The following is a 57,671-nucleotide window of genomic DNA, read 5'->3' as shown; positions in this document are numbered from 1 at the left end:
GGTGCAAATGTCGGACTGTACCTCGCAGTAAATGATCCGGCCAGAGTTGCTACGCTAACTACAATTGGAACCGGCGGATTCTGCAATCCGGCTGGTGCTGAAGACTTTGAGCCGGAGCGTCTGCTGGAGCTTGGGCAACAGGAATTCATCCGTCAGATGAAAGAGAGGCATGAAGAAGCACATCTAGGTAATTGGCAGGAATTCATGCGGCAATCAGCTACTGACTGGCGTAGATATCCGGACCTGAGCGAAGCACAGTTAAGCAGTATCGGCTGTCCGGTTCTAATCATTGCAGGAGAGCACGATACATACGCTGCAGCGGATAAGATCATTCAGCTAGTCTCGCTGATCAAAGGATCACAATGCCTGATCGTCCCGGGTGCCGGCCACCGGCCGCATATGGGAAGGGAACAGCCGGTGCTGGTGAACGATACGATCCTTGAATTTCTCGCAAAGAATTCTAACCTCAAGTGAAAGGGCTGTACATATCTTATGAAGAAAGTCATCGTAATTGGAGCAGGGATTCTCGGGGCATCTACAGCCTACCAGCTGACAACAATGGGGGCAGAGGTGCTGATTGTCGACCGTAAAGATCAAGGACAAGCCACGGATGCGGCCGCAGGCATCATCTGTCCCTGGCTGTCCCAGCGGCGCAATCAGACCTGGTACCGGCTGGCAAAGGCTGGTGCAAGATATTATCCTCAGCTGATCGCGGAACTTGAGCATGCAGGCGAAACCCATTCGGGCTATGCCCGGGTAGGTGCACTTAGTATTCATACGGATGCGGGCAAGCTGGACAAATTAGAAGAGCGGGCGCGTCAGCGGCTGGCGGATGCACCGGAAATCGGAGAAATTACGCGGCTTACGGCTGAAGAAACCCGTGAACGGTTCCCGCTGCTTGCTGAAGGGTATGCCTCTGTTCATATCAGCGGGGCTGCCCGGGTAGATGGACGCGCCCTGCGGGATGCGTTACTTCACGCTGCGCAGCAGCAGGGTGCCACCAGAATTGCCGGAGATGCGGCGCTTCAATATGAGCCAGGCCGGGTGACCGGTGTTACTGTAGGTGCAGAGTGTTACCCGGCGGATGAAGTTATTGTGTGCGCAGGCGCCTGGGCGAACCCGCTGCTCCAGCCGCTTGGCATTGATTTCAAAGTCAGCTACCAAAAAGGGCAAATCCTACACTTGAAGGTTTCCGGCCAACGGGATACGGAAGCATGGCCGGTAGTCATCCCGCCGAGTGATCAATATCTGCTCGCGTTTGACCAGCAGCATATTGTAATCGGGGCAACTCATGAGAATGATATAAAAGGATATAATACCAGAGTGACCGCTGGCGGCATGCAGGAGATTCTGAATAAGGGGCTGGAGGTGGCACCTGAACTGGCAAACAGCACTTTGGGTGAAGTGAGGGTAGGATTCCGCCCGTTTACACCAGGCTTCCTTCCGGTCTTAGGTGCTGTCCCTGGATGGAAAGGGCTTCTCGCAGCCAATGGACTGGGAGCTTCCGGACTCACAATGGGCCCGTTTATCGGCAGCCAGCTGGCGAAGCTGGCACTAGGCGGAGAGACCGATATGGATATTAGCGCTTATGACCTCCAGGCAGCGATGGAGAGCAGATGATTACGAATTCATTTCCTGCAATGGAAGGATTAGATTCAATTCTGCCGCTCCATTGAACTTTTGTTTGACAGAAGAAGATGTGTAATCCATAATACAATCCATACTAAACATATATGATTTATAGAGGAAGGGTGGATCACACGTGACCAAGTTAAAGGCTACATTTAGAAAAACGATTGGAATGGGGACACTGACAGCAATGTTTGTAATGCTGCTGGCAGGCTGCTCCGGTTCTAACAACAATGCGGACACCAGTAATGGCGCTCAGGCAAGTGCGAGTCCAGCCGCAACGGAAAGCACAAGCACAGCAGAACCTGCTGCAGGAGGTACTTTTACCTATGGCCGGCCGGCTTCCGTAACCTCGTTTGATCTGCATAACCAGATCACCTCCAATAATGCGTTCGCGATTGATAAAGTGTTTGAATCGCTGGTCGCTTTTGACAGCAAGGGTGAAATTAAGGACTTTCTTGCAGAGTCACACACGATCAGCGAAGATGGCCTGACGTATACCTTCGTTTTGCGTGACGGTCTGAAGTTCTCGAACGGAACGCCAGTTACAGCAGAGGATGCTGTGTTCTCTCTGAACCGTCATTTGACGGTTGAAGGTCCGCTGGCGATCTCGGCGACGGTCGAATCCTTCAAGGCACAGGATGACAAGACACTGGTAATTAAGCTAAAAGAACCCTACACACCGTTCATCTCTGAGCTGTCCAACTTCTCCAATGGTATCATCCCGAATAATTTCGGCGGCGTCAGCGAAGAAGAGTTCTTCAAGAAGCCGGTAGGCACGGGCCCTTTCGTAGTTGAATCCTGGGACCCTGCTGGTGATGTTACCTTCACCAAGAACACAAACTACTGGCAGGAAGGCAAGCCTTATATCGATAAGCTTGTCTATAAATTGATTGAAGACGACAGTCAGGCGATCAACCAGCTGAAGGCAGGAGAAGTGGATGCAGTAGAAGCGCTGTCCCTTCAGAATGCAGGTGAGGTTAAGGACGGCACAGACACTACTGTCGTAACGAACGGCAGCTGGGTGACGGAGCAATTGTTCTTCAACACGCTGGATGAGCATTTCTCCGATGTGCATGTCCGCCGTGCACTGGCGCTGGCGCTGGACCGTGACGGTCTGACCAAAGCATTAACCTTCGGATATGCACAGACCGCCAATTCTTTGCTGCCGACAACGATTCCATACAACGCCAATGATACCCTTAAGTCATTGAACTTCGATGCAGCCGCAGCCAAGGAAGAGCTTGCCAAATCTGCATTCCCTAACGGATTCTCAACCAAGCTGCTGATCGCTTCCGGCAACAGCACAAGAGCCCAGGAAGCACAGATTATTCAGGCAGCAGGTCAGACCATCGGAATCAAGATTGAGATCGAATCCGTTGAACTGGCTACCTTCCGCGAACGCTTCTTCGCCTATGATTTCGCGGCGATGCTGAACAGCGGTCAAGCCGACTCTCCGGAAGCGAACTCGATCCTGGCGTTCCAGACCGATCCGGAAGGCTTCAGCAAATCGTACTGGACGCATTACACGAACGATAATGTAACCAAGCTGCTGTATGAGGGCCAAAAAACAGCCGACGGCGATGCCCGCGCAGCCATCTACACCGAGCTGCTGCAGACGCTTGCAGATGAAGTGCCTTACATTCCGCTCTACTACCCGGATATCCTGATTGGTGCCCGTTCTTCAGTGGATGGACTGGTTGTTCTGCCTAACGGCAGTATCCGTCTGGAAGATGTGCGCGTAAGCAAATGATGAATTCCAGGCGAACCTTAACCGGTGCGCAAGGAAACAATGGTTCTTACAAGTGGCTGGGGATAGCACTTGTAAGAGCCTTAATTGTTATCCTCTGCGTGATGACGGCAGTCTTTTTCCTCATACGTATTGTACCCGGCGACCCTGCCAAAATGATTCTCGGAGAATACAGTACGCCCGAAGCGCTTAAGAATATGCATCACACCCTGGGGCTGGATCTCCCGCTATGGGAACAATTCATCCGGTTTATGAAGACCTTGTTCACGCAAGGGGATACCGGTAACTCGATTATTATGGGCACCTCGGCACGAGAGCTGATTATGCAGCGGGCTCCTGTAACTTTGCTGCTTATCCTGATTGCCTGTGTGCTTGCAATTATTACTGCACTTCTGCTTGCTACTGCTGCAGCCACACATAAGGATAAACTGCTGGATCATCTGATCCGTATCTTTCCTGCGATCACTCTCGGTATGCCAATCTTCTGGGTTGGCATCCTTTTGATTCTGCTCTTTAGTGTCCGGCTGGGCTGGTTCCCTGTCGGGGGAGTAGGTGAAGGCTTCACAGGGACGCTGCGAAGCCTGGCGCTGCCGGCGATAACGGTTGCTTTTTCACAGATTCCTACGCTGGTCCGCTCGCTCAGGGCCCAAATGCTGGAGGTACTCGAATCCGACTTTGTCGTCACGCTGAGAGCAGCGGGTATACCCTCCAGAGTTATTCTGTTTAAGCATGTCCTGCGCAACTCTGCGCTACCGACACTGATGCTGCTGGGAGTTAACATCTCTTATCTCATCGGGGGTACGCTAGTCGTCGAGCAGGTATTCGGCATCAAAGGGATCGGCAGCCTGCTGTTCACTTCAATTTCGAATCGGGATTTCCCTGTCATCCAAGGAATAGCCCTTTATTGCGCGCTATCTGTAGTGATCATCAGTCTGCTGATTGAAATCATCTCCTGGTGGCTGGATCCCAGAACGAAGGGGAAACAATGACAACTACAACGCCAGATATACAATTGCCAGAGGGCAAGAAGCAAGTAAACGGGCTGAGACGGATATGGAATACCCCATCGCTGCTGATCGGAATCATTATGTTTGCAGTGCTCATTCTGCTGGCTCTGTTCATCCCTTACTTAAGTCCGTATCATCCGACGGAGCAGAACTTGAGCGCCTTCCTGCAGCCGCCGTCTTCCACCCACTGGCTGGGTACCGATCAGCTGGGGCGTGATTTGTTTACTAGACTGATCTATGCAGCGCGGACGGATCTGACTATCATGGTTCTGGCCGAGATCATTCCTTTCTGTACCGGTGTCTTACTGGGAATGCTGTCAGGGTATTACGGCAAGTGGACCGATAGAATTATTGCACTGATTACAGATACATTTATCGCTTTCCCGTTCTATCTGATCGTAATTATTGTGGCCTTCGCCAGCGGTGCCGGGGAGCGGGGGATTTATATCACCTTCATTCTCGTGGGCTGGATTGTATTTGCCCGTGTGGTCAGAGGTCTTAGCGCATCCTTCCGGGAACAGGAATGGGTGGCTTCTGCCCAGACCCTGGGACTGCCCGGCAGCCGCATTATTCTGCGCCATCTCCTGCCTAATGTATTGCCGCAAGCCGTTGTCGTGCTGATGACGGATATGGTCGGACTGCTTGTAGCCATTGTTACACTGGGTTATCTGGGTATCGGTATCGCACCGCCTACACCGGACTGGGGGACAATGATCTCAGACGGACAACCCTTCATTACCACCGCCTGGTGGCTGTCAGCAGTTCCGGGATTCGCCGTGGTATATACGGGGATAGCGTTGTCTCTGTTAGGGGATGGCCTGGCCGATATTTGGAGGAAAAAATAATGTCAACTGAGCCTGTGCTTGAAGTAGAATCACTGACACTTGCAGCCAAGTCGAAAGAAATTCTCGTCAATAATATCAGCTTCTCGCTTGCACGCGGGGAGAGTCTCGGGCTGGTAGGGGAATCGGGCTCCGGCAAGTCGCTTACACTGCGGGCAATCCTTGGTCTCCTTCCTCGTGGTGTGGAGCAGACCGGAGGGGCCGTACGGAGTAAGGTAAGCAGTGCCATGGTATTCCAAGACCCGAGAGGGGCACTGGACCCGCTCTGTCCGGTTGTGAAGCAGCTGGCAGAAGTCGTGTATTACAGACAACAGGTCAGCCGGAGAGCTGCACGGACGATTGCCTTGGAACTGCTTGAAAGACTGGGTCTTCCGGATTCTTTGAGAAAAAAAGACCGCTATCCCAGCCAGCTGTCAGGCGGCCAGTGTCAGCGTGTTGTTATCGCATTGGCTCTTGCCTGTAAGCCCGGCATTCTGCTCTGCGATGAGCCGACAACCGCCCTGGATGTCACCGTTCAGCGGCAGATCATCGACACGATCACCAGTCTGCAGCATGAACTCGGTTTCGCAATGGTCTTCGTCACCCATAATCTGGCGATTGCCGCTAACCTCTGCTCCAGATTGTATGTCATGAAGCAGGGGCAGATAGTCGAGCACGGCGAGACGCTTAGTCTATTGCAGCATCCGGCTGATCCCTATACGCAGATGCTGATCGATTCGGTGCTTCCGTTGCCGGAGCTTGAGCTTGAAGGGAGCAGACAATAATGGATTTAGCTTTGCAGGTGCGGGATTTAACGGTCCGTTACGGCGGATTTACCGCGCTCGACCATATTCAGCTGGATTTGGAGCAGCATACGACGCTTGGACTTGTCGGAGAGTCCGGTTCAGGAAAGTCTACGCTGGCGCGGGTCATTGCCGGGCTGATCGCTCCGGATGAGGGGCAGATTCTGCTGGGTTCCCAGGAATTGCGCAAGAAGAGAAGCAGAGAGCAGCATAAAAAGATTCAGATGATCTTTCAGAATCCGGATGCCTCGCTGAATCCCAAGCATTCTATCCGGCAGATTCTGTCTGAAGCCCTGCTGTTTCACCGGATTGTCGACCGTTCCCAAGTGGAGACAAGAAGCAAAGAGCTCCTTAGCCGGGTGCAGCTGGAAGCCAGATCCCTGGACAAATATCCGCATGAATTCTCCGGCGGCCAGCGCCAGCGGATCGCCATTGCACGCGCTCTAAGTGTGGAGCCGAGCCTGCTGATCGCCGATGAGCCGACAAGTGCACTCGATGTATCCGTGCAGCGGAGCGTATTGGAGCTATTCCACACGCTCAAGGCTGAGCTTAATCTTACCGTGTTATTCATTTCCCACGATCTCGGGGTTATTCATGCGGTCAGCGATACCGTTGCCGTCATGCGGCAGGGGAAGCTGGTAGAGATCAATACCAAGGATCAATTCTTCATCCGTCCGGAGCATGAATATAGCCGCGAGCTGTTATCTGCGGTTCCGAAGATGCCACAATGAAATCAATTACATCAGGAGGTCTATATGAACCGAGAAACACAAGGATTTGTCCCGCTGTCCCTGTCTGAGTTCAATACATTAACAGGACAGCTCTCTGATCTCTTATCCACCCAGTATCCTCCAGTGATCATTCCGGGGGAAGCCATATTGGGCATTGAAGCGGTAGCTGCAGGAATTGCTGCACCCGGCCGGACCATTCTAAATGTAGTGACTGGCCCTTACGGCAGTTTGTTTGGACAATGGCTGGAGCGCGGCGGAGCGACGGTGATCGAAGTGAAAGTTTCCTTCGATGAAGTCATTACTGTGGAAGAGGTGGCGTCTGCGGTTGAGCGGTATCATCCGGTTGCTATTTCTTTCGTACAGGCAGAAGTGGTTACAGGCGGCTCTAACCCTGCGAAGGAAATCTTCGGGCTTGCACGCCAGCATAATCTCATTACGGTAACAGATTCCGTATCAGCAGTAGGCGGAGAGGCTCTGTTAGTCGATGAGTGGTCCGTGGACTTTGCCGTAATGGGTGCGCAAAAAGCGCTCGCCGGACCTAACGGCGTCAGCGCAGTCAGTATTTCACCACGCGGCTGGGCCTTCCTGGAGTCGAATGAAAGAGCGCCCCGCAATTCCATTCTATCCTTGCTCGATCTGAAGCCGGCACCGGACGGCACGCCGCCGCTTCGCGTCCCGCCAAATATTCCAACACTGGAGGCCAGAGCTCTGATCGCAGCCTTGACTACTGTTGCCGATGAGGGACTGGTTCAAGTGATTAAGCGCCATGAACGTGCAGCAGCTTCTGCCATAGCGGGGATCACAGCTCTGGGTCTTGAACCCTGGCAGAAGAACAGCCGGCATTATTCCACATTGACGACCACGGTTCGGGTGAGCGGGGAGCAGAACCTGCTGATCAAGCAGCCTATCGGCATCGTGGCTCCCGGAGACGGCGAATTATCCGGCCAGCTGCTGCGGATTAACCATTTTGGGGCAAATGCCAGCCGGGAAGGTGTTGAAGGCGCAGTGCGGACGCTTGCCGGATTACTGAAGCAGTATGCAGAGCAGGCAGTACAAGCTGTCCGTCAGGTTTGGGGTGAAGCCCTATGATTCTCAAGCACCCGCAATTTCAGGCGTACAGCGGCATCCATATCGCAGGTATCGAAGGCAAACCGTTTGATATTGAAATTCAGAATGGCCGGTTCACTTCGGTTAAGGAAGCAGAACCGCAGCATGTACAGGGGGAACAACCTCAGCAGAAGCTATGGATCAGTCCGGGTATCATTGATCTGCATACACATCTGGCCTGGACCGATTTCGATCATGCCGACCAGCTGAACCGGGACAGCCGGGAGGTTGAAGTGATGCAGGCAGAGGCCTTCGCAGCCACCTTACGGACTGGCGTAACTACGGCGCGTGATGCCGGCGGCATTCTGCCAAGCACCATCCGTCATCTTGTGAAGTATTATCAGCAGCCGCTACGGGTGCAGACCAGCAGTGAAATGCTGGGCGCAGCAGATGCCAAGGGAGTTAAGCATCTGGAGGGCCGACTGGCAGAGATCTACGCTACCGGAGCAGGCTGGATCAAAATCATGGCAACAGGCGGTCTAGGCGCGCCTACCGAGAAGGTAACGGAGCCGAACTTCTCTGAGGAAGAGTTCGCCTTCATCGTCCGTCATGCACACGCGAACCGGAAGAAGGTTCTGGTACATACCTGGGGCGGCGTGACAATTGACTGGTCCATCCAGGCCGGAGTGGAGTCCATTGAGCATGGGATGTTCCTGACCTGGGATCAGGCTGGCCGACTGGCCGAGTCCGGAGTAGCCTTCGTGCCGACAACTTCGATCTACCGGATCGCAGCTGACCCCAAAGGTGTACTGGCGCTGAGTCCGGTCATCTGTGAACGGGCCGCCCGTGCAGCCGATGCTCATGCCGCGGCCATTGGATATGCCAAGCGGGCGGGAATACGTCTTGGATTCGGTACAGATTATGCTACTCCTTCACTGCATGGCTACAACCTGCAGGAATTCGATACGCTGTTCGATTACGGCCTGAACCGGGCAGAAGCATGGAAGTCCGCTACGCAAGACGCAGCTGAGATCCTTGGAAGCGGTCATGAGCTGGGGCGGATTGCCGAGGGCTACATTGCTGATGCGGTCATCTATGCTGCCGATCCCTATCAGGCACAGAATGCAGATCAGCTGCGGAAGAGCATCATCTCGGTGGTTACCGGGGCGGATGAAGCGGATCTGATCCAGACCCGTTGATCGTACTCTGCATGCTAAGGACTATCCTATTAACCATTTCATGGTTGTGGGTCAGTCCTTTTTCGCGTTCATTGCTGAAAATAATCCTTGACCTGGAACGCATTACATAAATTATAGTTCAGAGGAACATTACACAAGGGGGCTGGGGATTCATGAGTCAGAGCAGCAAAAAAATAGTCTTCATCGACATTGACGGAACACTTCTCACAGAGAATGGAATCATACCGGAATCGGCGCAGCGGGCGTGCAGACAGGCGCGGGAGAACGGGCATTTGCTCTACCTGTGTACCGGCCGCTCGAAGGCTGAGATCTATGACTCCATCTGGAATATTGGCTTCGACGGCTTAATTGGAGCAGCAGGCGGGTATGTAGAGAACGGCAATGAAATGCTTTATCACAAAAAAGTGACTCCGGAAGACGCCAAACATCTGGTCGATTATTTTCACGCCAATGAGGTGGATTTCATTCTGGAATCCAACACTGCCCTATACGGAAGCCGGAATTTACAGCCGCATCTGGAACGCAGAATTTATGGCGATCTGCTGAATGATCCTGCAGCGCAGGAGAGAAAACGGCTGTCCCCGCATCCTTATATCGCAACACTGACCTATGGGAACGAAGAATTATATTTGGATGATGTCAACAAAATTTGTTTTCTGGAGAGCAGTCTGCCCTTTCATCAGATCCGGGAGGCATTAGAAGGAAGGTTCACAGCACTCCAGAGTTCTATCCCCCTGTTTGGAGAGAACAGCGGGGAGCTGATGATTCCGGGTGTCCACAAGGGTTCGGCTATTGCCGATCTACTGAAGCACCTGGACATTCCGCGTGAAGACAGTATGGCGCTTGGCGATGGGCTTAATGATCTGGAGATGCTGGAATATGTCCAGGTGGGGGTTGCTATGGGTAATGCCAGAGAGCAGCTCAAAGAGATTGCCGATGATATCACCGACCACATTGAGGAAGACGGACTGTATAACTGCTTCCTGAAATACGGCCTAATCTCAGCTTAAATAGACACTGTATGCATACGGACCGGGTTGATATCCGATAAAGCACATGGTAAAATGCACTTAATTAAACGATTGGAGTTGAATAGTATAGTGTAGGATTCTCTTGCGGTATTAAACAATAAAACAGCTTTATAGAACGTGATCTTAAGAATGGCTACATTTTCATTCATAAGTTCATCTTATAAGGGCGTTATTTCGTGCGCACGTTTTATTCTTTATATGCAAGAAGGGTCTGCATCTTTTCACTCAATCAATATATCCTTATTCAAGTCCGTCCGGGCTGAATTTGCTGTATTTATTTGAGCTGTAAGAAGATAACCTTCTTGCAGCTTTTATTATTTTATACAGGAGGATATTGTATGTCATTAATCAATGTGAGCAATCTGACGTTTGCCTATGAGGGCACTTACGATAATATTTTTGAGCATGTGAATTTCCAGCTGGATACCGATTGGAAACTGGGCTTCACCGGGCGCAACGGCCGGGGCAAAACCACCTTCCTGAACCTGCTGCTCGGCAAATATGAATACAGCGGGACGATATCCGCACAAGTAAGCTTTGAATACTTCCCGTTTCCGGTTGCGGACCCCACAAGTCAGACGCTGGATGTAATCAGTGAAATTGACCCGAATTATATACACTGGAAATTAATGCGGGAGCTGAACCTGCTGAAGGTAGCGGAGGATGTGCTGTACCGGCCTTTCAATTCATTATCGAACGGGGAACAGACGAAGGTGCTGCTGGCTGCTCTTTTTATCAAGGAAAACAGCTTCCTGCTCATCGATGAACCCACCAACCATCTGGATATGAAAGCGCGTAAGCTGGTCAGTGACTATCTCAGCACGAAGAGCGGCTATATTCTGGTCTCCCATGACAGAGCCTTCTTAGACAACTGTGTAGACCATATCCTGTCGATCAACAAGACCAATATTGAGATCCAGAAGGGGAACTTCAGCAGCTGGTGGGAGAATAAGACGAGGCAGGATAACTTCGAGCTGGCGGAAGACGAGAAGCTGCGGCGGGACATTAAGCGGTTATCGGCTTCCTCCAAACGGACGGGCGGCTGGGCCCATGAGGTAGAGAAGTCCAAGAACGGCACCCGGAACTCCGGCTCCAAATTAGATAAGGGCTATGTCGGCCACAAGGCTGCAAAAATGATGAAACGCTCGAAATCGATCCAGCAGCGGCAGGAATCTGCGATCACCGAGAAATCCAAGCTGCTGCGGAACATTGAAAGCTCGGACAGTCTGGAAATATCCCAGCTTCCGTATCATAAGCAACAGCTGGCCGAGCTGGATGAAGTTTCGGTCTTTTACGGGGACAAAAGTGTTTGTTCAGAGGTGAGCTTCACGATTGAGCAGGGCGAGCGGATTGCACTCACCGGCAGCAACGGCTCCGGGAAATCGAGTATTCTCAAGTTGATCTGCGGAGAGGAGATTCATCATACAGGTGTTATACGGAAGGACAGCCAGCTTGCCATCTCTTATGTATCCCAGGACACCTCGCATCTGCAGGGCAGTCTGAGCGAATATGCCAGAGAGCACGGAATCGATGAAAGTCTGTTCAAATCGATTCTGCGCAAGCTTGATTTCTCACGGACTCAATTCGAGAAGGATCTGTCCACTTACAGCGGCGGCCAAAAGAAGAAAGTACTGATTGCCCGGAGCCTCAGTGAGAAGGTGCATCTGCATATCTGGGATGAACCGCTTAACTTCATTGACGTAATCTCCCGGATGCAGATTGAAGAGCTGCTGATGGAACATACGCCGACAATCCTGTTTGTGGAGCACGACCGGGAATTCTGCGCGAATATTGCTACCAAGATCGAAGCTATGGATTAAGATGACAAGCCTCTGCGAGCTGCAGGGGCTTTTTTTCTGCGTGTAAATGTAGTATGAATGGAGTGTTAATGCATTCCGGAAGGTAGGACTGTAATATTTGGCGTAATATGCTAAGCTTATTCAGGAAGAATAGCAAGCAGCCTGCACCATACAACAGAAGCTTAGAGATTACCACGATTAGGAGTGAGGATTTTGCAGACAAAGATCAGCCTCGAAGGCGAATGGAAGTTGCAGTTAGATGAGAGTAAGCAGGGACTCGTATTACCTTACACAGATGTAATCACACTGCCGGGAACAACCTCCCATGCCCGCAAAGGACCGAAGAATGAGGAGATTCTGGTAAGCGCTCTAACGGATGAATATCTGTTCGAAGGATCCGTCTGGTACTCCAGGGAGATTGACATTCCAGAGGAGCTGGCCGGCAAGAGCAGTTATCTATATTTGGAACGTACACGGCTTACAACGCTGTGGGTAGACGGGCAGGAGATTGGCAGCCGTGACAGTCTGAACACCGCCCATGTATACGAGCTCCCGCAGCTGTTGCCGGGTACGCATATAATCACGATCCGCGTAGATAACACGGGTTACCCGACCAAAGGCGGACATCTGACTTCGCCGGATACCCAGACAAACTGGAACGGAATTACCGGCCGTATGGAGCTGCAATTCTACGGAGAGTCACAGCTTAGCGGCATCCGCCTGGATTCGGAGCTGGCTGCACGTTCCGTCCGCATCACAGCAACTCTGGAGAGTAAGAGCGAGACTACTCTTGTAGTATCTGCCAAGAGCTTCAATAGTGAGGATTCACACACGGTAGAAGAGCAGGAGTACATAGTATCACCGGGGAAGTTCTCAGTAGACTATGCACTCGGCCAAGAGGCGCTGCTCTGGAGTGAATCCGCTCCCAATCTGTATAATATCCTCCTGGTTCTGAAGGATAGCGAAGGCAATGCCATCGACCGGCAGGAGATTATCTTCGGACTGAAGGAATTCCGGGCAGAAGGCGACAAGTTCACGATTAACGGGGAGAAGACTTTCCTCCGCGGCAAACATGACGGACTGATCTTCCCGCTGACCGGTTATGCTCCTACAGATGTTGAAGAATGGGTCAGAATTCTTGGCATCGCCAAGTCTTACGGGATCAATCATTACCGTTTCCATACCTGCTGTCCGCCGGAGGCTGCTTTTACCGCTGCAGATATGCTTGGGATTTACATGCAGCCGGAGCTTCCGTTCTGGGGTACGATTACGGTAGAGACGGACGAAGGGCATAATCAGGCAGAGCAGGATTACCTGATCAGCGAAGGCTATGCCATTCTGCGGGACTTCGGCAATCATCCATCCTTTGTGATGATGTCTCTCGGCAACGAGCTGTGGGGCAGCAAAGAGAAGATTGATTCCTTCCTGAAGGACTACAAAGCGTTCGATGACCGGCCTTTATACACCCAAGGCTCCAATAACCACCAATGGGTACCGGAGATTCTGGAGCATGACGACTTCTTCAGCGGGGTTCGCTTCACCCGTGACCGGTTGTTCAGAGGCTCCTATGCGATGTGCGATGCTCCGCTGGGACATGTCCAGACCGCTGTGCCCGGCACGATGAAGGATTATGACGACCAGATCGTTCCTCCGGACTTCCTGAATGGAGGAGGACAGGCTGCTGCTGCCGGCGGCGAGATCCAGATCCAGTATGGCACCGAAGCCAAAACGGTGCAGGCTGGCGGAGAATCCGGCGAATGGATTCCGCAGGTTCCGGTAGTCTCGCATGAGATCGGACAATACGCTACGTTCCCTAATTTCGAAGAAATCACGAAATACACGGGTTCGATCAAAGCTGAGAACTTTGTGATTTTCCGTGAACGGCTGGAGAGTAAGGGACTGGGACATCTGGCATCGAAATACTTTGAAGCCTCCGGCCAGCTTGCGGTAGCCTGTTATAAGGAGGAACTTGAGGCTGCCTTCCGCTCGCGGCGGCTGGCCGGCTTCCAGCTGCTGGACCTGCAGGATTTCAGCGGTCAGGGAACTGCGCTGGTTGGCGTGCTTGATGCCTTCATGGATTCCAAGGGACTGATCAGTGCCGAGGAATGGCGTACGTTCTGCAATGATGCGGTGCTGATGGCACGATTCCCTAAGTATAATTATACTGCGGGTGAATTGTTCGCCGCCCATGTGGAGCTTAGCTGCTTCCGCAGCGGTATGCCGGATTCCGCTCAGCTGCTATGGCAGCTTGCAGCAGACGGTAATGTAATTGCTGAAGGAACAACCTTAGCGGCCATTCCGGCCGGAAGCCATTATATCGACATCTGCGATCTGGCGGTAACTCTTCCTGTCGTAGAGCGGATGAGTAAGATCATATTATCCCTTTCCATCCAGGGGACGGATATCCGCAAGAGCTACGACCTGTGGGTATACCCTGAGCAGAGCAGCAACCCGCTTGAGGACATTCATGTATTCACGGAGCTGTCCGAAGAGGCGCTTGCACTGCTGGAGAAGGGCGGCAATGTGCTGCTGATGCCAGAGCCGGAATCCCTGAAGAATGCAATTGAAGGGTACTACTGCACTGATTTCTGGTGTTATCCGATGTTCCGCTCCATCTCGGAGAGCATGAACCGCCCTGTACCTGTCGGTACGATGGGTCTGCTGATTGATAACAGCCACCCGGTACTTCGTGAGTTCCCGGGTGAGGAGCATTCGACCTATCCATGGTGGAGCATTGTGGAGAATTCGAAATCGCTGATCATGGATGATGCGGACCGCAGCTGGAATCCCGTTGTGCAGACCATTGATAATTTCGAACGTAATCATAAGCTTAGCTTCCTTACGGAATGCCGTGTAGGCAACGGTAATCTGCTGGTATGTGCACTGGATGCAGGCAAGGTGAGCGAGACCCCTGAAGGCAGACAGTTCTTGACCAGCGTGGCTAATTATATGAAGTCTGCTGAATTCAAACCGCAATACCAGGCAACTGTTGCCGAGCTTCAGGCGCTGATTCAATAGCAGTAACGAACGAATAACACAAAGGAGCGATTCTCCATCGGGAGAGTCGCTCCTTTGTGTTTTTTCAAGATTATAAGACTTCATCTATTCAGACTTCGGTTGTACCTGTCGTGGTCAGCTTCATTTCGGGTTTAGATTCAGTCTGCTCCCGGGATGTCTGCTTCACTTGCTTAATGAACAGGGAGAGCAGCAATCCCGCGATGCTGATGCCGATGATGACGAGATAGGCGTCATTGATGCCCTGGATGGAAGCCTCCATTAGCATGTGCTCCCGGGTCATATTACCTGCGCCGCTCCCGGCAGCCATGCTCTTCATAGCAGAGGTTGTGCTGTTAGTCATTACCGTTACCAGCAGGGAAGTCCCTACGGCTCCGGCAACCTGCTTAACCGTATTGGAGATCGCCGTGCCGTGGGCATTAAGCTTGGCGGGTAACTGATTCAGACCAGCAGTCTGGATCGGCATTAGGATCATGGCGAGTCCAATCCGCCGTCCGGTAGACATGACGGCCATATACAGATAACCCGTTGAATCGGTTAGATTAGTGAAGCTGAAGGTAGTGGCGATCATGATCAGCAGACCGATGACGGCCAGCCATTTGGCCCCGAAGCGGTCGAACAGCTTGCCGGTGACCGGCATCAGGAAGCCCATAATCAACGATCCGGGAAGCAGCATTAATCCGGATTCCATAGCCGTGAAGCCGCGGGCATTCTGCAGGTAGAGTGGAAGTAATATCATATCCGCATACATCACAATGGTAACAGCAACATTAATAACAGTCGTTAAGGAGAACATCGGGTACTTGAACGCCCGCAGATCAAGCAGCGGGTTGGCGGAAGCTAATTGCTTCCAGGTAAACAGGGCCAGAGAGACGATTCCCGCGCCGAGCGAGAGGAGCACTTCCATACTGGACCATCCGGCGGTACCCGCCCGGCTGAATCCATACAGCAAAGCGCCGAATCCGACGGTCGACAAGACAACACTGAGAATATCAATCTTCGGGTAGGAGCGATTAGATACGTTTTTCAAGTAAATGAAACCGCCGATGATGATAAGTACTGTGAACGGAAGGATACCGTAGAACATAGCTTTCCAGCTGTATTGTTCCAGGATATAACCGGCCAGTGTAGGTCCAAGTGCAGGGGCGAAGATCACGGCTAATCCAACCATGCCCATCGCCGCACCTCTTTTCTCAGGCGGGTATAGCGTCAGGATAACATTCATAAGCAGCGGCATGATAATTCCCGCACCCACGGCTTGAATCAGCCGTCCGGTCAGCAGTACGGGGAAATTCCCGGCCAGCGCTGATAAGACTGTACCTGCCAGGAAAATAAGCATGGAGCTCTGGAATAGCTCACGTGTAGTGAACCGCTGCATTAAGTAGGCAGTAATTGGGATAAGCACCCCGTTTACCAGCATATATCCTGTAGTCAGCCACTGGGCGACCGATGCTGCGATTCCAAAATCAACCATTAACTCCGGCACAGCAACACTCATAATCGTCTGATTCAGCGTAGCCAGAAAAGCACCTAAAATCATTATGAACACAATAGGTCCCCGTCGAATTGAACTGATGTTTCCCGTCTTCTCTTTACTCACTCTACTCCACCCTCTCTAATGTCTAATTCACCGGCCGGTCCATGGCGCCCCGGGCAACAACATGAGTGTGCCAATGAAATGTTGAGAAGTTGTTATACAGATGTTAAAGAGTTGTTAAATCAGCATCACGCAAAGATTGTAGCGGAGTTTAACATTTATTTAACAACATTGCGTGATAATGAGGATCATAGAGCGTTGAGCAAGTGCTTATCCTTGTAAAGATCTTAGAAGGAGTGGGGAGAATGGAAGAGCGGATGGATAACGGATTCGTAGCTTTTGAGTACATCACGGTTCAGGCAGATCAGGAGCTTGCGCAGCTGTATAAGGATTGCTACAAGAATCTGGGCTGGATCCAGGCAGAAGAGAATACGCAACGGCAGGTCCCCGGAGCAGCTTATATCAAACCCGGATCTGTCGCACTGAAATTTAAGCGGAACCGGACAATCAGAAAAGTGGACGGTATAGAAAGGCTTCAGCAGGAATGTGATCATGCTCTCGCTTCTATTAAGCGGCTGGAGAAGTCCAAGACCTCCCGCGCTATTATTAATGCGTTGATTACCGGACTTATTGGCACCTGTTTTGTCGGCGGAGCCGTGTTCAGTTATCTGGACAGCAGAATTCTGCTGTGTATCTTTCTGGGACTCATCGGCTTTGCCGGCTGGGGGGCAGCCTATCCGCTATACAACAATGTATGCAATAAGGTGACCGCGGAGGCAGGCCCGCTGATTGAGGAGCAATATGAGAGACTATATCAGGCCTGCGAGCAGGCGAGCCGTCTGCTGACTTAAAGCAAGAACAATTAATGCGGGATACTTAAGCTACTTGGAGGAACGGGAAATGAATGATAGCTTTTTGATGACCAATACTATTAAAGTGAATAAGATTATCGCCTGTATCCTGTGGATCACGTTTGCCGCCTTCTGCTTCTTCCTGGGTACCAGTGAAGTTAGAAGTGAGGTCGTGGTGTCGCTGCTCCTGGAGCTGGCCGTCGTCACATGGTTCATTTACCGGAAGAAATATGTGCTGCAGACCACTGTTATTCTGACAATAGCGGTTCTGACCTGTACCATCCCATACATTGAATCACCGGGTGCAGGGATGCTGATCATGGTTGTGCTCTGTGTGATTGCCCTCTATTTGAATAGGGTGTTGCTGTACGGTTTTGGCGGCTTGTACAATATTTCGTATATCGTAATTTATTATTCGGAGCATCATGTGTTTGATACTACTTTCCTGATGACTATAGGTTTCATAGAACTGACTATTGTGGCATTGTACTTTGTCTGTAAAAGAAGTGCTGATCTGATTGAGCTATCCGCACGCAAGGAAGCCGAAGCCAAAGAACTGTTAAATGCCGTGGATACTATGGTGGATGTTGTTCATGAGCATACGACGGCACTCAATACGGATATTGCCCACTGCAGCAGGGATGCGGGAGTGTTACAGAAGATCAGCAGTGTTCTTACAACGAATATCCATGAGGTTACGGAAGGCATCGTAGATCAATCAGAGAGTCTCACCCATATCAGTACCATGATGAATGAAGCGGGCGGGCAAATGTCGGGTATCCATAGATTGTCGCAAGGTCTGGCACATACCTCCGGAGAAGCCGGAGTAGTGGTTAGGCGAAGCTCGGAGAACATCCGGCAAATGGGCAAACAAATGGGGATTATCAACACAGCAGTTAGAGACTCATTGACTACCGTCGAAGAGCTGAACCGCAGCATGGATGAGGTGAATAGCTTCCTGTCAGCGATCAAAGGGATCTCCGATCAGACGAATCTGCTGGCGTTGAACGCCAGTATTGAAGCTGCCAGAGCAGGCGAAGCCGGAGCGGGGTTTGCGGTAGTGGCGAATGAAGTCCAGAAGCTGGCCCGGCAATGTATGGATACAGTACAGCAAATCGATGCTATTATTCATACTATCAAGCGCAACACACAGCTTGTCGTCGACAAGGCAACTCACGGCAGTCTTGCCGTTATAGAGGGAGAAGCTATCAGCAGTCAAGTGCTGGAGAGCATTGACAGTATACAGAGCACCTTCCGGCATATTGACGAATACATACTAACCGAACGGAATCTGACCGATCAGGTAAGTTCAATCTTCAATCAGGTGCGTGAGCAAGTGGGGAATATCTCCGGTATCGCCCAGAAGCATGCAGCGGCAACAGAAGAGATGCTGGCTACTACTGAGGAGCAGGAGCATAGTATCGGACTGATCTCTGAATTCATTGGCAGCATTAACAACTCAAGTGTCCGGCTGCAGGCACTGATTGAACACCGTAACGAGTGAATTTGCACTTATAAAAGGAGGGGATCTGCATGATCCGTATTCTGGTGGTTGAAGATGATCTGAAGCTCAATCAAATCGTGTGCTCCTTTTTGGAAGAGAACGGTTATGAACCCGTCAGCTGCAGCACGGCCATGGAGGCTTTTGACAAGCTGGTTGACCATATGATAGATCTGATCATTTCGGATATTATGATGCCGAAGATGGACGGCTTTGAATTTGCATCGTTAATCCGCGACCAGGACAAGACCATTCCAATATTATTCATGACCGCCCGGGATGATATTTCAGCCAAGCAAAAGGGCTTCCGTATCGGCATCGATGATTATATGGTTAAGCCGATCGATATGGATGAGCTGGTGCTGAGGGTCGGAGCGTTGCTGCGCCGGGCGAGTATTGCCAGCGACAAAAGGCTGGCTATCGGGAGTCTGCTGATGAATGCGGATGAACGGACGGCATACGTGGATGAAGAGGAGGTTGCTTTGACGGTCAAGGAATTCAATATTCTGTTTAAACTGCTGTCTTATCCCAAAAAAACCTTCACGCGCAACCAGCTGATGGATGAATTCTGGGGACTGGACAGCGAGAGCAGCCCGCGCACGGTAGATGTATATATCACCAAGCTGCGGGATAAATTCTCCCATTGTCCGGACTTTGAGATTGTCACAGTGCATGGACTCGGCTATAAGGCGAAGCCGTTATGAGCGGGAGAGGGAACAAGAACAAACGGATCAACACCAGCTTCGTCCTCTGGAAGGACTGGATACTGCTGTCTATCGCCCTGATGATCGTTAACGGCTGTTTTGTGATGATCTACTTCTCGCTTAGAAAAGACGGGATTACTTCCGCACTCCTCATAGCGCCTTCCATGATCGGCTATTTCCTGTTCATCAGCCTGGTTCTCAGTGTAGTCACTGGCATTCTCCGCCACTATTCCTTCAGCCGGCCTATGCGGCGTCTTAGCGATGCTGCCAGGAAGATCGCCCAGGGTGATTTCTCGGTCAGGCTGGCTCCGCTGCGCAAGGATGGCAAGAAGGACTATGTAGAAGTCATGTTCGAAGACTTCAACACCATGGCGGAGGAGCTCTCCAGCATTGAGACACTCAAGGATGATTTCATCGCCAATGTATCCCACGAGCTCAAGACGCCGCTGGCCGTTATTCAGAGCTATGCGCGGGCTATACAGCAAGACAAGCTGTCAGATGAGCAGCGGAATAAATATGCAGATACAATCATGAACGCCTCACAGAATCTGTCGGAGCTTATCACCAATATTCTGAAGCTTAACAAGCTGGAGAATCAGGAGATCCTTCCCTTATCCGCACCCTATGATCTCAGTGAACAGTTGCGGCGCTGCGCTCTGGCCTATGAGAATCTGTGGGAGAGCAAGGACATCACCTTTCAAGCTGATCTGGAGACGATTGTCGTAAGGTATGACGAGAGTATTCTGGAGGTGATCTGGAATAACCTGTTGTCCAATGCCATCAAATTCACCGCTCCAGGCGGAAAAATCTCGCTTAAGCTGACAACCATAGCCGGTTATGCAGTGGTACGGGTGACGGACAGCGGCTGCGGTATGGACGAGGAGACGCTCAAGCATATTTTTGATAAATTCTATCAGGGCGATACCTCACATTCGCAGCAAGGCAACGGCCTTGGGCTGGCATTGGTGATGAAGGCGCTGCAAATGCTCGGCGGCAAGATTAGTGTAGACAGCAAACCGGGAACTGGAACCACCTTCAGCGTCCGTTTGAATATCAGATAAGGCAGAGCCTGCGCGCAGGGTTCTAAATAAATGTCTGGCACAGCTGATCCAGTATGGTGTCCTGGGAGTTGCCGCGTACATTACGCTGGAACAGATACGAATCACTGCTCAGGGCAATCATCAGCATATCTGCTCTGAATATACTGTCCGGTCCGGCTTGCCGGGCTTCCAGACTGACCTCTTCAAAAAGCTGAACCAGCAGCTGATGAAATTCTTCATACAGCGAAGTACTTGTTCTGGAATGCGCACCCAGTGCGGCAGACGAATGCTCAACGCCTGCAATCAGTCCGGCATGGATTTCTTTGAACTGCAGAAACAGGGCGAGCAGTCCCCGTAACCGTTCGGAAGGCGGGCTGGAATTGTTGCCTTGAAGATAGGCTTTAATGTCCCTGGACAATTGATCCACGGGGTCCCTGATTAAGTCCATGCACAGCTCGTTTTTGTTGCGGTACCGGCGGTACAGCGTTCCGGCACCAATCTGCGCTTCCGCAGCGATCTGATTCATACTGACCGGCTCAACGCCGTGCTCTTCAAATAATCGTAATGCTGCATCCAGAATACGCTGCCGGTTCTCGGCGGCGTCTTTGCGTTCGGGACGGCAGTTAATAACCGGTTGATCCATTGATCATCACTTCCTGTTCTTCTGTAGTCCCCGCCTTGACAAGTGGAGACCTCTCCGTTTAATATCAAGGCAAGGATAAGCGGAGAGTTCTCCACTTCATACTATTCGATAACGAAGGAGTGTGCAAGACGTGACGAAGGAACTAAGCCAGACCGCACTGCTGGTGATGGATATGCAGAATGCCATTGTGTCGCGATATGTACAGGAAGAAGGGGCTCTACTGCCTTTTCAGAAGGCAATAATGACAGCCCGCGAGCATGGCATACCGGTCATTTATGTTGGTGTTGCCATGCGCGAAGGTGTTCAGATTAGCCCACTTAACAAAATGTTCGGCAGAATGCCCGGCAATAGCGGAATCACTGCGGAGCACCCGTCGATGCAGATTCATGCCGCACTCTCGCCTCTGCCGGACGAGCCGTTTGTCGGCAAATACCGTGTCAGCGCATTTTCCGGGAGTGAGCTGGAGGAGCTGCTTCGCTCCCGCGGAATAGATAAGCTGATTCTGAGCGGTATCGCAACAAGCGGAGTCGTCCTGTCTACCTTGCGCGAAGCGGCAGATAAGGATTATGGTCTTACCGTATTGTCAGATGCTTGTATCGACTCCAATCCTGAGGTTCACCGTGTGCTTACCGGGAAGGTATTTCCCGCCCAAGCTGATGTGCTGACGGTAGAGTCCTGGGCAAATTCGTTGAAGTAAGAATGTTAGTCACGGAGTTCTTAAGAATAGAAGGAGGACAGTACTATGGGTTCATTAACAGATCAGGTTGCAGTAGTAACAGGTGCGGGTACAGGCCTTGGCAGAGCTGCAGCGATTAAATTGGCAGAGCAGGGTGCAACCGTCATTCTGGTAGGCAGACGTCAGGAGAAGCTGCAAGAGACAGCTTCATTTATTGAAGAGTCCGGTGGCAGAGCGATAGTCATTCCTGCAGATGTTACAATTCCTGAAGAGGTCCAGCACCTGCGTGACCAAGTAATTGCGCAGGCAGGGACGGCGGATATTCTGATCAACAATGCGGGCGGAACAGGAGCCCCGACACATATTCACGACTTAACCTTTGCGGCTTGGGATCAAACTCTACAGCTCAATTTGTACAGCCCTTATCTCGTAACTAACGCTTTCCTGCCGATAATGAGAGAGCAGCAATATGGACGCATCGTATCAATTACCTCGGTGATGGCCAATCTGGTCTACCCGGGACTGGGTGCCTATTCAGCTGCCAAGGCAGGTCTGGAGGCTTTGATGAGAACGGTGGCGGCTGAAGAAGCCAAGCACGGAATCATCGTCAACCTGTTCGACCCCGGCAATCTGCAGACGGAACAGAACCCGGGAGGTGCGAACGATCCGGCAACGGTTGTTGATGCCATTATTGACCTTGCCTCCTTGCCGGCCGGCAGCGCTGGCGGAGAAGTGATCAGAGCCTTATCCTAAGGAATGATGACACTGGCAATAGCCAACAAAAGAGAGCGGCTCCCGAATGTATGGAGACCGCTCTTTATTTGTGTCTGTAGACGGAAATCTTCATCAACCCCTTAATCCACTATCCCCGTACAGGCTCCAGTGAAGTCTGCTGAATATAATCCAGAAACCGTCTGGAGGCAGGAGACAGGTAACGGTCATGACGCCATTTCAAGCCGACCTCCCATTCCCAGCCCTCTTCCTCAATCGGAATCCAGACCAGGCCGTCCAGCATCAAGCCCAGCGTCTGGGGCAGTACAGAGACTCCAAGCCCGGCTTTGATGAAGCCGGCTACCGTAATCAGGTCCTCTGCTTCATAGGTGGAGGCCAGCTCGAAATGGGTGTTTTTGAATAGCGAGCTAATCGTAGCTTTGAGTCCGCAGTTTGTTTTTAAGCCGACAAAGGGTTCGCCGGACAGCTCAAACAAACTCAGACTGGAGCGTGAAGCAAACCTATGCTGAGTGGAGACCACAATAAAGATCGGCATACGCCGGATAATCATCCATTCGTCATCGGTCATTGTGGTTTCTCTGGAAGTAATCAGCATATCCGAAGTGCCGGTCTCCAGAGCTTCATCGATATCCCCGTGATTTCCCTGATACAAATCAAACCGGACCTTGGGGTTGCCCGCCTGATAATCCCTGATCAGTGAAGGCACCAGATCAACACCGAGAATATTCAGATATGAGATGTGTACCACGCCTGTCTCCGCATTCGAACATTCATCAATTTCACGAATACCGTTACCGATGTTCTTCATGGCTTCTTCCACCCATTTGCTAAATGTTACCCCATACCGGTTCAACTGGACGCCCCGACCATTCCGCTCAAATAAAGGAACGCCCAGCTCATTCTCCAGTTTGGAGATGGCATGACTCAGCGCGGGCTGGGTAATTCTAAGCGCCTTGGATGCCGAAGTCATATGCTCAAGCCGGGCCACAGTCAGGAAATACTCCAATTGCGTTAGCTCCATTTCAGGACCCCCTATTATATTAATATTAGTAATGGATTTAATGAAAATAATAAATTAGACGCATGAGTAAATCAAGCTTAAGATTAAAGAATCAAATGATGAAAAGGGGAACCAAACCATGACAATTACTTATGCAAATCCAATGACTGAATATGAAGGCAAAAAAATACTCGTAACAGGCGGAACTAAAGGTATGGGGGAGGCCATCGTAAACCGGTTTAAGGCTGCCGGCGCTACAGTGATGACTACTGCCCGCACACTCCCGTCCGGATTGGCAGATGCTGACTTGTTCGTACAAGCAGATCTGTCTGCCAAAGAAGGCGTGGAGAAAGTGATTGCGGCGGTTAAGGAACGTTTCGGCAGCATCGATATCGTAGTGAATAACATTGGCGGCAGTTCTACGCCTCCCGGCGGGTTCCTGGCGGCAAACGATGAGCACTGGATGGATGCGCTGAACTTGAACCTGCTTGCTGCCGTCCGGCTCGACCGGGGCCTGATCCCCTTGATGCTGGAACAGGGTAAGGGCGTAATTATCCACATTTCTTCTATTCAAAGAGTACTGCCGCTGATCGAGTCCACCATTCCCTATGCTGCCGCCAAGGCTGCGTTAAGCAATTACAGTAAAAGCCTCTCCAAAGAATTCTCCCCGCAAGGCATCCGTGTAAACCGCGTAGCTCCGGGATTCATTCAAACGACAGCGGCAGATGCCATGATGGAGAATATCGCCAAGGTTACGGGCAGTGCGGAAAGCGCGCTGCAGTCTGTAATGGATGCGCTGGGCGGGATTCCGCTGGGCCGTCCCGGCTTCCCCGAGGAAGTAGGCGAGCTGGTGGCATTCCTGGCCTCCGACCGTGCAGCTTCCATTACGGGAGCCGAATATGTGATAGACGGAGGAACCGTGCCTACGGTCTAAGCTGCAGCCGCATATTCACCGGTTAAGAGCTATCAAAGCCAGGTTAAATCTGATAAGACAGTCCGCTAAGCCATGCATTGGCTGTGCGGGCTGTTTTTTTTTGCTGTTTCGGGATATTATTCTTAAGATTAGCAGTTAAGCTGAACTTAAGAACTGTGCTAAAAGGCAAACGTACTAAGGGGGATTTTTTGGAACTGTAGGAGCGGTAGCGTCCGCCTTTGTATCCGGATTTCAACCGCGATAAGAGGTACAATTTAGAAATCTGGGGACAACAGCGGCCGGAAGTCCAAACATCCATCGAAGTTACGTCCTCGCCTAGCTGGCAATTCTTTAGTTCCATTAACTTTAATCTTTAGCTTTTCTTTAGATTTGGTTTAGACTGGATTAAGAATGGCAGGCTATAGTTACAGTTAGCGCAGCTTGCATGACTAGATAGAGGGGGATTTCACCATGTATACCATTCTCATAGCTGATGATGAATCGGAGATTGTAGAGCTTCTGCAGCTGTATCTGGAGAAGGAATACAACATTCTGCAAGCACAGAACGGGATTGAGGCGTTGAAGCAGATGCAGAATAACAAGATAGATCTGGCCATTCTGGATATTATGATGCCGGGGATGGACGGGCTGCAGCTGCTGAAGCGGATTCGTGAGCATGAGCATTTCCCGGTGCTGTTCCTGTCAGCCAAGAGCCAGCATCATGATAAAATCTTAGGGCTTGAGCTGGGAGCAGACGATTATATCTCCAAGCCCTTCAATCCGCTGGAGATCGTTGCCCGTGTCGGGGCCCTGCTGCGCCGGGTGCATCAGTTCGATGCCAAGGCTGTAGAAGAAGAGCAGACGAAGGAACAGATTGTGCTCGGACGGTTAACGCTTGACCGGAGCAGCTGTCAGGTTGAGGTGGCCGGCGAACCGGTAGCTCTGACTTCTACGGAGTACAAAATTCTCGAACTGCTGATGGAGCAGCCGGGCCGGGTATTTACGCGCAAGAAGATTTATGAGGCCGTCTGGGAAGATTTCTATGTCTATGAGGACAACAGCATTATGGTGCATATCAGCAATATCCGCGATAAGATCGAGCGCGATTCCAAGAAACCGGAATACCTGAAGACGATCAGGGGATTGGGGTACAAAATTGAAGCACCCGTGGAAAAGTAGAGATAACCGCCCGCTGCAAACGTCGCTGACGATCGACTTTCTGCTGTTCAACTGTATGCTGGTGATGCTTGTACTGGTGGTCTATCTGTTCATCCAGAAGGATATCACTCACGTCATCATGGAGAAGCTGATCCCCGATCCGGATCTGTCGGTCGAAGCCGGAGATTACCGTAACGAGCTGGGCCAGGGACCGGAGAGCGACCGGCTGCTGCAAAGCGGAGGGTGGCTGGAGCTGCTCGATTCAGGCAAGCAGGTCATCCGCGTTATTGGAGATAAGCAGGATCAGACCCTGGGCTATGATGAGAACAGTCTGTTCCAGGGGCTGGAGAACCGCAGCGATCAGCCCTATTACTACTCCATTTCTCAAGTGGATAGTGACAGCGGAGTGGCCTGGCTGCTGCTCAAGATTCCCCGCGATGTGGTCAGCGTATCCATTAACAACGAAATGCTGTTGGCCTATCTGAACCATTCGGTGTTCTTTTATGTGTTTGTGGTCAGCGGGCTGATTCTGATGCTGATCTTTGTATATAGCTACTGGGTCTCCAGACGGATCAAGAAGCCCCTGCGGGTTCTAAATCTGGGCATGAACCGTATGATGGAAGGGCACTACAATACACGGATTGCCCTCTATGCGGAGACGGAGTTTCTGCGGATCGGCAATAGCTTCAACTATATGGCGGATGTCATTGAGCGGACTACGGAGGAGAAGCGGCAGGCCGAGAAGAGCAAGCAGCGGCTGATGGTCGATCTGTCACATGATCTGAAGACACCGATTACCAGTATTCAGGGTTATGCGCAGGCGCTGGTCGAAGGACGGGTTACGGACCCTGAACGGCAGACCAAATACCTGAATTACATTTATACCAAATCCGTACAGGTGACGAAGCTGATTCAGCATATGCTGGACCTGCTCAAGCTGGATTCACCGGATTTCATTCTTCGCGTGGAGCGGCTGGAGCTGGGAGATCAGCTGCGGGAGATTATTGCCGACACTTACGGGGAAATTGAGCAAAAAGAGTTCCAGCTGCAGCTGCAGCTGCCTGAAGAGCAGGTGTATGCCCATTATGATCCGGAGCTGTTCGCAAGCGTGATCAACAATCTGATCTCCAATGCGCTGGCCTATAATCCTGAAGGGACACGCATCCGTGTGACGGTCATTCCGGAGGACACGACTGTCCGGATTGAGATTGCCGATAATGGAGTGGGCATTCCCAAGGAGCTCTGGTCTACGATCTTCGATCCGTTTGTGCGGGGGGATGAAGCCCGGACGACAGCAAGCGGTGGGACAGGTCTCGGATTATCCATTGCCAAGAAGAACGTAGAGAAGATGGGCGGTTCCCTGATGCTGGAGAGCCGGGAAGGGGAGCCGACGGTGTTCATGATCCGGATTCCCAGATAAATAACTTTCAGGAGGAATAATAATGAAGCAGGATACGTTCAAAGGGCTTGTGGAGATTTCTGACCGGGTAATTTCAAGTATAATCCGCTATGCAGTTACCGAAACACCGGGAATTGCCGGAATGTCCGGCAACCCGGTCAGCGGAAATCTGGCACGGCGACTAAGCGGTAAGATTGGCACCAATGGATTATCAGTGGATGTTACGGATGAAGCCGTGGCGATTCAGCTGGATATCATAATTAACTACGGATACAAGATTCCTGAGGTATGCCAGATTCTTAAGGATAACGTCCATCAGGCCGTTGAGCATATGCTGGGTTTGTCTCCGCCTATCGTGAATATCAAGGTCGATAAGCTCGCTTTTCCCAACCTATAGATCTGTCTTCACGTCATCGGTATAGAAATCCTTCACGACCTGCCGGGCAGCCAGCTTGTTCTTCGAGTAGTTGATTCTATAGATGCAGGAATAGATGACATTTAAGACATATTCAAAGGCAATCTGCGATGAAAAGGTACCGATCTTGGCATGCTTCACTTCATCCTCAGGCACTTGGATACACAGTGTGCTGAGCTTGGCCAATTCCGTACCGTGAGCTGCGGTGATGGTGATAAAGGGAATGCTGTTGCGCGTGAAGTACTTTGCCGCCTGCAAATTATTCGCTGATAACCCGTGATAGGTTAAGAAAATGGCACAGTCCTGCTGCGTAAGATTAACCGTATGATATTCCCACTCCGAGAGCTCCGTCGCAATCACGGCGTATTTATTGATTTTGATTAATTTATTCTGGAAGCTCTTCGCCCGGATCTCGGAATCGCCCAGCGCATAGATGAATATCTTGCCGGCCCGGTCCAGGATTTCAGCAGCTTCGGCTAACTGGGCATTCTCCAGAAAAGCAAAATTCTTCTCGATGGTTGCCTTCATTACTTCTGCAATTTCTTTGGCTACCTGAATGGGAGTTTCACCATGCTCAAACGGATAATTGACATCCACATTAGAAATGCTATGGACATCCAGCTGGAACTCCCGGGCCAGCTTTAGAATGAATTCCTTATAGCCCGCAAGTCCGAGTTTATGGGTTAGGCGGTTAATCGCAGAATGCGAGGTATAGGTAGCTTTGGCCAGCTCCTGTATGGACATCGGCAGCATACTTTCCTTATGGGTCAGGATATAGGCAGCAATGCTTCGTTCGTTGGTGGTAAAATGGTTCATTTCCTTTAATTGCAGCAGCAGCTTCATGACTAAGGTTCACCTCAAGAATTGAATTTCTAAGCTATAACAGACCCGGCTCTGAACATAATGTTCAAGGATTTACACCGGTAATTACATATGAACGGATAATTGTACCGTTATGCCTGCTAAGTCTTCACGGCGGGTCTTTTTTTTCTATAATTAATGAAAGAGAAGAGAAGAGGAGGAATTATAATGTTAACACTCGGCTATATCGGCAACGGCAAAAGCACCAACCGCTACCACCTTCCATTTTCCATGAACCGCGATCACTTGAAGGTCAAGACGATCTACGCCCGCTCGCTTACGAAAGCGGAATGGCCCAGAGTACCTGGGATTGAATATACTGACGATCTTGAATCCATGATGAATGACTCGGAGATTCAGCTGATTGTAGTATGCACCAACACCGATTCCCACTATCATTATGCCAAAATGGCGCTGGATCACGGCAAGCATGTTCTGGTGGAGAAGCCTTTCATGCTGACGGAAGAAGAAGCGGTCTCTATCTTTCAGTATGCCAAAGAGCGGAATCTGATCATTCAGTGCTACCAGAACAGACGTTATGACTCGGATTTCCTCACCGCACAGCAGGTTATAGAATCCGGTAAGCTTGGAGATCTGCTGGAAGTGGAAATGCACTTTGATTACTATCGTCCCGAGGTTCCGGCTTCAACTCCATTCTCTAAATACTACAGTTACTTGTATGGACATGGATGTCATACCATTGATCAGGTGCTGTCATATTTCGGCAAACCGGATACCATTCATTACGACGTCCGCCAATTGCTGGGCCCGCAGCAGATGAATGATTACTTCGATCTGGATTTCTTCTATCCTTCGCTAAAAGTATCGGTTAAATCCAGCTATTTCCGGCTCAAAGAGCGGCCAAGCTTCATACTCTACGGAAAAAAAGGTGTGTTCGTCAAGCAGACGAAGGACCGTCAGGAGGAGCATCTGAAGTTATTTTACCTGCCTGAGGGACACAGTGACTTCGGTATTGACCTGCCGGAGCATTATGGTATTCTAACGTATCTCGATGATGAGGGCAAGTACCATGAAGAGAAGGTCACCTCAGCCAAAGGCGATTATGCCAGGGTGTATGACGGGATCTATGATGCCATCGTTCTTGGCACAGATAAGGTAATTAAGGATGGAGAGACCATAGGCGTTATGCAGATTCTGGAGCAGGGAATGAAGGGGTGCCGCTAAATGAACTTGGGAATAGCCGGAGCCGGAATGATTGTCAAGGATCTGCTCAGCTTCATCGGAGAGATTCCGGGAATATCACTGACAGCCATCTTCGCCAGACCCGGCAGGGAAGACGCTCTGCAGGAGCTGCAGAACCAGTATGGGATAACCAGGCTCTATACAGATTACAGCACCATGCTTCAGGATACAGACGTTGATACTATATATGTGGCATTGCCGAATCACCTGCATTATGCCTTCACGAAGGAGGCGCTGCTTAGCGGCAAGCATGTCATCTGCGAGAAGCCGTTCACGTCCAATCTGGCGGAGTTTCTGGAGCTGAAAGAGATTGCTGAACACAGGGAGCTTATCCTGGTTGAAGCCATCTCGAATCAATATTTGAACAATGTTGTGGCAGTGAAGGAGCAGCTGGCTGGTCTCGGTTCCATTAAAATGGTGACGTGCAATTATTCGCAGTATTCTTCCCGTTATGATGCTTTCAAACGCGGTGAGATTCTGCCTGCATTCAATCCGGAGATGTCCGGCGGCGCCTTGATGGACATTAATATCTACAACATCCATCTGGTCGTCGGATTCTTCGGAAGTCCACAGTACGTGGAATACCGGGCGAACATGGAACGGGGAATCGATACGTCGGGCGTGCTGCTGCTGGACTATGGTGATTTCAAATGCGTCTGCATTGGTGCCAAAGACAGCACAGCTCCTGGTGCAGTGAACATTCAGGGGACGGAAGGGTACATACAGATCAATGGCTCCGCGAATGGATGCGACTCCTACGATTACGTCCTTAACCGGGAGAAGCCCGCCCGGGTGGATCACAAGGATCACCCCCACCGGATGTATGACGAATTCCTTCACTTCGAACGATTCATCCGAGAGCAAGACAGGAAGACAGCCGCCGAAATGCTCGCACACAGTGAGCGGGTGATGCGGGTTATTGAACAGGCGAAGGCCAGCGCCGGGCTTGTGTTTGGATCAGATCGCGGATAATAAAGAGCAGGGCTTCTTCCGGTACCGGAGGAGTTCTGCTCTTTTGTTTATCTTTTCAGAGGAGTGGTATACAATTATTAACAAATGCCTAAAGGATGTGGACGTAATGAATCTGGACAGAATTAGTGAAATTGCTCTTAACACAATGAGTCACCGGAAATCTCATCTGCAGAGAGAGACGGGGTTCGTCTATTATCATTGTCAGCGGGTAGCCAAGATTGCTCTAAGCTTAAGAAAAGAATTGTTCCCGGATGAAGGTACAATGGACGATATCATTTATGTTGCCTCAATCTTCCATGATGTTACCAAAGGAATTGAACCCCATCAGGAGACCGGCTCTGTTCTGGTCAAGTCACTGCTGAAGGATGAATGCTCCCCGGAGCAGCTGGAATTCATATCTGACATTATTGCATTACATAATATTCGAAATCATGAGGAGCTCCCGTACTACATAAAGCTTGTACAAGATGCTGATATGCTGGATCATTTCGGCACCATGGATATATGGATGAAATTCTTCCATAGTGCGCATGAAGAGGAGAATGTATGGGATACTATCCGGTTCTGGGAGAGTGAAGAGTTCGATAATTATCTTAAGAAGTCACGAGGTCAGCTGAATTTCGACCGCTCGAAGCAAATTTTTGATACTAAGCTGAAGTTTGAACTGCAGTTCCAGGAACGTTTCAAGGCAGAGTGCAATGGAGAAGTAGATTTTAACTAACGAAGCAGATAAAAAAGCAGGCACTCCGGAAATTTTCCCACAGGTGCCTGCTTTTTTATGGCTGTAGACAACAATGTTGTATGTTTTACAACTTTGATTGATGGGTAACCGTGGGTTTGGAAAGATTGTTGTATAAAATACAAGAATAATCCTGCTAAGCCGCTTAAATAGGGTGAAATCCTGCATTTTATACAACAATTTTGGATTTGGGCCGATATTACGAGGAAAATGTTGTATTCTGTGCAGGATTTTATAAAAGTCACCAGATCTCTGATACAGAAAAGTCGATGAATCAAGGAATTTTGCAGGAAATAATTAACTTATTGTCGAATTTACTGGTTTGGGCTAATCCGGCGTACAGCCAGGGGCAGCTTACATACAATGGGGGAAGGAATTCGAACAACTATGAAAAAGATTGTATTACTGCTCACCGCGCTGTTGCTCATGATTGGGCTGGGGTATCCGGGAGGCACCAGACAGGCAGCCGCAGCACCGAAGTACACGGAGATTTCCACATTTGTGGACGGGACACTTATGATCTCGGCATCCAAGTCTGTACTCGTCAATGGTTCGGCTTATGTACCTGTGAAGCTGCTGAATCAGATTCCCGGCTTTACCGTTGCTACCGCAGCCTCTGTTGTGACCGTCACCGGGAGTAAGGGAAGCGCGAAGTTGAACAAAGACAACTCCATACTGTATAAAAACTCCAACTATGTCGCGTTCAAAACACTGCTTAAGCTTGGAGCCATAGACGGCAAATATGCCACCAGCTCGTATTCGCTGTTCATCTGGAGTACGGAAGAAGGCAAAATAAAGAGCAACACTATGCTCTACGCCATCAGCAAGCTGCCAGGAACCATGGGCCAGGCTGTGGGCAAGAAGGTCTATCTATATGCACATCCCGGCAGCCACTGGGTGACAGATGTTCAATACGCGGATGATACCAATACTTCTACATTCACCATGCTGAGCGAAGCTGGACTAACCTGGACGCTGGATCTGGACGACAGTGAGACCGACACGTTGTATACGGAAGAGAACCTCTTTGCTTTCAAAGAGAATTTCAACGGTGATTCGGCATGGGCTGTAAATGCAAAGATTCCGGACAGTCCTTTTAAGAACATGGAGAAGGTTACGGTCAAAGATTTCCGTTCCAGTCCCGGTGATGGCGGTTTAGAGGTACAGATCCGCCGGGCGAACGGTCAGGAAATCTATATCAGTCTAGACACGACCGTTAACCCTGTTGATTACCTTAAGGAGCTATTCTACTTTAAGAATCCTAGGACAGCTTATCCCAGCAGTGATGCCGTATGGGCTGCTATCCGGGATGAGCGGATCATTACCGACATGACGTTTGAACAAGTCTATCTGTCATGGGGAGAGCCCGACAGCTATAACGAAGATTTGGGATATATCGTATACGGCCATCAATATCTGTATTTCGTTAATAACAAGCTGAAATATTATTATGAGCTGTAGATGATTGCGCCATAATTTATGAATCATATTTTGAACTTTATCATTTAGCCAATACTTATGACATTGAATTATGTTTTGAGAATACTGGGAATTTTCATTTCTCTTATATCCGAGAAGAGCTTGATAAATTAAGTGCTTTTCAAAATTTTTTCTCACATGGGATGTTGGTCACGATGCGAAGGCGGGTTTTGAAGAAGAATCAGTCTTCACACATTTTAAAGATCGTATAAGTCATATGCACCTTCATGATTATAACGGTAAGTCAGACCATCAATCTTTATATACAGGAATCGTCCCTGTGAATAGCAGATTAAATTTTGCTCAAAAAAATGATTTGTCTGTGGTTATTGCCGAATCTGTAGCCAAAATCAAGAATTCAGAGTTTCTTAGTTAAGAAAGGAATTCAAAAGATGACCGCGAATTTAAAATTGTCTAAAGGCGATAAAGTAGGCTTAATCGCTTGTTCAGATGGTGTGAGAGAAGAAAACTCACTTGAAGTAGAGGCCTTAATCAAGGTACTGAATTCTTTTGGACTTGAAGTAGTCGTTGCTAGTACATTGTTCAGAAGAGATGCCTATTTCAGTGGTGCTCCTAAGGTAAGAGCAGCGGAATTAAATCGACTATTTAATGATGATGAAATTATGGCTATTTTTGATATCTCAGGTGGAGATTCCGCTAACCAAATCTTACCGTACATAGATTACAATAGGATTCGAATGAATCCAAAGCCTTTTTTTGGAATGAGTGATTTGTCGGTAATTCTGAATGGATTATATACACTAGGCAATATAAATTCGTATCATTATCAGTTGATGAATCTGGTCTATTCTGATGGAAAAGAACAACAAAATGCTTTCTACCAATCCTTTTTCGAAGGTCATAATGATCTTTATGATTTCCAATATAAGTGGGTTCGTGGTAACCATATGAGTGGTATAGCAATCGGTGGAAACATTCGATGTTTTATGAAGTTGGCTGGGACTAGCTATTTTCCTGACCCTACTAATAAAATCATCCTCTTAGAAAGTTTAGGGGGAAGAGCGAATAAAATAGTCTCCCTAATCGCTCAACTTCAACAAGTTGGATATTTAGACAAGTGCGCGGGTTTGATCCTGGGATCTTTTACCGAACTGGAGCGTTACAATGAATTTTCTGTCGTTGAAGAGTATGTTAAGGAGATTAGCGAATCGACCAAACTTCCAATTGTTAAGACAGACGAGATAGGGCATGGAAGTAACGGTAAGTGTATCGTAATAGGACAGGAGATTATCTTATAAGAACTTGATTCGAGGGTGATATGAAATGTGTTCTATATAGAATCTATAAATGAACAAAAACGATACAGAAAATTCCAATACCACTTAGGCAACATTGAATCGCTCACAAACCGTATGAAACGGGATTTCCTTTTGGGCGCACTCGTAAACATACCTAAGTCGGTCTTGTTGGACCTGCTTTCGTACCATGCAAGCTAAAAGCGCCCATAAGCGGATAAACGCTTTCGCGGAACGAACTTGGTAGGTGTCAAAACCCAAGTTGTTTTTGGACTGGCGAAAGAAGATTTCGATAGGCCAGCGTTTGGCATAGTATGTGGCTATGGTTTCGGTTCCCAGGGAAATATCCGTGCAACAAAAGGCGCGCAAGGCTTTCGGTTCCCCAAAAGCCAGCTTCGGCCAACAAAGTAAAACCACGGCGTTCTCGATTCCAGTCAGCGCTCCTTCGTAGCGATACATCCAGTTCGACGAACCGTTCACGATCAAGAGGCGAACATCTGATTTTTGGATGTGCTTCGCGAAGTCTTGCACCGAAGTTCGCATGCCTTGGGGATACAGAATCCGGTTGGTTTTCAGTGCTCCGATGAAGTGGTAGCCTGCAGCAGCGTAAGCATTGATCACGCGAGGGCAGGTAAACCAGAAATCTACCAAATATAATACTAAGAATTCTGCAGGGACTGGTTGAATTTCAACCTTTGTTCATACCCGTGAATATAGTTGAGGCCTGAGTGAGTTAACTCACCTGAATTAGCATAACCGGCTTCGTGAATATGGGTCAGGGTAATATTGAAATCTCTTTCGTCCATACCTATTTGGTTGAAGCGGGGTTCCTTCTCTTCTTCAAGCAACTTCAGAATCTGATATACCGGGTCCGTACGTAGCAATTCATTCAGCTTCCTTCCTGTAAGCAATATGGCTTTAGCATATGCACAAGGAGGGATGTTGGTGACCAACTAATACTAAGAAGGGGGCAAATAAATGAATGATTCGATCACTCTATTGCCAAGAGACAAACACGATTTTGAACGGGTACACGATCTGAACAAGCTGGATAAAAAGGACCTCATCCCATTAATCCCGGAGTTGTTACAATGGCTGCAGGATATAAACTGGCCTATAGCAGAAGAAATCTCCAATTTGTTGCTGACGGTTCCTAAAGAGACGGTTCCATACATAGAGGAGATTCTAAACGGAGGAGATGACATATGGAAGGCATGGTGTCTGCAGTTTTATGTAAGTCAATTGCCTGAAGAATTCAGACATCCATTAGAGAAGCAGATTCAGAGAATAGCCTATAACCCAACCAAGGGCGAAGAACTTGAAGAAGTGCATATTACAGCAAGAGAATTGCTCAAGGATTTCAGCTGAATTCCTTGAGCAATTGTAATTATTGCATACCGTGGCCCGTAATCGTCTTCGTCTCCAGACATTCCGCAATACCATATTCCCCGTATTCTCTGCCAAGCCCGGACTGTTTGTAACCGCCGAAGGGGGCTTTCATTTCCGGGCTGGCACCATTAATGCTCACAACACCTGCAGCAATTCTGGAGGCAACCCGATTGGCCTGATCCAGGTCCGCGGAATGCACATAGGCCCCAAGGCCATAGTTGGTGTTATTGGCGATTGCAATCGCTTCTTCCACGGTCTTATAGGTGAGAACCACTAATACGGGTCCGAAGATTTCTTCTCTGGCAATCGTCATGTCCTCAGTAACATTTACGAACAGGGTGGGTTTAACGAAATAACCATGTTCTAACCCCGCAGGCCGGCCGATGCCACCTGTCACCAATTCTGCGCCTTCATCAATACCCGTTTGAATATAGCGCTGTACGTTCAGGAACTGCTTCTCCGTAACAATAGGGCCAAGCACCGTGTCTTCCTCCCAGGGATTGCCGACCTTCACTGCCCCGATAGCTGATTGTGCCAGCTGCTTCACTTCCTGGAGACGATGCTCCGGAACAAGAAGGCGTGTACCTGCTACGCAAGCCTGCCCATTATTCATAAATCCTTGAGCTACCGCTACTGGAATCACTTTGGTGTAATCGACATTATCCAGAATTATGTTAGGTGACTTACCGCCGAGTTCCAACGTAACCCGTTTCAGCGTTTCTGCTGCACCTTTCAGGATTTCTTTGCCGACACGGGTCGATCCGGTAAAAGAAATAAGCGCAACATCCGGATTGCGGGTGAATTCAGCACCCACGGTATGACCGTAACCATTCACGACATTAATGACTCCTTTCGGGAGTCCTGCATGGTGGAATGCTTCCGTAATTCTTTCGGTCTGCAGGGCACTAAGCTCACTCGGCTTGATGACAACCGTACATCCCGCAGCAATGGCCGCCGCAAGCTTCGCCGTGATTTGTGAATAACTTGCATTCCAGGGCGTAATGACCCCGACGACACCGGCAGGCTCAGAGACTACCTTGGCAGAAGCGATATAACGGACAAACTCAAAGTTGTCCAGCGCCTGCTTCGTATCGAGGAAATTAGCAGCAGCCAGCTTCACGCGGCCGATGGCTGATTTTGTCGGGGCGCCATATTCCATAATATTCGCTTCCGCCATTGCATCCATATTCGCCAGTACAGCATCATGCAGCCGTTGCAGCATTTCACTGCGTTCTTCCACAGAAGTCTGAGAGAAGGTTGCAAAAGCTTCCTTAGCCGCAGCAATAGCCAGTCGGGCATCCTCCTCATTACCGAGTACAACCTGACCTATCACTTCTTGGGTAGCCGGGTTGATCAGCCGCTGAATCTCCTTCCCTTGCGGTTCGATATACTCACCATTCACATACATGCGATCCAATGTAAACATGTAGACATTCTCCTGTTCTTAAGATGGGATAGTATGAAGACGAGGAAATAATATCACGATAAGTAATCAAAGTAAACAAATAAAGCATAAAGTGTCTAAGAAGTATATTTTGTTTCTTGCTATGTGATTTTCATGTATAATGGGTTCACTGGCCAACAGGAGGAAAAAACAGTATGTCCTTAGACCCAAAGAAGTCCCTGGCGCAAAGCAAGCTATTGAAAAAAATCATTCCAGCCGTTATGAAGGATGGCTTCCAGCAGCTGAAAATGGAAGAAATCGCGAAACTGATGGATGTCAGCCGTGCTACTATGTACAAGCATTTTTCCTCAAAAGAAGAGGTCATTGCCGGTGTAGTGTACATTTTTGTGGACTACATAGATCAATTGAAGCTTCCTTCCGTGCAGGTGGAGGAAGAATTATTCGGGGTTTCTTTTCAGCAGCTGTTTGAGCAGTCAGTTTCGCTCGCCGGTAAAATATCTGAGGTGTTCCTGAAGGAGCTGCAGAGCGCTTACCCGGAGCTGTCCGACAGCCTGAGGTCGGCACTACTGAAGCGCGAGCAGCAATCGCTGGAATTCTACCGTCATGGTATAGACAAAGGCATATTCCAGCCGGTCAACGAAAGATTCATTCTGCTTCAAGATGAGCTGCTGCTGCGCGAGATTATGAATACGAAGTATTTACTGCAGAATCAGACCTCCATACAGCAGGTGCTGACGGACTACTATCAGTTTAAGAAAATTCAGTTGTTCCGCCCGGAGAAGATGGAGCTCATCGAGGATTATCTTATCATTCCGGTCATTAATCATGTCGCAGAGAAATACAATCGTACACTGTAGGAGGACAATATGCAGCTAATTCACCCCAAAGACATCCAAACCCAAATCGACCGGTTCACCGGTCAGGACCTTTATATACACCTGGAGCTCACAACTGGTGCTTATGCCAGTCACATTGACAGTTCGCGTCCGCCGGGATCGGCGTTCATTAGTAATGCACTTATCCGCTACACGCACGGCTCAATTTCGGGAACAGGTCCTTACCGGGTTGGCCTGAAGACAGAGCAGGGCTGGATTTATGCGGAAGGGCTTACCCATGTGGATGAGAACGAAACCGAGCGGCTAATCCTGGCCGGACATGATAATCAAGGCAAGCTGATTGTGGCGCTGCAGCTAAGCCGGAACCCTTTTTAATGCAAATGGAGGATCAAGCAACCGTGAATAGCAGACCTATGGACAATAAGAAGATTTTAGTTGTACTTCCCCATCCCGATGATGAGGCGTACTTTGTATCCGGAACCTTGGCTATGTACATTGAAGAAGGGGCTGAGGTTACTTATGCTTGTCTGACACTCGGCGAGATGGGCCGCAACATGGGGGTTCCATTAATAGCGAATCGGGTTACCCTGCCGGCGATCCGTAAGGAGGAGCTCGCTGCGTCCTGTCAGGCAATAGGTATTCAAGACTTAAGAATGCTCGGCTTCCATGATAAAATGATCGAGTTCGAAGACCGGGATCTGCTGGATAGTCAAATTATGAAGCTGATTCAGGAACTGACTCCGTCGATAGTCATTACCTTTTATCCGGGGTACAGTGTCCATCCTGATCATGATGCCACCGGCGCTGCTGTTATTCGCACCATTGCCCGGTTACCTCTGACAGAAAGGCCAGTTGTACATTGCTCCGCTTTCTCTAACAATCATGAGAAGATGATCGGGAAAGCGGATGTAACTATAGATGTGACCTCATTCCTCGCTGTGAAGATTAAGTCTATTTTATCGCACAGCTCCCAGTTCCAGGAGGACAAGCTTCTTGGCGGCCGTGATATAACAGATGCTGTAATCCGCAGCAAGTTCGGCACCGAACGCTTCTGGACCTATTCATTCGAGGAGCATGATACGACTAACCGGAATGGAGAATTGCTGTGTGCGCAGACATAAGTGCTAAGTACATAGAACAAGGGGCTGTTACCGAACCGGACTATATTGCAGTGAATCTCGAAGATGCAGTGAATTATGTGATGAATTTAGCTCGATAGGAGTGTTACAGATGACTGAACAACAAGTGTACGTCCGCTTCCCTGAGGACACCGATGCCGGTGAGCTTACAGCGATGTACAAGCGCAACCGGGAGTTTTTTGAGAAACATTCGCCTGATGTTCCTGATGAGTTCTATACGGAAGAGTACCAGCGCGACAAGATTGCACAGTATAAGGAAGACAGGGAAGAGGACGAAAGATACGATTTCCTGGTATTCCATAAGGCGGATCACCGGATTATCGGCACCGTAGGGTTGTCTTTTGTGGTGCGGGGACCGCTGCAGAGCTGCATGATCGGGTACAGCCTGGATAAGGATTATAACGGAAGAGGCTACATGACAGAGGCTGTGAAGCAAGTAGTACACTATGCCTTCGAGGAGCTGAAGCTCCACCGGATCACAGGGGAAGCTTCCCCCGCAAATCCCGGATCGATCCGTGTGCTGGAGAATGCCGGGTTCCACAAGGAGGGAATTGCCCAGCGCAACGTGAAAATCAGGGGAGTATGGGAGGATCATCAGATTCTGGCCATTCTCAATCCGTCAGATCTTATCTAACAGAAGCAATGCAGTCATAGCATTCATATTCTTAATTCCGGAGGTTCATCTATGAGTCAGCGTTTGCGTATTACCCGTTCTATGCAGGAAGGCAATGCAGAGCAAGCCATTACATTGGAAGAGTGCACACAGTATTTTGCAGACAAACCCGATTTCTCGTACTCACAAGTCTTAACCGTAAAAGGGCCCGAGAGCACGATGTCCATTGAGGGTGACTTTTTCATGTGGAGCTATGAAGGGATGGAGTTTCCTTTCCGGTTGTACATGGGAGATCTGTACGTAGCCCTTTCCACAGAAGCCGTAGTTCCTGTATTGCTCGAGGTTGCCACCGCCCTGCGGGCTGACGTGGTTGAAGGGTAGCTTAGGGAAAGTTCAGGTTAATCTGTTTATTACACATTAAGTAACCCCAGGTGATGTTATATTTATCCAATGAATACGGCACATTTAGGGGGCAATTGTATGAATAATATTAAGACTAGAGTAAGTCCGCTGCACGAGATGTTAACCGATTTTGTTGAGAATGGACCGTTTACGGGATTAGCTATAGGCATTGTTAAAGATAACGAGGTTATCTTCACAGGTGAGTATGGAGCAGCCAATGTGGCGACAGGTGAGCGAGTGGATAGCAGCACTTTATTTCATCAAGCCTCCGTCTCCAAAACATTCGTAGTTACAGCGGTTATGCGGCTGGTGGAACGCGGACAGGTAGAGCTGGATTCGCCCGTCAAGAACTATCTTCCTTATTTCAAAATGGAGGATGAACGTTATCTTCAGATTACTGTAGGGCAGCTGCTCAACCATACCTCCGGCATGCCGGATGAAGAGGATTATGCCTGGGACCGGCCTGAATACGATGAAGAGAGTCTCGAACGGTACGTGAAAAGCGTCAGCCGTCACAAGCTGCTGAGCGAACCCGGCACTCATTTTGCTTATAGTAATATCGCTTATGAGATTCTGGGGGATTTGATCGCCAAGGTCAGCGGTCTGAGCTTTGAGCAGTATATGAATGAGCATATTCTTGAAGCGGCGGGGATGACATCCAGTTCATTTCTGAAGCAGGAGGTGGAAAGTGCTCTGGCCGCTCCTCATGTACTGAAGAATTCAGCAGGGTACGGCCCTGGTGTAAGTGAGGTGTTTCCATACAACAGGGCGCATGCCCCCAGTTCCACGCTGTATACCAACGCCCAAGATATGTGCCATTATATGCTGATGCAGCTGAGCCAGGGGAAGGCCAAGGACCGGTATAATGCCTTACAGCCCGGCAGCTATGATCTGATGTGGAATCCTACCATGGCTACAGGCTGGGGCCCTGAGCATGAGCAGGTCGGGTTGGGATGGTTCCTGGGCCAATATAAAGGGGCCCGGATTCTCTCGCATTCCGGATGGGATACCGGCTTTCTGAGTGACCTGATCCTGTTCCCGGATGATCATATCGGCATCTCTATAATGACCAACTGTGACTATGTATGGCTTGGCAGTGCAACCTATCCAATCCTTGATCTGCTGCTGGGTTCGGATATTAGTCAGCTCAAGCAGTCGATGGCACATCTTGTTGCCAAAGCTGCTGTAACGAATGGAATCGATATAGCACTTGAAGAATATCAGCGTATCAATAGTTTGGAGCAAGACAAGCATTATTCCGCAGATTTTGAATTTGTGCGCGTTTCGGATACTTTAAGCTGGAGGGGCCACCATGAAGAAGCTATTCGCGTTCTTACCTGTGCCGCCGCAATCTTCCCTGATAGTGAATCGGTTTCAGACAGGCTGAAGGGGCTTATGACAGAAGCATAGACGTTTTGCAGATACTTAATATGAACTTATCAAGGCTCCGCCGACAGTCAGAAGGACTGCGGAGGAGCCTTTTTATAAGATTCTATAGTTGCTGCACTGAATCCATACGCCGCCAGCCCATGTATACCAGAGACAGGGCAACAACGGTGAGGATGATCCCAAGGACCCGGAATCCGCCGAAGCTGAACTGATTCCCCATCACGATGCCGATCAGCAACGAAGAGAGGATGGTCCCGAAGTATCTGGACGTACTGAATAATCCGGAGGATACGCCGATGATGTCTTTGGGGGAACTGTTGAACAAGGCGGCTTGCATCGCGACATTGTTCAATCCGTTACTGATTCCGAAGGCCGCCAGAGCGAGGCATATGCTGATCAACGGAGATGACGGATTCAACATCACGATCCATACTGATCCGAGTGTCATAAGGATTGCGGATACTACCATGGCGGGCCTTGGACCTGACACATCAATCCATTTCCCAGCCAGCGGAGAGACAACCAGTGAGCATAAACCCAGACTTAACATAAGAATTCCCGTGTGGAACTCGCTGACATGACGAACCAGCTGCAGGTAAGACGGCAGGCCGAAAAAGACAGAATAAAACAGAAGATTAACCAGCATGAACTGGAGATTGACCCAAGTCAGCGCCGGATAGCTCGCGAAAGTCCGCAGCGGAATAAAGGGTGATTTGGCGAAGAGCTCATGCCGCACGAAGACTGCAAGGAGAACTAGTCCGGCCAGGCCGGCTATAACATTGAATAAGGAGACATGTCCGGAGGATTTGGCAGACAGCAGTTGAGCTAGCAGGGCGACCAGACCTACAGAGAATAGCAGAATACCAGCTACATCCATACGGTTCATCCATTGGCGCATAGACAGCTTATTAGCAGCGGCCGCCAGCGGCTGGTCCTTAGGAATAATCCTCCAGGCTAACACAAAGCTTGCCGTCACAAAGGGAACGTTGATGAAGAAGATGGACGACCAGCCCCATAAGTGAATCAGTACCCCTCCGATAAAAGGCCCAATGGCTGCGGCTCCCGATGTGAACATAGACAGAACAGACAGCGCGGTAGCCTGCTTCTCCGTAATATGCACCCGTACAATAGCCATTCCTACCGCCACCACCATACTGGTACCAACGGATTGTACAATCCGGAATACGATCAGCCACCCGAAGCCCGGGGCCAAAGGAGCTAATATAGAAGCAACGAAGACGATAACCAGCCCGGTAAGAAAGATGGTCCTGCGGCCGAATATATCACTGGCTTTGCCCATGACAGGTTGAGCAACCGCGCTGGCAATATAGAATGAGAAGATAATCCAGGAGACTACGGTGTAATCAAGCTGGAACTGATGCTGTAATCGTGGTATAGCCACAGAAACCATCGAAGAGTTGAGCGGGTTTAGCAGGATTCCCAGCCCGACGGATATCATTAACCACCAGCTGCGGGTATTCATTATATTTTCCCCCTATCATTGCGTTAGGGATATCGTACTTGAATTGGATTATTTACTCCAACGCATTTTATGTTATGATTTCATAGACTTGAGGGAATGAATGGAGGCGGGTTATGGAACTTCTTCAATTGCAATATTTCATCGCAGTGGCCCGTTTGGAGCATATGACCGAGGCTGCGCTTACGTTGCATGTGACTCAGTCCTCACTCAGCAAGACCATCCAGCGCCTGGAAGAGGATCTTGGGGTTCCCCTGTTTGACCGGACCGGGAGGAAGCTGCGCTTAAATGAGTCCGGCAGCAGATTCCTTCCGCGTGCGGAGAAGGCCTTGTTTGAATTGGAGCAGGGGAGGCAGGAGCTTAGAGATCTGTCCAGCCTGGAGCCGGATACACTTGAATTAGCAGTCACCACCGCAAGCACATTGCCTAATATCCTCCGGGAATTCCGCAAAAAGCTGCCGGCTGTCCATTTCCACGTACAAATGCTGTCCATGCAGGAGATGATTACCCTTCTTCGAAGGGGAGAGGTCGATTTCTGTTTGTCCTCACCTCCGGTATGGGGAGAAGATGTGGAGTGTCAAATCGTCTGCAACGACCCTATCTATGTTGCCGTTCCAGCGGGGCACCGTTTGGCAGGCCGCCAGAGCGTATGCCTAATAGAGCTCAAGGATGAATGGTTTGCCGGTGTCACAAGAGGCTACGGGATTCGTGATTTGGTGGACTCCGTATGCCAATCCGCAGGATTTACGCCACAGTATGTGTATGAAGGGGATGAACCGGCAAGGCTCGCCGCCCTGGTGGAAGCCGGAATCGGCTTAGCCTTCATACCCGGCACGGCCAAGAATGCCCAGGATAATATAGTGTTGATCCCTGTTGAGGATCAGGGACTGGTCAGGGAAATCGCCTTGTTATGGCATAAGAGCCGATACATTTCACAGGCTGGACGGATATTCCGTGACGTTGTTATTGAATATTTTAATGGAAACAATGAAGAATGAAGGAGGCTGTGAGTAATGGATATTAATCAAGCTGAACATAAGCGCGTTCTAGTTGTATTTCCGCATCCCGATGATGAAGCCTTCGCTGCTGCAGGGACCCTGGCAAAGTACATCGACAGCGGTGCCGGGGTGACCTATGCCTGTCTGACCTTAGGGGAGATGGGGCGGAACATGGGAATCCCGCCATTCGCCAACCGGGTTACGTTGCCGGAGATCCGCAAGGAGGAATTGATAGCCTCCTGCCGTGCGATTGGCATACAAGATTTAAGGATGCTTGGTTTCCACGATAAAATGATCGAATTCGAAGACCCGCAGCTCCTGGACAACACACTGCTGGCGTTGCTCCAAGAATTGACCCCGTCACTGGTCATTTCCTTTTATCCGGGATATAGTGTACATCCCGATCACGATGCCACCGGAGCCGCTGTCATCCGGGCGGTCAGCAGGCTCCCGGCTGCGCAGCGGCCAATAGTTCACTGTATTGCGTTCTCCAGCAACCATGAGCAGATGATTGGCCCGGCGGATGTGAACGTAGACGTGACTGCATTCCTAGCGAAGAAAATGGCCTCGATTCAGGCCCACCGTTCACAATATCAAGCGGCGGAGCTTGTGGGAAGCCGGGAGCTGACTGCGGAGGAGATTCAAACCAGGTTCGGGTCGGAATCCTTTTGGACCTACCGGGTGGAATAAGTGCTACAATAATAATGTTAATGCACTAAGGCGTCGGGAGGGCAGGCCATGAACAAAGAAGAACAGGTCCTGATGAATTTCAGGGATTTATTTAACAAGCTGAGCTGGCTGAATAAATCCAAGATGGAAGTGAGTCTTAAGGGGTACAAGCCCTCTGAGGTACATTGCATCGAATATATCGGGCAAAATGCGGATTCCAACGTGACCATACTTGCGGAGCATTTTTATATGACTAGAAGTGCCATAAGCAAAATAACCAAGAAGCTCATGGAAAAGGGCTATATCGAAAGCTACCAGAAGCCGGATAATAAGAAAGAAATCTATTTCAGGCTTACGAAGCAAGGGGAAGCGGTCAGCAAAGTCCATGAAGAATTGCACCAGGAATTCCGTGAGCGGGATAAAGCCGTGTTCGAGCAGGTAACCGAGGAGCAATATGACAGCATGCTTGGCTTCATTGAGAAGTATAGCAGGCATTTGGATACAGAAATCACAAAACTCGGTGCAGATTTGAAATCGGAATGAATTGAATACTGATAATGAAACCTTAGGCAGCCGGGCTCTTTCGAGAACGGTTGTCTTTTTATTGCATAGAAAGCTGCGGGTGAAGCGGACTGAGAAGACGTTATTTTCCCAAAAAAGCCTGGTATGAGGATGAAGCGGACTGAGAAGCGCTTATCTTATTCATTCATGTCCGAAAAGAGGGGGAATCGTCCATATAAGCGATTCTGAGTCCGCGTGACCCGCAAAAACATCTGTTTTGCTCTAATAGCGGATTCTCAGTCCTCCTCACTGGCTGAGGGCTAATGGGCGGCCAGGAAATTTTGTTAATGCGGTTTTTATTGACGAGGAAACAAAAATGCAGTAGGATGATTATGTTTCCTAGGAAACATAATCATGACGTTTGAGGGGAGAATCACATGTTCAAATCCAAATCACACACTACACAGAACACAGAACAAACCGTAGACAGACACGCTTTAATCTTCGGCCTTATCTCTGTATTTCTGTGCGGAATAGGCTTCACTATCATAGCGCCTGTCGTTCCATTCTTAGTGCGGCCGTATACCGATAATCCGGGAGAACAAGCGGTAATGGTTACACTGCTGACCTCCGTTTATGCTTTCTGCGTGTTTTTTGCGGCCCCGGTACTTGGGGCACTAAGCGACAAATACGGCCGCCGTCCATTGCTCTTAATATGCCTGTTAGGTTCTGCAATCGGATACTTTGTTTTTGGCTTAGGAGGAGCCCTGTGGGTACTGTTCGCCGGACGGATCATAGAAGGTATAACAGGCGGGAGCATCAGCACAATCTTCGCCTATTTTGCCGACATTATTCCTGCGGAGCAAAGAACCAAATACTTTGGATGGGTGAGTGCGGTAGTAGGTGCAGGCACTATTATTGGCCCGAGTGTAGGCGGGTTACTTGCCAAGTTTGGCTATGCTGTACCGATGTTTTTTGGTGCGGCCATTACTTTATTGAATGTTATCTACGGATTGTTCTACATGCCGGAGAGTCTGAGCAAGAATAATAGACTGAAAGAGATTACCTTGGTTAGACTGAATCCATTCTCACAGCTGGCCAGTCTGCTCTCCATGAAAAACTTGAACAGGGTGCTTATTTCCGCCTTCCTGCTCTGGATACCTAATGGATCTATGCAGGCTGTGTTCTCACAATTCACAATGGATTCCTTCAGCTGGAAGCCGGTAATCATCGGGCTAATGTTCTCCATTATGGGCTTTCAGGATATCCTGTCGCAAGGCTTCATCATGCCCAGGCTTCTGAAGAAATTAAGTGATCAGCAGATCGCCGTACTTGGAATGGTCTCGGAGATTATAGGCTATGGGTTCATTACCGTCTCGTCTCTCTTAGCGTTCTATCCGCTTTTCATCGTTGGGATGTTCATCTTCGGTTTTGGTGATTCGATCTTCGGGCCTTCATTCAACGGGATGCTCTCCAAGTCTGTCGATTCGAGTGAACAAGGGAGGATTCAAGGCGGCAGCCAATCGATTCAGGCGCTGGCCAGGATGATCGGGCCTCTCATTGGGGGGCAAATCTACGTTTCTCTTGGACACGCCGCACCCGCTGTTATGGGGATCATCCTTATTGCAGCAGCAATACCTGTTCTATATAAGAGAGCACATGTGACAATGTAAAATGTCCCGCAGCCCCGCCAGCCGGCGGGGCTGCTTGTTCTTCAACTATAATTATGGTATAACTTATTACAAGTCATTTAATAAGTGCTGGCTGAAGTGCAGCATAGCCGGCAACCCTACAAGAAAAGGCAGGAACAAACAATGAACCAGAAAGAAAGAATGCTTGCAGGACTTCCTTATAAAGCCTGGCTCGATGGATTAACGGAAGAGAGAACAGCTGCGAGACTCAAAGTCCATCAGTTCAATCTGCTCCGTCCCGATGAAGAAGAGGAGAGAGCAGCACTGATCCGGGAGATCTTCGGCAAGACCGGAGAGGTAGTTCATATCGAAGCGCCCTTCCACTGTGATTATGGAACGAATATCTCCGTAGGGAATAATTTCTATGCTAATTTCAACTGTACCATTCTTGATGTCGGCAGAGTCGTCATCGGTGACAATGTCATGTTTGCTCCGAATGTATCGCTCTATACCGCAGGTCATCCCGTCCATCCGGACTCCAGAAATTCAGGATATGAATACGGTATTGCTATAACGATTGGCAATAATGTCTGGATAGGCGGCAATGTCATTGTGAATCCCGGTGTAACCATTGGCAACAATGTAGTAATTGGTGCTGGCAGTGTTGTGACCAAAGATATACCGGATAACGTGATTGCTGTAGGAAGCCCTTGCAGAATTATCCGTGAGATCACCGAGGAAGACCGGAAATTTTATTATAAGGACAGAGAATTTGATGTTACGGATTACTAAATAAGTACATAAGTGGCTCTCAGCGGTCCATGTACACCCACCACGAGTTTCATTTCGATATCGGCGGAATTGGAGGGGCCGGAGATGAAATTAATTGATGAGCCCACCGGCTCACCGGCTTGAATTCTCCGGTTAAACGCTGCTGCTGCCTGAGTAGAACGGAGCACAAGCCTCTGCCGCTCAATCACCGCAATATAATGTGCTGGCAGGAAGTGAAGGGAACGGCCCTGATCCGGGCGGCTCTCCACCACAACCGTTCCGGACTCGGCCAGCGCACAGTCAGCGAAGATAATCGCTGTATTCGCTGATTCAGCCCGCCTAATATTCTCCTCTCTTCCTGCTGCTTCCTCCCACATGGCGGCATCCGGGAACTCCAGCCCGTATTCGGCAAACCGGGGATCTCCGGATGTCATAACCAGCCCGCCGCCATTCGCTGCTATAAGATCATCCAAGGTCCGCTGCAGAATCTCCGGTTTCGATTCAATCACCTGAGTGTGAATGAAGAAACACTGCTCCTTAAGAATCTCTACCAGATCGTCGTTAGTTAGGTCGCCATAGCTGTCCGGAATCAAGTCCTGTATAACAGGCCGCTGAACATTAGTCTTACGTTCCCGGCCCAGCTTAGAGGCAATTGTATTCAGAAAATCCTCCTTATTCGGGGATACTGTCATTGCTCTGACCCTCCTTTACGTTTCTCCATCCATGCCCGGAAGCTGTCCTGCTGCTTGACGGGCTGCTTGAGGTCGCGGGCATGAATCCAGCCATGAATTAAGGCGGGGCCTCTTACGATTCGTCCCTGTTTACTCATCAATCGGCTGGCAGAGTGTGCTAACCGCAGGGTCCGGCCGAACAGGGCAGGGGAGGACAGCAGCCGGCTGGCCGCTTTCATCTGAAGCCTGTCTCCGGCGCCTGTTCTTCGCTGCTCGACAATGTTCTGGCGGTGCATGATCAGCTGCTCATGCAGCGGAATCTTTACCGGGCAGACATCTGTACAAGCACCGCAGAGACTGGAGGCAAACGGCAGCTCCTTATAGTCATCGTACCCGCCAAGCAGCGGAGTGATTACCGCACCTATCGGGCCTGGATAGATTGAACCGTAAGCATGCCCGCCGATATGGCGGTAGATCGGGCAGACATTAAGGCAAGCACCGCAGCGGATACACTGCAACGCCTCGTTAAATTCACTTCCCAGAATATCGGACCGGCCGTTGTCGACGACAACCAGGTGGAATTCCTCGGGACCATCTGTCTCTCCGGCTGCAGAAGGCCCCAATACTGTAATGTAGCTGGTTAATTTTTGTCCGACGGCACTGCGGCAGAGCAGGTTATCCAGAACCTCCATTTCCTCCATGGTCGGGACAATCCGCTCCATACCCATCACCGCAATATGGGTCTTCGGAATGGCAGCCGTAAGATCACCATTGCCCTCATTGGTCACGAGATTAATCGCTCCCAGATTAGCAATGGCGAAGTTGCAGCCCGTGATCCCGACTTCGGCTTCCAGGAACTTTTGCCGCAGAACCGTCCGGGCGAATCCGGCCAGATTCTCCGGGGTTTCATCTCCCGTATATCCAAGCTTCTCGGTAAATACCTTTTGGATTTGTCTCCGGTCTTTATGCAGTGCGGGAGCGACGATATGCGAAGGAGGGTCCCAATCATCCATTTGGAGGATATACTCCCCAAGATCCGTCTCAATCAGCTCACAGCCGGCTTTGATCAGGACATGGTTCAGCTCAATTTCCTCCGTGACCATAGATTTGGATTTTACAACCTTTTTGGCCTGTTTACGCACAACAACATCCCGTATATAACTGCTGGCCTCTTCTTTGGTAGCTGCAAAATAAATATGGCCGCCTTGTCGCTCAACATTATCTGCGAGCTGCTCCAGATAATAATCCAGATTCTGCAGGGTATGCTGGCGGATAAGCTGGCCTACATTCCGCCACTGCTCCCAATCCCCTAATGCGGTGGCGGCAGACAGACGTCTCGTCTTGAGACTGTCCTGCGCAGAACCGACAGCATTTCGCATGAATGAATCCCCAAGGCCGTCCAAAGTCCGTTCACTGAAATCACGTTTATCGGTTTGCAGGCTCAAGTCTGGCTTCCTCCTCTGCTAACAACAGGCTGATGCTGATTCAGCACTTCTGCAATATGCATAATCTTGACAGGCTCACCCTTGCGGGACAGACGCCCCCCGATATTCAGCAGGCAGCCCATATCCGCACTGATCAGAATATCTGCTCCGGTATCCTTGATACAGCCGCATTTCTCGTCCACCATCTGCTCGGAAATCTCAGGCATTTTGACCGAAAAGGTTCCGCCAAAACCACAGCAGTTATCGCTGTTCTTAAGCGGCTCCAGCTGCAGTCCTCTGACGTGTTCAAGCAGCTGATGTGGAGTTTCCTTCTCACCCAGCAGCCTTGTCATGTGGCAGGAACGGTGGTAGGTGGCGGTTCCTTCCAGGCTTGCACCAACATCGGTAACGCCCAGCACCCTGACGATGAACTGCGTGAACTCATAGGATTTCTCTTTCAAAGCAACCGCTTTCAACTCCCACTGCGGATCCCCTTTGAAGATCTTCGGGTATTCATGGAACATAGCAATGCAGGAGCCGGAAGGACCCACGACATAATCGGATTTATCGAAGGCAAGCATCATATTCTGCATGGCGAGCTTCGAATCCTTCAGATAGCCGCTGTTATACGTGGGCTGCCCGCAGCAGACCTGCGAAGCCGGGAAATCGATCTCACAACCCAGTCTCTCAAGGACTTCAACCATAGCAATACCGACCTCCGGGGTCATAAGGTCTACTAAACAAGTAGAGAAAATACTGACTTTCACGACCGATCCCTCCAATCAATGTAACCCTATAATTATAGCTTAACTCAAAAAGTCAATGAAAAACAACATAAAAACAAATAGTAAATGTGAATCTTATTGACAATAAATATTGATAGCGTTTACACTATGGTGGGGCAATTGTAATAATCTACCTTGAGGGGGAGAAACAGTGACCAAGCATTTGATGTATATCGATGGCCAATTTACGGAATCCGAAGGCAAAGAATGGATCGAAGTAACCAACCCGGCAACAGATGAAGTAATCTCACAGGTTCCCAAGGCTACAAGGAATGATGTCATACGTGCCATTAATGCAGCGGAAGAAGCCCAATCAGCCTGGGAGGAGACTCCTGCGGTGGAGCGAGGCAGATATTTGCATGCCATTGCAGACGGGATTCGCGCGGAGGCGGACAGCATCGCCAGGCTGATCTCGGAAGAAGTAGGCAAGACACTGGAATTATCTACTGTAGAGGTGAATTTCACAGCGGATTATTTGGATTATATGGCGGAATGGGCACGGCGTTATGAAGGAGAGATCGTTCAGAGCGACCGTGATAATGAGAATATTTTTGTGTTTAAACGGGCGATTGGTGTAACGACAGGCATCCTGCCCTGGAATTTCCCGTTCTTCCTGATTGCGAGAAAGATGGCTCCGGCGCTGATTACCGGCAATACGATTGTCGTCAAGCCCAGTGCGGAATCCCCGAACAATGCCGTTGCCTTCAGCCGTATTGTTGATAAAGCCAGTCTGCCCAAAGGGGTATTCAATCTCGTCACCGGCAGAGGCGGAGAAGTAGGCCATGAACTGGCCAGTAACCCGAAGGTCGGAATGGTCAGTCTTACAGGCAGCGTACCGGCCGGACAAAAAGTGATGGAGGCAGCCGCCGAGAATATCATCAAGGTCAGTCTGGAGCTGGGGGGCAAGGCACCGGCCATTGTTATGAAGGATGCCGATCTGGACCTGGCCATCAAGGCCATTGTGGATTCCCGTGTGATTAATACAGGCCAAGTCTGTAACTGTGCAGAGCGTGTCTATGTACATGAGGCCATTAAGGATGAATTCACCTCCCGCCTGGTTGAAGCTATGAAGGCAGTGAAATACGGAGACCCGCTCAAGGATAAGGATATTCATATGGGACCTCTGATTAATAAAGCCGCACAAGAATCGGTTCAGCAGAAGGTGGACCGGGCAGTTCAAGAAGGTGCTACAATTGCTCTAGGCGGTAAAAAGGTGGACGGTGCAGGCAGCTTCTTCGAGCCCACGGTTATCACCAATGCTACCAACGACATGGAGATTGTACAGGATGAAATCTTCGGACCGGTTATCCCGGTCATTTCATTCTCCACCCTGGATGAAGCAATCGCGCTTGCCAACGACAGTGAATTCGGATTGACCTCTTCGTTATACACTCAGAATCTGAATGTCGCTATGAAAGTGATCAAACGCCTGAAATACGGAGAGACCTATATTAACCGCGAGAATTTTGAAGCGATGCAGGGCTTCCATGCGGGCTGGAGAAAGTCCGGGATCGGCGGTGCCGACGGCAAACATGGACTGAACGAATACCTGCAGACGCATGTAGTCTATCTACAATATGACAAGTCGGTTAACTAAATGAACTCATAATTCTCGCAGATATAATAAATGCTCCCAGGCAGTGTGGGAGCATTTTTGCGTGGCTATTCAAGATTTTTCTTCAAATAATATTTCGTTTGGCCTTCCTGGGGACAATCATGGATCTCCCCGAAGATCTCGTACCCCTGCTTCTGATAAAAGTGCGGAGCCTGCCAGCTCATGGTAGTTAATTCACTTACCTTACAGCCGCGCGACCGGGCTCTGTCTTCCAGCTCCTTGAGCAGTATTCCGCCTAGTCCGTTGCCTCTATAGGCGGGATCGACGGCCAGTAGATGAACATTTAGAATCTTCCAGACCATATCTCCGGTAATACCCCCTACATATGTATCTCCTTCATACGTTGCCAGCGAGATCACTTCGCGCTCATACGGCGGAATGCTGTCATCCATCCGCCGGCTATGCTCCTCCAGTAATCCCGATATTTCCTGCTGATTCTGCTCCAGATTTAAATCTGCGATTCTCACCATTTAACACCACCCCTTCTGCTGAAATTGTAACACAAATTTTAATTATTATTGACAAATTGCCCGCAGTTAAATATATTGTTCATAAGACTAAAAGTTTCCCGAAGGAAACTTTTATGTATTCAGAACTTATTGTTTCATTCAGGAAACAAAAAATATTCAGACTCATAATTATATCAGATTTCAGACAGCAATTAGCAGATAAGGAGTTAGCATATGATCGAGATTAAAGACCTAAACGTTGATTATTTCGGCAGTTCAGCACTGGAAAATGTGAATCTCGAGATCCCGTTCGGGCATACGGTGGGGATCATCGGACCGAATGGCGCAGGGAAATCAACACTGATTAAGGCATTATTAGAAGTGATTAAGAAGAGAACTGGCTCGGTCAGGGTTGAGGGCAGGGATATTTCGGAGTACAAACGGAAGATTGCCTATGTGCCGCAAAAAAACGATATTGATCTCACGTTTCCGATCACAGTGAAGGATACGGTGTTGACTGGAACCTACCCGAACCTGAGAATCTTCCAGCGCCCCGGCAAAAAAGAGCGGGAACGGGCCGAGGAATGTATGGCGATGGTGGATATAAGCGATCTTGCGAATAAACAAATCAGCAATTTATCCGGCGGACAGCTGCAAAGGGTCTTTATTGCCAGGGCACTCGCCCAGGGAGCGAACGTTTTTTTCCTGGATGAACCGTTTGTCGGGATCGACATGGTCAGTGAGAAGATTATCGTGAATCTGCTTAAGCATCTTCGTGAAGAGGGCAAAACCATTCTCGTCGTTCACCATGATCTGCATGAAGTGGAAGAGTATTTTGACAAAATTATTATCCTGAATAAAAAACTGATTGCCTTTGGAGATGTGAAAGATACCTTCACTACCGGCAATATCCGCGCAGCATATGGTGCCTCCTTGGGCAATGTGATCATCAAAGGGGCAGGAGGGGCCGAACATGATTAATGTTATGTCAGACTTGTTCAACATCCCGGTCTACGCGCTTAACGCCGGCTTATCCGCCATCATCCTGGGCATTGTATCGGGGGCGCTGGGCAGCTTCATTGTTCTCCGGAAGATGTCGCTGATGGGCGACGCTTTATCTCATGCTGTACTGCCTGGTGTAGCCTTGTCCTACATACTGGGGATCAACATCCTGCTGGGCGCATCCCTGTTTGGCCTGTTAGCCGCCATCCTCATTCAATTCATTACAAGCCGCAGTACGATCAAAAGCGACACCTCCATCGGCATTATACTCAGTTCATTTTTCGCCCTGGGGATTGTCCTCATTACTTTTGCCAAAAGCGGTCTGGATCTGACTCATATTCTGTTCGGGAATATCCTCGCTGTTCCGCAGTCTGAGTTAACGCAATCTTTCATCATCATGCTCGTTGTGATTGCCATTATTGTATTGCTGTATAAAGAGCTGCTGATCAGCTCGTTCGATCCGGTAGTTGCCAAGGCTTATGGTTTAAAAACAGGCTTCTATCATTATCTGCTGATGATGCTGCTGTCTGTAGTTACGGTATCTTCGTTATCGCAAGTGGGGATTGTGCTGGTCATTGCGATGCTGGTGATCCCGGCAGCCACCTCCTATTTATGGACCCATACGCTGATCCACATGATTGTATTAGCCTCTGCGGTGGGTGCGGTATCGGGAATTGTAGGTGTGTATCTCAGCTTTGGCTTTAATCTCCCGACAAGTGCCACGATAGTACTGGTGGGTGTGAGCCTGTTCGCGGTCTCCTTCATACTGTCACCCAAAAATAATTTCTTAAGGAAAGGGCTGAAGCAAGGATGAAACAACTCAAATGGCTATCCTCTATCGTTCTGATCTCACTGCTCGCTGCTTGTTCTAATACTAATGAGAGGGAAGCGGGTGAGGATAAGCTGCAGATTGTTGCCACTTACTCCATCATCGCAGATATGACCGAGAATATTGTCGGGGACAAAGCTGAAGTATACAGTATGGTTCCCATCGGAACAGACCCGCATATGTATGATCCATTACCTGCCGATACGGGCAAGGTGTCCAGCGCAGATTTGATTTTCTATAACGGCCTGAATCTGGAGACGGGAAAAGGTTGGTTCCAGGACCTGCTGAAGGTGACGAACAAGAATGAGGTTGCCTTTGCTGTCTCCGATGAAGTGACACCGATGTATCTGACTGAGAAAGGCAAGGAAACGCAAGTGGACCCCCATGCCTGGCTGGATATCCAGAATTCCATTAAGTACGTGGATGTGATCACCAAACGTGTAATTGAACAGGACCCGGACAACAAGGAGTATTATCTTAACAATCAGACAGTTTATGTGAAGGAACTGAATGAGCTGGACCAATACGCCAAAGAGGAAGTAAATAAGATCCCGCAGGAACAGCGGATTCTCGTTACCAGCGAAGGGGCATTCAAGTATTTCTCGAAGGCTTACGGCTTCGAATCGGCTTTCATCTGGGAGATTAATACGGACAGCCAAGGGACGCCGGAGCAAATGAAACGGATCATTAGTATTATTGAAGAGAATCAGGTGCCTGCATTATTCCTGGAGACGAGCGTGAACCCCAAGACGATGGAGACCATCTCTAATGAGACAGGAGTGCCTATACATTCTAAGATCTTCACTGATTCCTTAGCTAAAAAAGGGGAAGACGGCGACACCTACATTAAGATGATTCAATGGAATATCGACAAGGTCATCGAAGGGCTGTCACCTGATAAATGAAGGTAAATGCACATGAAGAGTGTCCAAAAGGCGGAATCCGCTGCTTGGAACACTCTTTTTTGTTTTACAGTTTGTATAAAAATGAATGAAAGACAAATTGAAATGACAAATATCATATTTTTGCGATGATTTATTCATTACACTAAACCACAAGAATGAAATTGATAATCATTATCAATTATTGAACAGCAATTTTTATAATACAACTGGCGGGGGGGATTCGGTTGCAGGGTCGTTTTTGGCGGACTGTATTGGCAGTGTTTCTGTTGATGCTATTGATCATACCAGGTCAAGCTCATGCAGCGGACGGCAATTGGCGCAAGGTGGTAGAGCAGATAGATGACACTTTGCAGCAAGCGCTGAAGACTTATGTTAGCGGGGATGTCGCAGAGGCCAAGAACCAGGTCAATAATGCGTATTATGGTCCCTATGAAGCCGGGCAGATGGAGAAAGCGGTGAAATATAATATTTCATCGAAACGGAATGCTCTGATTGAGGAAGAATTCCGCCAGATCCGGAAATCCATGACGGCCGGGGCGACCAAGGCCCAGGTGAATCAGCAGATGTCTGAGCTGGTAGACATGCTGCAGGAGGATGCGGCAACGCTGAGTAAGTCCGACAGTACGCCGTGGGGGATTTTCTTATCATCACTGGTCATTATCCTGCGTGAAGGTATTGAAGCAATTCTGGTTATCGCGGCAATCATTGCGTATCTGCTCAAGTCGGGCAATAAGGATAAGGTCAAGATTATCTACCAGAGCACATTAGTGGCGCTTGGGGCAAGCGTGCTGACTGCCATCGGGCTCAAATATTTATTCAACATCAGCGGTGCCAGCCAGGAGAATCTAGAGGGAATTACGATGCTGCTGGCCGTAGCTGTATTGTTCTCCATGAGCTTCTGGTTAATCGGTAAAGCAGACGCCAAACGGTGGAAGAATTACATCGAAGGCAAGATTCAGACCTCCATTACGACAGGTAACACCGTGACTTTGTGGCTTGCAGCCTTTCTTGCTGTATACAGGGAAGGTGCAGAAACTGTGCTCTTCTACCAGGCTCTAGTGACTGGACAAGACAGGGAAGGAATTAGCATGATCGGGCTGGGGATTCTGGTAGGCGCCTTGGCGCTGGTCGTCATCTTCCTGGTGATCCGCCTCGGAAGTTTGCGTATTCCGCTGAAGCCGTTCTTCATCGGCACCAGCATTCTGATGTACTATCTGGCCTTCGTGTTCGCCGGAGAAGCCATCACGGAGCTCCAGGCTGGAGCAATGATTAGTGCAAGTTCGGTCTCCGGATTCCCGATTATCAGCTTCTTCGGAATCTATCCGACGGTCGAGAGCTTAACCGCGCAAGGTCTGCTGCTGCTGGCTACCGCCATAGGACTAATCTGGTACCTGATCTCTTCCCGCAAAGGGACAGTCAAACCGGATGGCAAGCCTGCACAGGGTTAAGCGTCATAACGTTATTGGCAATGCTTCATAAATAAATAATTCATTAGGGGTGTAGAGGATGAAACAAATTAAAAATGTATTGATGGTTACCGGAATTGTACTCGCAATGTCTGCCATAATGGCAGGTTGTAGTTCGGACAACAACAGCAGCAGCAATGCCGCGGCATCAGGCAATAATACGGCAGTCAATGCTGCAGCGGATGAAGCGCCAGCTTTTGAAGAATTCCCGATCGGGGAAGAGCAGGAAGTGGATGGCATCAAGATTGGCGCCCTGTACCTGCAGCCGGTGGATATGGAGCCTATGGATAAAGCAGGCTTGCCAGCCGCACAGTCTGACTTCCACCTCGAAGCAGATATTGCCGCACTGGAAGGGAACGAGACAGGCTTCGGTATCGGGGAGTTCATTCCTTACCTGACTGTTCATTATCAGATCAAAGCCAAAGATACAGACACCGTTGTCTCTGAAGGCACCTTCATGCCGATGAATGCTTCGGACGGCGCACATTATGGAGCTAACGTTAAACTTCCGGGCGCAGGTACTTATGTTCTGAACTATGTAGTAGAATCCCCGGAGAAAATGGACTATCTGCTGCACACGGATGATGCGACTGGGGTTACCGGCCGGTTCTGGCAGGAGCCGATCGACTTGACTTGGGAATTCTCCTGGGTGCCAAGAACCTGGTAAGCCGGACCGGACAGAACCTTCGCAAGCTCAATCGGAGAATAGTGTGGTGAGGAAGACATGTTAAAAGCTACTGCGATTACACTCAGCAACGGTTTTGAGATCGCGCTGATTATATCCGTTCTTATTGTATGGCTCCGCCATACCGGAAACAGCCGCTTCAGTAAATGGATCTATTCCGGGACAGCTGCTTCAGCCGTTATCGGTTGGGTAGTACTATACCTGCTGAAATGGTCCGGCCCGAAGAAAGAAAGCTTCACCGGCTGGACCATGGCGGTGTCCTTCATCCTGGAGATTGCATTGCTAATCTGGGTGATCAGGGAAAGAAAGCTTCACACCCGGAAGAACAATGCAGCGCAATTGCTGTGGAGCAGAGGCGGCGTGAGGACCGTATTCATTTGCCTCACTTCTGTCTGCCTGACCGTGCTGCCGGTGATGCGCATCCTGCAGTTTCCAAGCAGCATCTTCATCCAGACCTACAGTGTAGTCAACACGGAGCTTATCCTTAAGTTCACTGGCGGCTTGCTCGGCCTGGTATGCAGCATATTGTTCGGCCTGTCTTTTGTAAGAAGCACACGTACACTTTCGGCCCGCAGCTCTGTGGCTGGAAGTGTCTTGCTTCTGGCCGCGATGATGCTTAACCAGCTGTTTACAGTTGCACAGATCCTGTTCGCCAGAGGGGTATTTCCGCTAACTCCGGTGACGATGGACATTCTGATTCCCGTTA

At 49.6% G+C, this 57,671-nt stretch carries 57 protein-coding genes and 1 pseudogene (2 of these 58 only partly in view); 46 read left to right on the top strand and 12 right to left on the bottom strand.

The window, feature by feature from the left end:
- The 12 genes from MHI42_RS02610 to MHI42_RS02555 form a co-directional block, all read left to right on the top strand.
- On the top strand, positions 1-474 hold the 3' portion of the coding sequence (locus MHI42_RS02610) for an alpha/beta hydrolase (RefSeq protein ID WP_342422658.1). Its footprint begins 285 nt before the window's first position; the window shows 474 of its 759 coding nt (coding positions 286-759); the start codon falls outside the window, past its left edge; it ends in the stop codon at positions 472-474.
- Between the two features lie 18 nt (positions 475-492).
- A complete protein-coding gene (locus MHI42_RS02605; protein WP_342422657.1) occupies positions 493-1,620 on the top strand; it encodes an FAD-binding oxidoreductase in 1,128 nt (375 codons plus the stop codon).
- Between the two features lie 142 nt (positions 1,621-1,762).
- The gene (locus tag MHI42_RS02600; RefSeq protein WP_342422656.1) at positions 1,763-3,382 is read left to right on the top strand and encodes an ABC transporter substrate-binding protein; all 1,620 of its coding nucleotides are present in this window, start codon (positions 1,763-1,765) and stop codon (positions 3,380-3,382) included.
- Positions 3,379-4,368, top strand: a complete 990-nt coding sequence (locus MHI42_RS02595) for an ABC transporter permease (protein ID WP_342422655.1) — start codon at positions 3,379-3,381, stop codon at positions 4,366-4,368. Before MHI42_RS02600 ends, MHI42_RS02595 begins: the two co-directional genes overlap by 4 nt.
- Entirely contained in the window at positions 4,365-5,231 is an 867-nt protein-coding gene (locus MHI42_RS02590; protein WP_081956529.1) for an ABC transporter permease, read from the top strand. The genes MHI42_RS02595 and MHI42_RS02590 overlap by 4 nt, the downstream gene beginning before the upstream one ends.
- Positions 5,231-5,992, top strand: a complete 762-nt coding sequence (locus MHI42_RS02585; protein ID WP_171719496.1) for an ABC transporter ATP-binding protein — start codon at positions 5,231-5,233, stop codon at positions 5,990-5,992. Before MHI42_RS02590 ends, MHI42_RS02585 begins: the two co-directional genes overlap by 1 nt.
- A complete protein-coding gene (locus MHI42_RS02580) occupies positions 5,992-6,741 on the top strand; it encodes an ATP-binding cassette domain-containing protein (RefSeq protein WP_342422654.1) in 750 nt (249 codons plus the stop codon). Before MHI42_RS02585 ends, MHI42_RS02580 begins: the two co-directional genes overlap by 1 nt.
- Before the next feature lie 24 nt (positions 6,742-6,765).
- Entirely contained in the window at positions 6,766-7,830 is a 1,065-nt protein-coding gene (locus MHI42_RS02575; RefSeq protein ID WP_342422653.1) for an aminotransferase class V-fold PLP-dependent enzyme, read from the top strand.
- Positions 7,827-8,987, top strand: a complete 1,161-nt coding sequence (locus tag MHI42_RS02570) for an amidohydrolase family protein (protein ID WP_342422652.1) — start codon at positions 7,827-7,829, stop codon at positions 8,985-8,987. The genes MHI42_RS02575 and MHI42_RS02570 overlap by 4 nt, the downstream gene beginning before the upstream one ends.
- Positions 8,988-9,139: 152 nt before the next feature.
- Entirely contained in the window at positions 9,140-9,997 is an 858-nt protein-coding gene (locus MHI42_RS02565) for a Cof-type HAD-IIB family hydrolase (RefSeq protein WP_342422651.1), read from the top strand.
- 359 nt (positions 9,998-10,356) lie between these two features.
- Positions 10,357-11,838, top strand: coding sequence for an Lsa family ABC-F type ribosomal protection protein (locus MHI42_RS02560; RefSeq protein ID WP_342422650.1), 1,482 nt, complete (start codon positions 10,357-10,359; stop codon positions 11,836-11,838).
- 183 nt (positions 11,839-12,021) lie between these two features.
- Positions 12,022-14,835, top strand: coding sequence for a glycoside hydrolase family 2 TIM barrel-domain containing protein (locus MHI42_RS02555; protein WP_342422649.1), 2,814 nt, complete (start codon positions 12,022-12,024; stop codon positions 14,833-14,835).
- An 88-nt stretch (positions 14,836-14,923) separates the two neighbouring features.
- On the opposite strand, the gene MHI42_RS02550 is transcribed toward MHI42_RS02555, so the two are convergent.
- Entirely contained in the window at positions 14,924-16,372 is a 1,449-nt protein-coding gene (locus tag MHI42_RS02550) for a DHA2 family efflux MFS transporter permease subunit (protein ID WP_342424675.1), read from the bottom strand.
- 302 nt (positions 16,373-16,674) lie between these two features.
- Between MHI42_RS02550 and MHI42_RS02545 the strand changes: the two genes are divergently transcribed.
- The 4 genes from MHI42_RS02545 to MHI42_RS02530 are packed head-to-tail and all read left to right on the top strand — an operon-like array spanning position 16,675 to position 20,486.
- Positions 16,675-17,220: a hypothetical protein gene (locus tag MHI42_RS02545; protein ID WP_342422648.1), complete on the top strand. Its 546-nt coding sequence runs from the start codon at positions 16,675-16,677 to the stop codon at positions 17,218-17,220.
- A gap of 49 nt (positions 17,221-17,269) precedes the next feature.
- The gene (locus MHI42_RS02540) at positions 17,270-18,724 is read left to right on the top strand and encodes a methyl-accepting chemotaxis protein (protein WP_342422647.1); all 1,455 of its coding nucleotides are present in this window, start codon (positions 17,270-17,272) and stop codon (positions 18,722-18,724) included.
- A gap of 29 nt (positions 18,725-18,753) precedes the next feature.
- Positions 18,754-19,425, top strand: a complete 672-nt coding sequence (locus MHI42_RS02535) for a response regulator transcription factor (RefSeq protein ID WP_342422646.1) — start codon at positions 18,754-18,756, stop codon at positions 19,423-19,425.
- Positions 19,422-20,486 (top strand): HAMP domain-containing sensor histidine kinase, encoded by a 1,065-nt coding sequence (locus MHI42_RS02530; protein ID WP_171719506.1) that lies wholly within the window; start codon positions 19,422-19,424, stop codon positions 20,484-20,486. The genes MHI42_RS02535 and MHI42_RS02530 overlap by 4 nt, the downstream gene beginning before the upstream one ends.
- Before the next feature lie 22 nt (positions 20,487-20,508).
- On the opposite strand, the gene MHI42_RS02525 is transcribed toward MHI42_RS02530, so the two are convergent.
- A complete protein-coding gene (locus tag MHI42_RS02525; RefSeq protein ID WP_342422645.1) occupies positions 20,509-21,108 on the bottom strand; it encodes a TetR/AcrR family transcriptional regulator in 600 nt (199 codons plus the stop codon).
- Positions 21,109-21,238: 130 nt separating this feature from the next.
- Here MHI42_RS02525 and MHI42_RS02520 point away from each other — a divergent pair, with 130 nt between their 5' ends.
- Positions 21,239-21,805 (top strand): cysteine hydrolase, encoded by a 567-nt coding sequence (locus MHI42_RS02520; RefSeq protein ID WP_342422644.1) that lies wholly within the window; start codon positions 21,239-21,241, stop codon positions 21,803-21,805.
- A 45-nt stretch (positions 21,806-21,850) separates the two neighbouring features.
- Complete coding sequence (locus MHI42_RS02515; protein WP_342422643.1) at positions 21,851-22,537, top strand: SDR family oxidoreductase; 687 nt, start codon at positions 21,851-21,853, stop codon at positions 22,535-22,537.
- Between the two features lie 109 nt (positions 22,538-22,646).
- Here MHI42_RS02515 and MHI42_RS02510 read toward each other — a convergent pair whose 3' ends face one another.
- Positions 22,647-23,537, bottom strand: coding sequence for a LysR family transcriptional regulator (locus tag MHI42_RS02510; protein ID WP_342422642.1), 891 nt, complete (start codon positions 23,535-23,537; stop codon positions 22,647-22,649).
- A 118-nt stretch (positions 23,538-23,655) separates the two neighbouring features.
- Here MHI42_RS02510 and MHI42_RS02505 point away from each other — a divergent pair, with 118 nt between their 5' ends.
- From MHI42_RS02505 to MHI42_RS02490, 4 genes are all read left to right on the top strand, one after another.
- The gene (locus MHI42_RS02505) at positions 23,656-24,450 is read left to right on the top strand and encodes an SDR family oxidoreductase (protein ID WP_342422641.1); all 795 of its coding nucleotides are present in this window, start codon (positions 23,656-23,658) and stop codon (positions 24,448-24,450) included.
- 450 nt (positions 24,451-24,900) lie between these two features.
- Positions 24,901-25,608, top strand: a complete 708-nt coding sequence (locus MHI42_RS02500; protein ID WP_042137244.1) for a response regulator transcription factor — start codon at positions 24,901-24,903, stop codon at positions 25,606-25,608.
- Complete coding sequence (locus MHI42_RS02495; protein WP_342422640.1) at positions 25,586-27,007, top strand: HAMP domain-containing sensor histidine kinase; 1,422 nt, start codon at positions 25,586-25,588, stop codon at positions 27,005-27,007. Before MHI42_RS02500 ends, MHI42_RS02495 begins: the two co-directional genes overlap by 23 nt.
- Before the next feature lie 22 nt (positions 27,008-27,029).
- Positions 27,030-27,383: an Asp23/Gls24 family envelope stress response protein gene (locus tag MHI42_RS02490; protein ID WP_039291716.1), complete on the top strand. Its 354-nt coding sequence runs from the start codon at positions 27,030-27,032 to the stop codon at positions 27,381-27,383.
- Here MHI42_RS02490 and MHI42_RS02485 read toward each other — a convergent pair.
- Entirely contained in the window at positions 27,378-28,244 is an 867-nt protein-coding gene (locus tag MHI42_RS02485; protein ID WP_340987189.1) for a MurR/RpiR family transcriptional regulator, read from the bottom strand. The genes MHI42_RS02490 and MHI42_RS02485 overlap by 6 nt on opposite strands.
- Positions 28,245-28,430: 186 nt before the next feature.
- On the opposite strand from MHI42_RS02485, the gene MHI42_RS02480 reads away from it, so the two are divergent.
- From MHI42_RS02480 to MHI42_RS02460, 5 genes are all read left to right on the top strand, one after another.
- Positions 28,431-29,447, top strand: coding sequence for a Gfo/Idh/MocA family oxidoreductase (locus MHI42_RS02480; protein ID WP_342422639.1), 1,017 nt, complete (start codon positions 28,431-28,433; stop codon positions 29,445-29,447).
- Complete coding sequence (locus tag MHI42_RS02475) at positions 29,448-30,437, top strand: Gfo/Idh/MocA family oxidoreductase (RefSeq protein ID WP_342422638.1); 990 nt, start codon at positions 29,448-29,450, stop codon at positions 30,435-30,437.
- A 106-nt stretch (positions 30,438-30,543) separates the two neighbouring features.
- Positions 30,544-31,158: an HD domain-containing protein gene (locus tag MHI42_RS02470; RefSeq protein ID WP_342422637.1), complete on the top strand. Its 615-nt coding sequence runs from the start codon at positions 30,544-30,546 to the stop codon at positions 31,156-31,158.
- A 405-nt stretch (positions 31,159-31,563) separates the two neighbouring features.
- A complete protein-coding gene (locus tag MHI42_RS02465) occupies positions 31,564-32,637 on the top strand; it encodes a hypothetical protein (RefSeq protein WP_342422636.1) in 1,074 nt (357 codons plus the stop codon).
- Positions 32,638-33,047: 410 nt separating this feature from the next.
- A complete protein-coding gene (locus MHI42_RS02460) occupies positions 33,048-33,914 on the top strand; it encodes an LD-carboxypeptidase (protein WP_342422635.1) in 867 nt (288 codons plus the stop codon).
- Positions 33,915-33,998: 84 nt separating this feature from the next.
- On the opposite strand, the pseudogene MHI42_RS02455 reads toward MHI42_RS02460, so the two are convergent.
- A pseudogene (locus MHI42_RS02455) lies at positions 33,999-34,562 on the bottom strand (transposase); the annotation flags it as partial.
- 8 nt (positions 34,563-34,570) lie between these two features.
- Positions 34,571-34,795 carry a hypothetical protein gene (locus tag MHI42_RS02450; protein WP_171719517.1) on the bottom strand — a complete coding sequence of 75 codons (225 nt, stop codon included), beginning with the start codon at positions 34,793-34,795 and terminating at the stop codon, positions 34,571-34,573.
- Between the two features lie 94 nt (positions 34,796-34,889).
- On the opposite strand from MHI42_RS02450, the gene MHI42_RS02445 reads away from it, so the two are divergent.
- Positions 34,890-35,279: a DUF5071 domain-containing protein gene (locus tag MHI42_RS02445; protein WP_342422634.1), complete on the top strand. Its 390-nt coding sequence runs from the start codon at positions 34,890-34,892 to the stop codon at positions 35,277-35,279.
- 19 nt (positions 35,280-35,298) lie between these two features.
- Here MHI42_RS02445 and MHI42_RS02440 read toward each other — a convergent pair whose 3' ends face one another.
- Complete coding sequence (locus MHI42_RS02440; RefSeq protein WP_342422633.1) at positions 35,299-36,726, bottom strand: aldehyde dehydrogenase family protein; 1,428 nt, start codon at positions 36,724-36,726, stop codon at positions 35,299-35,301.
- A 173-nt stretch (positions 36,727-36,899) separates the two neighbouring features.
- On the opposite strand from MHI42_RS02440, the gene MHI42_RS02435 reads away from it, so the two are divergent.
- From MHI42_RS02435 to MHI42_RS02410, 6 genes are all read left to right on the top strand, one after another.
- The gene (locus MHI42_RS02435) at positions 36,900-37,562 is read left to right on the top strand and encodes a TetR/AcrR family transcriptional regulator (protein WP_342422632.1); all 663 of its coding nucleotides are present in this window, start codon (positions 36,900-36,902) and stop codon (positions 37,560-37,562) included.
- A gap of 9 nt (positions 37,563-37,571) precedes the next feature.
- Positions 37,572-37,916, top strand: a complete 345-nt coding sequence (locus MHI42_RS02430) for a YojF family protein (protein WP_042137271.1) — start codon at positions 37,572-37,574, stop codon at positions 37,914-37,916.
- Between the two features lie 38 nt (positions 37,917-37,954).
- Positions 37,955-38,662, top strand: coding sequence for a bacillithiol biosynthesis deacetylase BshB2 (bshB2, locus tag MHI42_RS02425; protein WP_342422631.1), 708 nt, complete (start codon positions 37,955-37,957; stop codon positions 38,660-38,662).
- A 109-nt stretch (positions 38,663-38,771) separates the two neighbouring features.
- On the top strand, positions 38,772-39,314 hold the full coding sequence (locus tag MHI42_RS02420; protein WP_342422630.1) for a GNAT family protein: 543 nt from the start codon (positions 38,772-38,774) through the stop codon (positions 39,312-39,314).
- A 51-nt stretch (positions 39,315-39,365) separates the two neighbouring features.
- Positions 39,366-39,674 carry a hypothetical protein gene (locus MHI42_RS02415; RefSeq protein WP_340987178.1) on the top strand — a complete coding sequence of 103 codons (309 nt, stop codon included), beginning with the start codon at positions 39,366-39,368 and terminating at the stop codon, positions 39,672-39,674.
- Positions 39,675-39,773: 99 nt separating this feature from the next.
- On the top strand, positions 39,774-41,105 hold the full coding sequence (locus tag MHI42_RS02410; RefSeq protein ID WP_342422629.1) for a serine hydrolase domain-containing protein: 1,332 nt from the start codon (positions 39,774-39,776) through the stop codon (positions 41,103-41,105).
- Between the two features lie 82 nt (positions 41,106-41,187).
- On the opposite strand, the gene MHI42_RS02405 is transcribed toward MHI42_RS02410, so the two are convergent.
- Positions 41,188-42,567 carry an MFS transporter gene (locus MHI42_RS02405; protein WP_342422628.1) on the bottom strand — a complete coding sequence of 460 codons (1,380 nt, stop codon included), beginning with the start codon at positions 42,565-42,567 and terminating at the stop codon, positions 41,188-41,190.
- 113 nt (positions 42,568-42,680) lie between these two features.
- On the opposite strand from MHI42_RS02405, the gene MHI42_RS02400 reads away from it, so the two are divergent.
- From MHI42_RS02400 to MHI42_RS02380, 5 genes are all read left to right on the top strand, one after another.
- A complete protein-coding gene (locus MHI42_RS02400; RefSeq protein WP_342422627.1) occupies positions 42,681-43,562 on the top strand; it encodes a LysR family transcriptional regulator in 882 nt (293 codons plus the stop codon).
- 15 nt (positions 43,563-43,577) lie between these two features.
- Complete coding sequence (gene bshB2 / locus MHI42_RS02395; protein WP_342422626.1) at positions 43,578-44,252, top strand: bacillithiol biosynthesis deacetylase BshB2; 675 nt, start codon at positions 43,578-43,580, stop codon at positions 44,250-44,252.
- Between the two features lie 48 nt (positions 44,253-44,300).
- Positions 44,301-44,774 carry a MarR family transcriptional regulator gene (locus MHI42_RS02390; protein WP_342422625.1) on the top strand — a complete coding sequence of 158 codons (474 nt, stop codon included), beginning with the start codon at positions 44,301-44,303 and terminating at the stop codon, positions 44,772-44,774.
- A gap of 395 nt (positions 44,775-45,169) precedes the next feature.
- Entirely contained in the window at positions 45,170-46,405 is a 1,236-nt protein-coding gene (locus MHI42_RS02385; RefSeq protein ID WP_342422624.1) for an MFS transporter, read from the top strand.
- 141 nt (positions 46,406-46,546) lie between these two features.
- The gene (locus MHI42_RS02380; protein ID WP_342422623.1) at positions 46,547-47,155 is read left to right on the top strand and encodes a sugar O-acetyltransferase; all 609 of its coding nucleotides are present in this window, start codon (positions 46,547-46,549) and stop codon (positions 47,153-47,155) included.
- Here the strand turns inward: MHI42_RS02380 and MHI42_RS02375 are convergent.
- Genes MHI42_RS02375 through MHI42_RS02365 form a run of 3 tightly spaced genes read right to left on the bottom strand, consistent with a single transcriptional unit; the run spans position 47,152 to position 49,996 of the window.
- Positions 47,152-47,826: a lactate utilization protein C gene (locus MHI42_RS02375; protein ID WP_342422622.1), complete on the bottom strand. Its 675-nt coding sequence runs from the start codon at positions 47,824-47,826 to the stop codon at positions 47,152-47,154. The two genes, MHI42_RS02380 and MHI42_RS02375, sit on opposite strands and share 4 nt — an antisense overlap.
- Positions 47,823-49,250 (bottom strand): LutB/LldF family L-lactate oxidation iron-sulfur protein, encoded by a 1,428-nt coding sequence (locus MHI42_RS02370; RefSeq protein ID WP_342422621.1) that lies wholly within the window; start codon positions 49,248-49,250, stop codon positions 47,823-47,825. The genes MHI42_RS02375 and MHI42_RS02370 overlap by 4 nt, the downstream gene beginning before the upstream one ends.
- Complete coding sequence (locus MHI42_RS02365) at positions 49,247-49,996, bottom strand: (Fe-S)-binding protein (protein WP_342422620.1); 750 nt, start codon at positions 49,994-49,996, stop codon at positions 49,247-49,249. Before MHI42_RS02365 ends, MHI42_RS02370 begins: the two co-directional genes overlap by 4 nt.
- Before the next feature lie 169 nt (positions 49,997-50,165).
- On the opposite strand from MHI42_RS02365, the gene aldA reads away from it, so the two are divergent.
- A complete protein-coding gene (gene aldA, locus MHI42_RS02360) occupies positions 50,166-51,611 on the top strand; it encodes an aldehyde dehydrogenase (RefSeq protein ID WP_342422619.1) in 1,446 nt (481 codons plus the stop codon).
- Between the two features lie 65 nt (positions 51,612-51,676).
- On the opposite strand, the gene MHI42_RS02355 is transcribed toward aldA, so the two are convergent.
- Positions 51,677-52,099, bottom strand: a complete 423-nt coding sequence (locus MHI42_RS02355; protein WP_342422618.1) for a GNAT family N-acetyltransferase — start codon at positions 52,097-52,099, stop codon at positions 51,677-51,679.
- A gap of 216 nt (positions 52,100-52,315) precedes the next feature.
- Between MHI42_RS02355 and MHI42_RS02350 the strand changes: the two genes are divergently transcribed.
- From MHI42_RS02350 to MHI42_RS02325, 6 genes are all read left to right on the top strand, one after another.
- Positions 52,316-53,059: a metal ABC transporter ATP-binding protein gene (locus MHI42_RS02350; RefSeq protein WP_342424674.1), complete on the top strand. Its 744-nt coding sequence runs from the start codon at positions 52,316-52,318 to the stop codon at positions 53,057-53,059.
- The gene (locus MHI42_RS02345) at positions 53,052-53,894 is read left to right on the top strand and encodes a metal ABC transporter permease (RefSeq protein ID WP_171719534.1); all 843 of its coding nucleotides are present in this window, start codon (positions 53,052-53,054) and stop codon (positions 53,892-53,894) included. The genes MHI42_RS02350 and MHI42_RS02345 overlap by 8 nt, the downstream gene beginning before the upstream one ends.
- Positions 53,891-54,814, top strand: coding sequence for a metal ABC transporter substrate-binding protein (locus MHI42_RS02340; protein WP_342422617.1), 924 nt, complete (start codon positions 53,891-53,893; stop codon positions 54,812-54,814). The genes MHI42_RS02345 and MHI42_RS02340 overlap by 4 nt, the downstream gene beginning before the upstream one ends.
- A 275-nt stretch (positions 54,815-55,089) precedes the next feature.
- A complete protein-coding gene (locus MHI42_RS02335) occupies positions 55,090-56,262 on the top strand; it encodes an FTR1 family protein (RefSeq protein WP_342422616.1) in 1,173 nt (390 codons plus the stop codon).
- A gap of 58 nt (positions 56,263-56,320) precedes the next feature.
- Positions 56,321-56,947, top strand: coding sequence for an iron transporter (locus MHI42_RS02330; protein ID WP_340987164.1), 627 nt, complete (start codon positions 56,321-56,323; stop codon positions 56,945-56,947).
- A gap of 57 nt (positions 56,948-57,004) precedes the next feature.
- On the top strand, positions 57,005-57,671 hold the 5' portion of the coding sequence (locus MHI42_RS02325; protein ID WP_342422615.1) for a Fe-S-containing protein. It continues 638 nt past the right edge of the window; only the first 667 of its 1,305 coding nucleotides appear in the window; it begins with the start codon at positions 57,005-57,007; its stop codon lies beyond the right edge, outside the window.

This window comes from Paenibacillus sp. FSL E2-0178, from assembly GCF_038593005.1.
GTDB classification, from domain to species: domain Bacteria; phylum Bacillota; class Bacilli; order Paenibacillales; family Paenibacillaceae; genus Paenibacillus_AQ; species Paenibacillus_AQ phytohabitans.
The sequence above is the reverse complement of the archived record's forward strand: the minus strand, read 5'-3'. Positions and strand labels throughout refer to the sequence as shown.

Excerpts from the sequence above, each read along its gene's own strand:
- MHI42_RS02605 (WP_342422657.1), top strand. The coding sequence starts at position 493 with ATGAAGAAAGTCATCGTAATTGGAGCAGGGATTCTCGGGGCATCTACA.
- MHI42_RS02595 (WP_342422655.1), top strand. The coding sequence starts at position 3,379 with ATGATGAATTCCAGGCGAACCTTAACCGGTGCGCAAGGAAACAATGGT.
- MHI42_RS02590 (WP_081956529.1), top strand. The coding sequence starts at position 4,365 with ATGACAACTACAACGCCAGATATACAATTGCCAGAGGGCAAGAAGCAA.
- MHI42_RS02585 (WP_171719496.1), top strand. The coding sequence starts at position 5,231 with ATGTCAACTGAGCCTGTGCTTGAAGTAGAATCACTGACACTTGCAGCC.
- MHI42_RS02580 (WP_342422654.1), top strand. The coding sequence starts at position 5,992 with ATGGATTTAGCTTTGCAGGTGCGGGATTTAACGGTCCGTTACGGCGGA.
- MHI42_RS02575 (WP_342422653.1), top strand. The coding sequence starts at position 6,766 with ATGAACCGAGAAACACAAGGATTTGTCCCGCTGTCCCTGTCTGAGTTC.
- MHI42_RS02570 (WP_342422652.1), top strand. The coding sequence starts at position 7,827 with ATGATTCTCAAGCACCCGCAATTTCAGGCGTACAGCGGCATCCATATC.
- MHI42_RS02565 (WP_342422651.1), top strand. The coding sequence starts at position 9,140 with ATGAGTCAGAGCAGCAAAAAAATAGTCTTCATCGACATTGACGGAACA.
- MHI42_RS02560 (WP_342422650.1), top strand. The coding sequence starts at position 10,357 with ATGTCATTAATCAATGTGAGCAATCTGACGTTTGCCTATGAGGGCACT.
- MHI42_RS02550 (WP_342424675.1), bottom strand. The coding sequence starts at position 16,372 with ATGATTTTAGGTGCTTTTCTGGCTACGCTGAATCAGACGATTATGAGT.
- MHI42_RS02545 (WP_342422648.1), top strand. The coding sequence starts at position 16,675 with ATGGAAGAGCGGATGGATAACGGATTCGTAGCTTTTGAGTACATCACG.
- MHI42_RS02540 (WP_342422647.1), top strand. The coding sequence starts at position 17,270 with ATGAATGATAGCTTTTTGATGACCAATACTATTAAAGTGAATAAGATT.
- MHI42_RS02535 (WP_342422646.1), top strand. The coding sequence starts at position 18,754 with ATGATCCGTATTCTGGTGGTTGAAGATGATCTGAAGCTCAATCAAATC.
- MHI42_RS02530 (WP_171719506.1), top strand. The coding sequence starts at position 19,422 with ATGAGCGGGAGAGGGAACAAGAACAAACGGATCAACACCAGCTTCGTC.
- MHI42_RS02525 (WP_342422645.1), bottom strand. The coding sequence starts at position 21,108 with ATGGATCAACCGGTTATTAACTGCCGTCCCGAACGCAAAGACGCCGCC.
- MHI42_RS02515 (WP_342422643.1), top strand. The coding sequence starts at position 21,851 with ATGGGTTCATTAACAGATCAGGTTGCAGTAGTAACAGGTGCGGGTACA.
- MHI42_RS02510 (WP_342422642.1), bottom strand. The coding sequence starts at position 23,537 with ATGGAGCTAACGCAATTGGAGTATTTCCTGACTGTGGCCCGGCTTGAG.
- MHI42_RS02505 (WP_342422641.1), top strand. The coding sequence starts at position 23,656 with ATGACAATTACTTATGCAAATCCAATGACTGAATATGAAGGCAAAAAA.
- MHI42_RS02500 (WP_042137244.1), top strand. The coding sequence starts at position 24,901 with ATGTATACCATTCTCATAGCTGATGATGAATCGGAGATTGTAGAGCTT.
- MHI42_RS02490 (WP_039291716.1), top strand. The coding sequence starts at position 27,030 with ATGAAGCAGGATACGTTCAAAGGGCTTGTGGAGATTTCTGACCGGGTA.
- MHI42_RS02485 (WP_340987189.1), bottom strand. The coding sequence starts at position 28,244 with ATGAAGCTGCTGCTGCAATTAAAGGAAATGAACCATTTTACCACCAAC.
- MHI42_RS02480 (WP_342422639.1), top strand. The coding sequence starts at position 28,431 with ATGTTAACACTCGGCTATATCGGCAACGGCAAAAGCACCAACCGCTAC.
- MHI42_RS02475 (WP_342422638.1), top strand. The coding sequence starts at position 29,448 with ATGAACTTGGGAATAGCCGGAGCCGGAATGATTGTCAAGGATCTGCTC.
- MHI42_RS02470 (WP_342422637.1), top strand. The coding sequence starts at position 30,544 with ATGAATCTGGACAGAATTAGTGAAATTGCTCTTAACACAATGAGTCAC.
- MHI42_RS02465 (WP_342422636.1), top strand. The coding sequence starts at position 31,564 with ATGAAAAAGATTGTATTACTGCTCACCGCGCTGTTGCTCATGATTGGG.
- MHI42_RS02460 (WP_342422635.1), top strand. The coding sequence starts at position 33,048 with ATGACCGCGAATTTAAAATTGTCTAAAGGCGATAAAGTAGGCTTAATC.
- MHI42_RS02445 (WP_342422634.1), top strand. The coding sequence starts at position 34,890 with ATGAATGATTCGATCACTCTATTGCCAAGAGACAAACACGATTTTGAA.
- MHI42_RS02440 (WP_342422633.1), bottom strand. The coding sequence starts at position 36,726 with ATGTTTACATTGGATCGCATGTATGTGAATGGTGAGTATATCGAACCG.
- MHI42_RS02435 (WP_342422632.1), top strand. The coding sequence starts at position 36,900 with ATGTCCTTAGACCCAAAGAAGTCCCTGGCGCAAAGCAAGCTATTGAAA.
- MHI42_RS02430 (WP_042137271.1), top strand. The coding sequence starts at position 37,572 with ATGCAGCTAATTCACCCCAAAGACATCCAAACCCAAATCGACCGGTTC.
- bshB2 (WP_342422631.1), top strand. The coding sequence starts at position 37,955 with ATGGACAATAAGAAGATTTTAGTTGTACTTCCCCATCCCGATGATGAG.
- MHI42_RS02420 (WP_342422630.1), top strand. The coding sequence starts at position 38,772 with ATGACTGAACAACAAGTGTACGTCCGCTTCCCTGAGGACACCGATGCC.
- MHI42_RS02415 (WP_340987178.1), top strand. The coding sequence starts at position 39,366 with ATGAGTCAGCGTTTGCGTATTACCCGTTCTATGCAGGAAGGCAATGCA.
- MHI42_RS02410 (WP_342422629.1), top strand. The coding sequence starts at position 39,774 with ATGAATAATATTAAGACTAGAGTAAGTCCGCTGCACGAGATGTTAACC.
- MHI42_RS02405 (WP_342422628.1), bottom strand. The coding sequence starts at position 42,567 with ATGAATACCCGCAGCTGGTGGTTAATGATATCCGTCGGGCTGGGAATC.
- MHI42_RS02400 (WP_342422627.1), top strand. The coding sequence starts at position 42,681 with ATGGAACTTCTTCAATTGCAATATTTCATCGCAGTGGCCCGTTTGGAG.
- bshB2 (WP_342422626.1), top strand. The coding sequence starts at position 43,578 with ATGGATATTAATCAAGCTGAACATAAGCGCGTTCTAGTTGTATTTCCG.
- MHI42_RS02390 (WP_342422625.1), top strand. The coding sequence starts at position 44,301 with ATGAACAAAGAAGAACAGGTCCTGATGAATTTCAGGGATTTATTTAAC.
- MHI42_RS02385 (WP_342422624.1), top strand. The coding sequence starts at position 45,170 with ATGTTCAAATCCAAATCACACACTACACAGAACACAGAACAAACCGTA.
- MHI42_RS02380 (WP_342422623.1), top strand. The coding sequence starts at position 46,547 with ATGAACCAGAAAGAAAGAATGCTTGCAGGACTTCCTTATAAAGCCTGG.
- MHI42_RS02375 (WP_342422622.1), bottom strand. The coding sequence starts at position 47,826 with ATGACAGTATCCCCGAATAAGGAGGATTTTCTGAATACAATTGCCTCT.
- MHI42_RS02355 (WP_342422618.1), bottom strand. The coding sequence starts at position 52,099 with ATGGTGAGAATCGCAGATTTAAATCTGGAGCAGAATCAGCAGGAAATA.
- MHI42_RS02345 (WP_171719534.1), top strand. The coding sequence starts at position 53,052 with ATGATTAATGTTATGTCAGACTTGTTCAACATCCCGGTCTACGCGCTT.
- MHI42_RS02340 (WP_342422617.1), top strand. The coding sequence starts at position 53,891 with ATGAAACAACTCAAATGGCTATCCTCTATCGTTCTGATCTCACTGCTC.
- MHI42_RS02330 (WP_340987164.1), top strand. The coding sequence starts at position 56,321 with ATGAAACAAATTAAAAATGTATTGATGGTTACCGGAATTGTACTCGCA.